General features: G+C 69.1%; 55 protein-coding genes and 5 pseudogenes (1 of these 60 only partly in view). 36 read left to right on the top strand and 24 right to left on the bottom strand.

Going from position 1 to position 54,507, the window contains the following annotated elements; genetic code table 11:
- From ACIOGX_RS00300 to ACIOGX_RS00290, 3 genes and pseudogenes are all read left to right on the top strand, one after another.
- Positions 1 to 889, top strand: the 3' portion of a protein-coding gene (locus ACIOGX_RS00300) for an aminoglycoside phosphotransferase family protein (RefSeq protein ID WP_401908830.1). Its footprint begins 8 nt before the window's first position; the window shows 889 of its 897 coding nt (coding positions 9-897); its start codon lies beyond the left edge, outside the window; its stop codon occupies positions 887 to 889.
- A gap of 187 nt (positions 890 to 1,076) precedes the next feature.
- Positions 1,077 to 1,199 (top strand): annotated as a pseudogene (locus ACIOGX_RS00295) (IS5/IS1182 family transposase); the annotation flags it as partial.
- Positions 1,200 to 1,295: 96 nt separating this feature from the next.
- Positions 1,296 to 2,111, top strand: a complete 816-nt coding sequence (locus ACIOGX_RS00290; protein ID WP_401908828.1) for a DUF4232 domain-containing protein — start codon at positions 1,296 to 1,298, stop codon at positions 2,109 to 2,111.
- 698 nt (positions 2,112 to 2,809) lie between these two features.
- Here ACIOGX_RS00290 and ACIOGX_RS00285 read toward each other — a convergent pair.
- The 4 genes and pseudogenes from ACIOGX_RS00285 to ACIOGX_RS00270 all read right to left on the bottom strand — a co-directional run.
- A complete protein-coding gene (locus tag ACIOGX_RS00285; RefSeq protein WP_401908825.1) occupies positions 2,810 to 3,394 on the bottom strand; it encodes a DinB family protein in 585 nt (194 codons plus the stop codon).
- A gap of 347 nt (positions 3,395 to 3,741) precedes the next feature.
- A complete protein-coding gene (locus ACIOGX_RS00280; RefSeq protein WP_401908822.1) occupies positions 3,742 to 6,537 on the bottom strand; it encodes a DUF6493 family protein in 2,796 nt (931 codons plus the stop codon).
- A 582-nt stretch (positions 6,538 to 7,119) separates the two neighbouring features.
- Positions 7,120 to 7,539, bottom strand: coding sequence for a diadenosine tetraphosphate hydrolase (locus ACIOGX_RS00275; protein WP_401908820.1), 420 nt, complete (start codon positions 7,537 to 7,539; stop codon positions 7,120 to 7,122).
- 595 nt (positions 7,540 to 8,134) lie between these two features.
- Positions 8,135 to 8,614, bottom strand: a pseudogene (locus ACIOGX_RS00270) (transposase); the annotation flags it as partial.
- A gap of 130 nt (positions 8,615 to 8,744) precedes the next feature.
- Here ACIOGX_RS00270 and ACIOGX_RS00265 point away from each other — a divergent pair.
- Entirely contained in the window at positions 8,745 to 9,557 is an 813-nt protein-coding gene (locus ACIOGX_RS00265) for a hypothetical protein (protein WP_401908818.1), read from the top strand.
- Here the strand turns inward: ACIOGX_RS00265 and ACIOGX_RS00260 are convergent.
- Genes ACIOGX_RS00260 through ACIOGX_RS00250 form a run of 3 tightly spaced genes read right to left on the bottom strand, consistent with a single transcriptional unit; the run spans position 9,538 to position 12,871 of the window.
- Positions 9,538 to 10,890, bottom strand: coding sequence for an ATP-binding protein (locus tag ACIOGX_RS00260; RefSeq protein WP_401908816.1), 1,353 nt, complete (start codon positions 10,888 to 10,890; stop codon positions 9,538 to 9,540). The two genes, ACIOGX_RS00265 and ACIOGX_RS00260, sit on opposite strands and share 20 nt — an antisense overlap.
- On the bottom strand, positions 10,887 to 11,561 hold the full coding sequence (locus ACIOGX_RS00255; RefSeq protein ID WP_401908814.1) for a response regulator transcription factor: 675 nt from the start codon (positions 11,559 to 11,561) through the stop codon (positions 10,887 to 10,889). Before ACIOGX_RS00255 ends, ACIOGX_RS00260 begins: the two co-directional genes overlap by 4 nt.
- Entirely contained in the window at positions 11,555 to 12,871 is a 1,317-nt protein-coding gene (locus tag ACIOGX_RS00250) for a sensor histidine kinase (protein ID WP_401908812.1), read from the bottom strand. The genes ACIOGX_RS00255 and ACIOGX_RS00250 overlap by 7 nt, the downstream gene beginning before the upstream one ends.
- 160 nt (positions 12,872 to 13,031) lie before the next feature.
- Here ACIOGX_RS00250 and ACIOGX_RS00245 point away from each other — a divergent pair, with 160 nt between their 5' ends.
- Genes ACIOGX_RS00245 through ACIOGX_RS00225 form a run of 5 tightly spaced genes read left to right on the top strand, consistent with a single transcriptional unit; the run spans position 13,032 to position 18,502 of the window.
- Positions 13,032 to 13,631, top strand: coding sequence for a hypothetical protein (locus ACIOGX_RS00245; protein WP_401908810.1), 600 nt, complete (start codon positions 13,032 to 13,034; stop codon positions 13,629 to 13,631).
- Positions 13,628 to 14,317, top strand: a complete 690-nt coding sequence (locus tag ACIOGX_RS00240) for an ATP-binding cassette domain-containing protein (protein ID WP_356518313.1) — start codon at positions 13,628 to 13,630, stop codon at positions 14,315 to 14,317. The genes ACIOGX_RS00245 and ACIOGX_RS00240 overlap by 4 nt, the downstream gene beginning before the upstream one ends.
- On the top strand, positions 14,314 to 15,012 hold the full coding sequence (locus ACIOGX_RS00235; protein ID WP_401758130.1) for an ABC transporter ATP-binding protein: 699 nt from the start codon (positions 14,314 to 14,316) through the stop codon (positions 15,010 to 15,012). The genes ACIOGX_RS00240 and ACIOGX_RS00235 overlap by 4 nt, the downstream gene beginning before the upstream one ends.
- Positions 15,009 to 17,681, top strand: coding sequence for an FtsX-like permease family protein (locus tag ACIOGX_RS00230; RefSeq protein ID WP_401908807.1), 2,673 nt, complete (start codon positions 15,009 to 15,011; stop codon positions 17,679 to 17,681). Before ACIOGX_RS00235 ends, ACIOGX_RS00230 begins: the two co-directional genes overlap by 4 nt.
- 56 nt (positions 17,682 to 17,737) lie before the next feature.
- Positions 17,738 to 18,502, top strand: coding sequence for a response regulator transcription factor (locus tag ACIOGX_RS00225; protein WP_401908805.1), 765 nt, complete (start codon positions 17,738 to 17,740; stop codon positions 18,500 to 18,502).
- Positions 18,503 to 18,780: 278 nt separating this feature from the next.
- Here the strand turns inward: ACIOGX_RS00225 and ACIOGX_RS00220 are convergent, their stop codons facing one another.
- Positions 18,781 to 19,518, bottom strand: coding sequence for an SDR family NAD(P)-dependent oxidoreductase (locus tag ACIOGX_RS00220; RefSeq protein ID WP_401908803.1), 738 nt, complete (start codon positions 19,516 to 19,518; stop codon positions 18,781 to 18,783).
- 132 nt (positions 19,519 to 19,650) lie between these two features.
- On the opposite strand from ACIOGX_RS00220, the gene ACIOGX_RS00215 reads away from it, so the two are divergent.
- Positions 19,651 to 20,298 (top strand): TetR/AcrR family transcriptional regulator, encoded by a 648-nt coding sequence (locus tag ACIOGX_RS00215; protein ID WP_401908801.1) that lies wholly within the window; start codon positions 19,651 to 19,653, stop codon positions 20,296 to 20,298.
- 29 nt (positions 20,299 to 20,327) lie between these two features.
- On the opposite strand, the gene ACIOGX_RS00210 is transcribed toward ACIOGX_RS00215, so the two are convergent.
- Together ACIOGX_RS00210 and ACIOGX_RS00205 are read right to left on the bottom strand one after the other, a co-directional pair.
- Positions 20,328 to 21,695, bottom strand: coding sequence for a sensor histidine kinase (locus ACIOGX_RS00210; RefSeq protein ID WP_401908799.1), 1,368 nt, complete (start codon positions 21,693 to 21,695; stop codon positions 20,328 to 20,330).
- Positions 21,696 to 21,776: 81 nt separating this feature from the next.
- Complete coding sequence (locus ACIOGX_RS00205) at positions 21,777 to 22,454, bottom strand: response regulator transcription factor (protein ID WP_401908797.1); 678 nt, start codon at positions 22,452 to 22,454, stop codon at positions 21,777 to 21,779.
- Positions 22,455 to 22,803: 349 nt separating this feature from the next.
- Between ACIOGX_RS00205 and ACIOGX_RS00200 the strand changes: the two genes are divergently transcribed.
- Positions 22,804 to 23,931, top strand: a complete 1,128-nt coding sequence (locus tag ACIOGX_RS00200) for an AbrB family transcriptional regulator (protein WP_401908795.1) — start codon at positions 22,804 to 22,806, stop codon at positions 23,929 to 23,931.
- Positions 23,932 to 24,303: 372 nt separating this feature from the next.
- Here ACIOGX_RS00200 and ACIOGX_RS00195 read toward each other — a convergent pair.
- The 4 genes and pseudogenes from ACIOGX_RS00195 to ACIOGX_RS00180 all read right to left on the bottom strand — a co-directional run bounded on the left by ACIOGX_RS00195 (position 24,304) and on the right by ACIOGX_RS00180 (position 27,700).
- Positions 24,304 to 25,050: pseudogene (locus ACIOGX_RS00195) on the bottom strand (transposase family protein).
- A gap of 333 nt (positions 25,051 to 25,383) precedes the next feature.
- On the bottom strand, positions 25,384 to 26,274 hold the full coding sequence (locus ACIOGX_RS00190) for a TIGR03619 family F420-dependent LLM class oxidoreductase (RefSeq protein WP_401908792.1): 891 nt from the start codon (positions 26,272 to 26,274) through the stop codon (positions 25,384 to 25,386).
- A 34-nt stretch (positions 26,275 to 26,308) separates the two neighbouring features.
- Positions 26,309 to 26,932 (bottom strand): NADPH-dependent F420 reductase, encoded by a 624-nt coding sequence (locus ACIOGX_RS00185; protein ID WP_401908789.1) that lies wholly within the window; start codon positions 26,930 to 26,932, stop codon positions 26,309 to 26,311.
- Positions 26,933 to 26,965: 33 nt separating this feature from the next.
- Positions 26,966 to 27,700, bottom strand: coding sequence for an SDR family oxidoreductase (locus ACIOGX_RS00180; protein ID WP_356518300.1), 735 nt, complete (start codon positions 27,698 to 27,700; stop codon positions 26,966 to 26,968).
- Between the two features lie 143 nt (positions 27,701 to 27,843).
- Here ACIOGX_RS00180 and ACIOGX_RS00175 point away from each other — a divergent pair, with 143 nt between their 5' ends.
- Both ACIOGX_RS00175 and ACIOGX_RS00170 read left to right on the top strand, forming a co-directional pair.
- Complete coding sequence (locus ACIOGX_RS00175) at positions 27,844 to 28,455, top strand: TetR/AcrR family transcriptional regulator (RefSeq protein ID WP_401908786.1); 612 nt, start codon at positions 27,844 to 27,846, stop codon at positions 28,453 to 28,455.
- Positions 28,456 to 28,793: 338 nt separating this feature from the next.
- Positions 28,794 to 29,675, top strand: coding sequence for an SDR family NAD(P)-dependent oxidoreductase (locus ACIOGX_RS00170; protein ID WP_401908784.1), 882 nt, complete (start codon positions 28,794 to 28,796; stop codon positions 29,673 to 29,675).
- 510 nt (positions 29,676 to 30,185) lie between these two features.
- Here ACIOGX_RS00170 and ACIOGX_RS00165 read toward each other — a convergent pair.
- The gene (locus ACIOGX_RS00165) at positions 30,186 to 30,554 is read right to left on the bottom strand and encodes a low affinity iron permease family protein (RefSeq protein WP_387014307.1); all 369 of its coding nucleotides are present in this window, start codon (positions 30,552 to 30,554) and stop codon (positions 30,186 to 30,188) included.
- A gap of 398 nt (positions 30,555 to 30,952) precedes the next feature.
- Between ACIOGX_RS00165 and ACIOGX_RS00160 the strand changes: the two genes are divergently transcribed.
- From ACIOGX_RS00160 to ACIOGX_RS00105, 12 genes are all read left to right on the top strand, one after another.
- The gene (locus ACIOGX_RS00160) at positions 30,953 to 31,249 is read left to right on the top strand and encodes a gas vesicle protein (RefSeq protein WP_384770566.1); all 297 of its coding nucleotides are present in this window, start codon (positions 30,953 to 30,955) and stop codon (positions 31,247 to 31,249) included.
- A 64-nt stretch (positions 31,250 to 31,313) separates the two neighbouring features.
- On the top strand, positions 31,314 to 31,772 hold the full coding sequence (locus ACIOGX_RS00155) for a gas vesicle structural protein GvpA (RefSeq protein ID WP_401908779.1): 459 nt from the start codon (positions 31,314 to 31,316) through the stop codon (positions 31,770 to 31,772).
- Positions 31,773 to 31,775: 3 nt separating this feature from the next.
- Positions 31,776 to 32,489, top strand: a complete 714-nt coding sequence (locus ACIOGX_RS00150; RefSeq protein ID WP_401908777.1) for a GvpL/GvpF family gas vesicle protein — start codon at positions 31,776 to 31,778, stop codon at positions 32,487 to 32,489.
- A gap of 23 nt (positions 32,490 to 32,512) precedes the next feature.
- Positions 32,513 to 32,770 carry a gas vesicle protein GvpG gene (locus ACIOGX_RS00145; RefSeq protein ID WP_356518293.1) on the top strand — a complete coding sequence of 86 codons (258 nt, stop codon included), beginning with the start codon at positions 32,513 to 32,515 and terminating at the stop codon, positions 32,768 to 32,770.
- A 25-nt stretch (positions 32,771 to 32,795) separates the two neighbouring features.
- Positions 32,796 to 33,395 (top strand): hypothetical protein, encoded by a 600-nt coding sequence (locus ACIOGX_RS00140; protein WP_401908774.1) that lies wholly within the window; start codon positions 32,796 to 32,798, stop codon positions 33,393 to 33,395.
- On the top strand, positions 33,388 to 34,581 hold the full coding sequence (locus ACIOGX_RS00135) for an SRPBCC family protein (RefSeq protein WP_401908771.1): 1,194 nt from the start codon (positions 33,388 to 33,390) through the stop codon (positions 34,579 to 34,581). Before ACIOGX_RS00140 ends, ACIOGX_RS00135 begins: the two co-directional genes overlap by 8 nt.
- 60 nt (positions 34,582 to 34,641) lie before the next feature.
- A complete protein-coding gene (locus tag ACIOGX_RS00130) occupies positions 34,642 to 35,034 on the top strand; it encodes a gas vesicle protein (protein WP_356518380.1) in 393 nt (130 codons plus the stop codon).
- The gene (locus ACIOGX_RS00125; protein ID WP_401908768.1) at positions 35,031 to 35,870 is read left to right on the top strand and encodes a GvpL/GvpF family gas vesicle protein; all 840 of its coding nucleotides are present in this window, start codon (positions 35,031 to 35,033) and stop codon (positions 35,868 to 35,870) included. Before ACIOGX_RS00130 ends, ACIOGX_RS00125 begins: the two co-directional genes overlap by 4 nt.
- Positions 35,871 to 35,953: 83 nt before the next feature.
- Positions 35,954 to 36,130: a gas vesicle protein gene (locus ACIOGX_RS00120; RefSeq protein ID WP_401910484.1), complete on the top strand. Its 177-nt coding sequence runs from the start codon at positions 35,954 to 35,956 to the stop codon at positions 36,128 to 36,130.
- A gap of 42 nt (positions 36,131 to 36,172) precedes the next feature.
- On the top strand, positions 36,173 to 36,562 hold the full coding sequence (locus ACIOGX_RS00115; RefSeq protein ID WP_401908765.1) for a gas vesicle protein K: 390 nt from the start codon (positions 36,173 to 36,175) through the stop codon (positions 36,560 to 36,562).
- Between the two features lie 46 nt (positions 36,563 to 36,608).
- Positions 36,609 to 37,103 (top strand): hypothetical protein, encoded by a 495-nt coding sequence (locus tag ACIOGX_RS00110; protein WP_401908763.1) that lies wholly within the window; start codon positions 36,609 to 36,611, stop codon positions 37,101 to 37,103.
- A 282-nt stretch (positions 37,104 to 37,385) separates the two neighbouring features.
- Positions 37,386 to 37,892: a DinB family protein gene (locus ACIOGX_RS00105; protein WP_401908760.1), complete on the top strand. Its 507-nt coding sequence runs from the start codon at positions 37,386 to 37,388 to the stop codon at positions 37,890 to 37,892.
- Positions 37,893 to 38,282: 390 nt separating this feature from the next.
- On the opposite strand, the gene dps is transcribed toward ACIOGX_RS00105, so the two are convergent.
- Complete coding sequence (dps, locus tag ACIOGX_RS00100) at positions 38,283 to 38,843, bottom strand: DNA starvation/stationary phase protection protein Dps (protein ID WP_401758069.1); 561 nt, start codon at positions 38,841 to 38,843, stop codon at positions 38,283 to 38,285.
- Between the two features lie 190 nt (positions 38,844 to 39,033).
- Here dps and ACIOGX_RS00095 point away from each other — a divergent pair, with 190 nt between their 5' ends.
- From ACIOGX_RS00095 to ACIOGX_RS00070, 6 genes are all read left to right on the top strand, one after another.
- Entirely contained in the window at positions 39,034 to 39,837 is an 804-nt protein-coding gene (locus ACIOGX_RS00095) for an alpha/beta hydrolase (RefSeq protein WP_356518746.1), read from the top strand.
- Positions 39,834 to 41,261, top strand: coding sequence for a PP2C family protein-serine/threonine phosphatase (locus tag ACIOGX_RS00090; RefSeq protein ID WP_401908756.1), 1,428 nt, complete (start codon positions 39,834 to 39,836; stop codon positions 41,259 to 41,261). Before ACIOGX_RS00095 ends, ACIOGX_RS00090 begins: the two co-directional genes overlap by 4 nt.
- Positions 41,197 to 41,526, top strand: a complete 330-nt coding sequence (locus tag ACIOGX_RS00085; protein ID WP_401908753.1) for an STAS domain-containing protein — start codon at positions 41,197 to 41,199, stop codon at positions 41,524 to 41,526. The genes ACIOGX_RS00090 and ACIOGX_RS00085 overlap by 65 nt, the downstream gene beginning before the upstream one ends.
- Before the next feature lie 211 nt (positions 41,527 to 41,737).
- Complete coding sequence (locus ACIOGX_RS00080; RefSeq protein WP_356518749.1) at positions 41,738 to 41,866, top strand: hypothetical protein; 129 nt, start codon at positions 41,738 to 41,740, stop codon at positions 41,864 to 41,866.
- A 671-nt stretch (positions 41,867 to 42,537) separates the two neighbouring features.
- On the top strand, positions 42,538 to 43,551 hold the full coding sequence (locus tag ACIOGX_RS00075; RefSeq protein ID WP_401908750.1) for an NADPH:quinone reductase: 1,014 nt from the start codon (positions 42,538 to 42,540) through the stop codon (positions 43,549 to 43,551).
- 764 nt (positions 43,552 to 44,315) lie between these two features.
- Positions 44,316 to 44,789 (top strand): VOC family protein, encoded by a 474-nt coding sequence (locus tag ACIOGX_RS00070; protein ID WP_356518751.1) that lies wholly within the window; start codon positions 44,316 to 44,318, stop codon positions 44,787 to 44,789.
- Positions 44,790 to 44,863: 74 nt separating this feature from the next.
- On the opposite strand, the pseudogene ACIOGX_RS00065 reads toward ACIOGX_RS00070, so the two are convergent.
- A pseudogene (locus tag ACIOGX_RS00065) lies at positions 44,864 to 45,635 on the bottom strand (transposase family protein).
- A 100-nt stretch (positions 45,636 to 45,735) separates the two neighbouring features.
- Here ACIOGX_RS00065 and ACIOGX_RS00060 point away from each other — a divergent pair.
- Entirely contained in the window at positions 45,736 to 46,149 is a 414-nt protein-coding gene (locus tag ACIOGX_RS00060) for a hypothetical protein (RefSeq protein ID WP_356518752.1), read from the top strand.
- A gap of 476 nt (positions 46,150 to 46,625) precedes the next feature.
- Here ACIOGX_RS00060 and ACIOGX_RS00055 read toward each other — a convergent pair whose 3' ends face one another.
- Entirely contained in the window at positions 46,626 to 47,324 is a 699-nt protein-coding gene (locus ACIOGX_RS00055; protein WP_356518753.1) for an MBL fold metallo-hydrolase, read from the bottom strand.
- Positions 47,325 to 47,484: 160 nt separating this feature from the next.
- Between ACIOGX_RS00055 and ACIOGX_RS00050 the strand changes: the two genes are divergently transcribed.
- Both ACIOGX_RS00050 and ACIOGX_RS00045 read left to right on the top strand, forming a co-directional pair.
- On the top strand, positions 47,485 to 48,168 hold the full coding sequence (locus ACIOGX_RS00050) for a TetR/AcrR family transcriptional regulator (RefSeq protein ID WP_356518754.1): 684 nt from the start codon (positions 47,485 to 47,487) through the stop codon (positions 48,166 to 48,168).
- A 217-nt stretch (positions 48,169 to 48,385) separates the two neighbouring features.
- Positions 48,386 to 49,156 carry an IS5 family transposase gene (locus ACIOGX_RS00045; protein WP_401910481.1) on the top strand — a complete coding sequence of 257 codons (771 nt, stop codon included), beginning with the start codon at positions 48,386 to 48,388 and terminating at the stop codon, positions 49,154 to 49,156.
- An 81-nt stretch (positions 49,157 to 49,237) separates the two neighbouring features.
- Here ACIOGX_RS00045 and ACIOGX_RS00040 read toward each other — a convergent pair whose 3' ends face one another.
- Positions 49,238 to 49,786, bottom strand: coding sequence for a hypothetical protein (locus tag ACIOGX_RS00040; protein ID WP_401908746.1), 549 nt, complete (start codon positions 49,784 to 49,786; stop codon positions 49,238 to 49,240).
- A gap of 432 nt (positions 49,787 to 50,218) precedes the next feature.
- Here ACIOGX_RS00040 and ACIOGX_RS00035 point away from each other — a divergent pair, with 432 nt between their 5' ends.
- Complete coding sequence (locus ACIOGX_RS00035; RefSeq protein WP_401908743.1) at positions 50,219 to 50,470, top strand: hypothetical protein; 252 nt, start codon at positions 50,219 to 50,221, stop codon at positions 50,468 to 50,470.
- Between the two features lie 9 nt (positions 50,471 to 50,479).
- Here the strand turns inward: ACIOGX_RS00035 and ACIOGX_RS00030 are convergent, their stop codons facing one another.
- The 5 genes and pseudogenes from ACIOGX_RS00030 to ACIOGX_RS00010 form a co-directional block, all read right to left on the bottom strand.
- Complete coding sequence (locus ACIOGX_RS00030; protein ID WP_401758043.1) at positions 50,480 to 50,938, bottom strand: hypothetical protein; 459 nt, start codon at positions 50,936 to 50,938, stop codon at positions 50,480 to 50,482.
- A 487-nt stretch (positions 50,939 to 51,425) separates the two neighbouring features.
- Positions 51,426 to 51,654 (bottom strand): annotated as a pseudogene (locus ACIOGX_RS00025) (ATP-binding cassette domain-containing protein); the annotation flags it as partial.
- A gap of 253 nt (positions 51,655 to 51,907) precedes the next feature.
- Positions 51,908 to 52,234 (bottom strand): DUF1048 domain-containing protein, encoded by a 327-nt coding sequence (locus ACIOGX_RS00020; protein WP_401908740.1) that lies wholly within the window; start codon positions 52,232 to 52,234, stop codon positions 51,908 to 51,910.
- A gap of 1 nt (position 52,235) precedes the next feature.
- Positions 52,236 to 52,592: a DUF1048 domain-containing protein gene (locus ACIOGX_RS00015; protein WP_129771882.1), complete on the bottom strand. Its 357-nt coding sequence runs from the start codon at positions 52,590 to 52,592 to the stop codon at positions 52,236 to 52,238.
- Complete coding sequence (locus tag ACIOGX_RS00010) at positions 52,589 to 52,915, bottom strand: PadR family transcriptional regulator (protein ID WP_137982132.1); 327 nt, start codon at positions 52,913 to 52,915, stop codon at positions 52,589 to 52,591. The genes ACIOGX_RS00015 and ACIOGX_RS00010 overlap by 4 nt, the downstream gene beginning before the upstream one ends.
- Positions 52,916 to 53,426: 511 nt before the next feature.
- On the opposite strand from ACIOGX_RS00010, the gene ACIOGX_RS00005 reads away from it, so the two are divergent.
- Positions 53,427 to 53,693 carry a recombinase family protein gene (locus ACIOGX_RS00005; protein WP_356518760.1) on the top strand — a complete coding sequence of 89 codons (267 nt, stop codon included), beginning with the start codon at positions 53,427 to 53,429 and terminating at the stop codon, positions 53,691 to 53,693.
- The last annotated feature ends 814 nt before the right edge of the window (positions 53,694 to 54,507 follow it).

The raw sequence follows: 54,507 nt of genomic DNA, 5'->3' as shown, positions 1-54,507 counted from the left end.
CACCGAGATCGAGATCACCGCGGACCTGGTCCGCGACCTGCTGGAGGAGCAACATCCAGACCTTGCGGGGCTGGCCATCCGGGAGGTGGCGGGTGGCTGGGGCAACCAAATGTGGCGCCTCGGGGACGAGTTGGCCGTGCGCATGCAGCGTATGGACCCCACTCCGGAGCTCCAGCTGAAGGAGCGGCGGTGGCTACCGGTGTTGGCCCCGCGCCTGCCTCTGCCGATCCCGACCCCAGTGCGGTTCGGCGAACCGTCCGAGCGCTTCCCCAAGCACTGGACCGTGATGACGTGGGTTCCCGGCGAGCCGCTGGACCACGGCTCGATCAGCCGCGGCGCCCACGCGGCCGACACGCTGGCGGGCTTCCTCCAGGCGCTCCACGTGGAGGCGCCCGCCGAGGCACCGATCTCTACGCAATTCGGTGCCCATCCCAGGAACTGCACGGACGGCTTCGAGAACTTCTTCCGGACCGTTGCCCTCGACGGCATCGCTGCCGACGTCCGGGCCGTCTGGGACGACGCCGTTGCGGCCCACGCGTGGGAGGGCCCGCCGGTGTGGGTGCACGGCGACCTCCACCCCGCGAACGTCGTCGTCTCGGACGGAACGCTCTCGGGCATCGTCGACTTCGGTGACATGTTCGCCGGCGATCCGGCGTGGGACCTCGCCGCCGCATGGGTGCTGCTGCCCGCGGGCACCGCCTCACGGTTCTTCGACACGTACGCGCACGCGGACGAGGCGGCGATCCGGCGCGCACGCGGGCTGGCCGCTATGAAGAGTCTCTTCCTGATGCTCATGGGGCAGAACGGAGACCGTGGCCTTCCGGGCGGCAAGCCGCACTGGGGACCTGCGGGCCGGGCGGCACTTGATCGTGTTCTGAAGAGCGTTTGATACACGCTTCTTTGAACCTGTTCTCGATCTCGATTGAGGGCCATCCGGCAGCCCACCTTCGTGGGTTCATCGATCACCACGCGTGGTGGGGATGCCGGCCCGCGACACCCCGGCGGTGGCCGGCCCGAGAAACATCCCCGCCGCGAGATCCTCGACGCGATCCGCGGGACGCCAGACCCTGCTCGACGGCAGGGACGTGGAGATCGCCGAGCGCAACCCGGCCGACAAAGGGTTCGTGCCTCAGCCCAAACGATGGGTGGTCGAACAGACCTACGGCATCCCCGTCCTGCACCGGTGCCTGGTGCGCGAGTGTGGCGGTGGGCGGCCCGGTCGGTTGCTGCGGGCTGGTCGGTGGTAATGGTGAACGGCGGACAAAGAGATCCTGCATTCTTGAAATCACACTCCGATGACGGTGGCGAAGGCGGATATTTTTCCCGTCATGATGACGCGAGGTGGGGGACGTTTTCTGGCGGTCGGACTCCTGGTGACCGCGACCGCTGCGTGTGGTGGTGCCGTGCGCCCGACCGTCTCGGAGGTCCCGGCCACCTACGTAACTGCTCGCCCCGGCACCACCGAGCCGTCGATTTCCTCAGAAGGCAAGCCCACTTCGCGGTCGGCCAGTCCAGCCGTCCCGAGCAGGCAAGCGACGCCGGGCGAGAAAACGACACGCCGTCAGGAGGCTGCGCCTACGAACCCGTCGGCCCGCACAGCAGTGCCCTCCCAGGACCGCGCCCCTGCGTGTGCGGCCAACGAGCTGACGGCATCGGAGGGACGCGGCGGTCCGCCATCGAGCAGACAGCCGGGCTGGTTTGCCACCCCGGTCCTGCTGCGCAACAAGTCCGCCGTCACGTGCCGGCTTCGAGGCTGGCCCGGCATCACGTTCTTTGGTGACGCCACCATCCAGGGCTGCGCCGCAGACGATCCCTCGCCCGCCTGCGGAAAGCCACAGAGCACCTCAGGGCCCCGCTCCTTCTCGATCATCCGGTCTTCCGTGGATGCCCTCCCCGACGTCCTCCTCGCCCCGGGCGACACCACCTCGTTCACGCTGGTCTGGGAAGGGGGCGGCATGCACGCCTGCGTCGGCACTCCCTTCGAATGGTCTCCCTACGGTGCGGATATCCGGGTGCCGGGCGACTCCCGGGCACTGACCCTGGCCCCCTTCCCGAACCTCTATCCGTGTGAGGGAAAGATCGAGATCACCCCCTTCGGAGTCGCCGGTTGACCGGCCGGGCTTCCCCGTTAGGTTCAGCCGCCGGGCGCGCTCCACGCGGCCGACGCCCGGAACCGGCCTGATCCTCACCCGCGCCGGCCACATCTTCCCTGGCAAGTCGGCGTGTTGAGGGGAGATGACGTCGCTAAGTCGCTGAGCGAGTCCACCCCCGTCCGGGCGACGACGGCCTCCCACAGCGTCCGCAGGTCGCGCGCTGCCTCCGTCTCCGCCGCGCCGGGCGGTGACTTGCCGGCGGCGGCGACCCCGCTCGCGTGTCGACGATCGCCGACTGCGCCAACGCGCACCGCCCCCCGTTGGCGCGAACGGAGGCCGCGTCGACGATCGCCGAGGTCCAGTCGACCTCGCCCCGGGCCCCGAGTTCGTCCAGCGCCGCCCGGTGCAGCCGACGCCGCAGGGGCCGGCCTCGGTCCATACCGTGAAGCGGCGATGCGCGGTGGCGGTGGCGGGCGACGTGCTGAACGTCGGCGGCAGATGCCGTCAGGCACAGCCGCTGGTCAGCGCGTACACCACTGCCGTGAACACGGCCCGCTCGTCACACGGAGCGGTCCCACCGCCTTGCGGACAGCAAGCGAACGACGGCAGCAACGGGGCGGCCGGCTCCCAGAGTTCATCAGGACCAGATGCTTCGACAGATCCGCGCCCACGACCGGCATCATGCCGCACGAACATCACGTCACGTGCGACAACCTCTAAGCCTTGACTGGTGCGGCCGACCTGGCGGCCTGCTCGATCTTCGCGCAGTAGGCCGCACGGGCTTCCTCGTCGATCTGCCTTTCGTGTTCGGCGCGCATCCCGGTCCGGCCGTCGAGGCCCTCGCGCAGGATATCGGCGTGCCCGGTATGCCGGATGGACTCGCCGAGGACATGGACCATGATGGCGAACAGGTTGGTGTTGGAATAGGGCTCCGGCCACCACGGCACGTGACCGGGGGCGTCGAGGGGAAGCTCGCTGATCGTCGCGTCCGCGTGCTCCCACGTGCGCCGGTAGAACCCGATGATCTGATCGCGGGTCTCGTCCCCGGTCGCCCACAGATCGCTGCCGTTGGAGTCCTGCCACCGGGGCAGCGGTTCCGGGGAAGGGCGGCCGAAGACCTCGCCGAAGTACCTGGCCTCGACGCCGGCCACGTGTTTGACCAGGCCGAGGAGGTTGGTCCCGGTCACTGTCAAAGGCCGACGGGCGTCGTATTCGGACAAGCCGTCGAGTTTCCAGAGCAGCGCCTCGCGGTCCCGCCGCAGTCTCCCGTGCAGGTTGTCTTTCGCGAACTCATCGATCATGCGGCACGAGCCTGCCATGGGCTGCTCGTGGTCTCAAGATCCCCTACGTGGTCCGCAACGACGGGGAGAGCCGAGGCCGGGCCGTGGCCGCCGCCCTGACCTGTCGGTTCCGTATAAGCCGCTACAAACGCGGAGGACATCACGGCTTGTCGTCGAGTATGAGCACCGGCCAATGACAATGGCCAGGCAGCAGGGGGTCGCGGTACGGCAGCGAGGTACTGGAAACCCCAGCGGGTGGGCAGCGACCGACATCGGCCCTCGTAGGCATCCTGATGGCCTCTATGGCCTCTATGGCCTCGATTGACCGAGCGGGCCGGAGGCCCCGGAGAGGTCCGGGGCCTCCGGTGCTACGTCGGCGGTGAGTCTGATGTGGCGTTGTGGAGCCATCGTGCTGCTTTGAGGAGTTGTGAGCTGCCGCGTTGCTCGGAGAGGGTGCTCACGGCCGGTATCGGGGGAAGGCCGGGCGTTGACTCGGCTTGTTCGGCGGCCAGGAAGAGGAGGTCCGCCAGTCCGGCTCGTGGTTTGGTGCCGGGTTGTGGCAGTACGGCGGGGAGTGCCTGTGCCAGTACCGAGTACACGGTGATCGGGGCGCCTCCCTGCGCGACGTTCCGCAAGGTTTCCACGACGCGCTTGAGTTTGAGGGCGTCGAGGTCGATCAGGTCTGCGATGTCCCGGGCCAGTCGGGCGGGGTCCAGTTCGCCGCGGCCGGCGAGGGTGAGGAGGGCGTCGGCGGTGGCGGTCCGTTCGATCACCGATGAGGCTCCGCTGCCGTAGGCGAGTGCCAGGTGCACGGCCGGTCCGGCTTCTCCGTCGGTGTCGGCCAGGGCGGGCAGGTGGACAGCGGCACTCCGGTCGTCGTGTTCCGCGCCCAAGGCCATCGCCGTCAGGGTGCGGGCGGCGACCAGTTCCCGGTGGTGGGGTACGACGGTCAGCCACAGCGGGAACATCCAGCGCCAGGGTGTGGACTCCCCCCATCCCCAGTTGCAGTGGTCCTGCCATGCCTCGCACGGGCCGCCGACGGCGCGGAACGGAGCGGAGAACTCGGCCAGCCGGTCCGTGGCGTCGGCGACGGCGAGCCGGATGAAGGCCGGTTCGCGGTCTCGGGCCCCGTACGTGCCCAGCGGTTCGCCCCTCCACGGCGGGGGGTCCGAGTGGTAGCTCAGCCCGCTGGGGTTCGCGTCCCACCATTGCCAGTCGGCCTTCTCGCGAGCGGCCAGGTTCCAGCCCTTCGGGTACGCGGCGGCGGCCTCCGGATCGTCCGGGCGTTCGAACGGGAGCACGGTGGTCCGCTGGCAGACGGGCGCCGGAAAGCCTCCGGCCGACAGCCAGCGTGCCAGGCGGTGCCCCTCCGGTGTGCCGAGTTCCTCCGCCGCGGCCGGCGGGAAGCCGGGGTCGGGCCTGAGGCGGAACAACGCCTGCTCGAAGTCCGCGTCTCCGGGCCGCACCCCCGACCGCCGGTACTCGGCCAGCCGTTCCAGCAGGACGCGTGGATCCAGCGACCCCGTCGCATGGGTGGGGGTGGCCAGCAGGAACGGCGGGCAGGTGCCGTCGAGGATCCGGCCCGCCGCCTCGTCCACGCGCGCGGCCAGTACGTCGTCGAACACCTGGTGTCCGCAGGATCGGTAGCAGACATACGGTGCGGCGTCGTCGTGGGTACGGCCGGACACCGCCATGGCCACCAGCCAGATCCGGGTGAGATAGCTCGGCGTACGGCCCCGTTGCTCGAAAGTGTGCAGCACGGGCTCCAGGGCCTCGGCGAGCGCTTCCCGATCCTGGTATGCCAGGCGCACCAGTCCGTCCAGGACCCGTTCGAAGAAGACGGGCCGCCCCACGCGGTCGGCCAGGACGGCCCCAAGTTCCGCGGCGACCTCCGCCACGCCGCTCACCGGGGGCGGGAAGGCGGGAGTCGGCGCAGGCTGCGGCAATGGATCCGTTCGCGGGGCGTCGGACGGTGCTTCGACGGCGGGGCCGCCGCCAAGGCCGTCCATCTGGCGCCGTAGATCCGGAGGGAGTTGTACGGCCGCGGCGCGGAGGTCGTCCAGCGTGCCCTGATCCAGCCTGTCCGCCAGTTTCCCGGTCAGCTTGGCGGCCTTCTCCTGGACGCCGCGGGTGGGGTGGGAGAAGGCGGCTCCCAGCAGCGGTGCCAGTGCGCCGAGGCGTGCGGGGGAACGGCGCGTCTCACGCTGCAGGAAGGCCAGCGCCTGCGAGGCCATCACCCCCTCGGGGCGGGCGAGCAGACCCAGGATGCACTCCTCCACCTGCTGGTCCGTCAGGAGCTTCAGGTCGGCGAGGTTGCGCAGCCTCGCGAGCGCGTCCTTCGCCGCGGCGGTGCTGGCCGCGGAGGTGGCCAGTGCCAGCAGTGTGTCCGCCGCGGCGGTCTGCTCGTCCAGGGTCGGTTCCAGTGCGGCGAGCAGCGCGAGGTACCCGGGCGTCACGGTGCGGGGTTCGGACCGCAGGGGTCCTTGCAGCGCGGCACGCAGGAGGCGGCTCCGGTCGACATGGCCGTCCCGGGCCAGGATCGCCAGGGCCGCGATTCCGGTGCTCCCACGTGTGGTGACGTTGTGGGCCAGGCCGCGGCCCAGGCCCTCCGTGTCCGGCAGACGCGGCAGCGCGAAGGGGGCGAGGGGAGAGGCGCGCAACGCGTCGGCGGCGGCCTCCGGGGTGTCCTCCCGACCGCTGGTGTGCAGGAACCAGTCGACGGCATCCTCGTCGTCGATGTCATACGGCATTCTCGTCTTCTCGACGAGGGCGTTGACCAGGAGCAGAAAATTCGAAGGTGGCCTGAGGGCATGCGCCAACGCGTTCAGATCGTCGGGCGGCCAATCGGCGAACACGTCGAGGAAAGCGTCCCCGAACCTGGCCTCGTGGGGAAGCCAGTGCGCGCCACCCAGGACGCTGACGACTTCCTCCGCGTTCCGCCGGCACGCGATCCTCACGAGAGCCATGGCGTAGTGAACGCGGACGGCGCGCTCCCCGAAGACGGGCCACGGTCCGCTCATCGAGTCAAGTCTTTCGAGCAGGGCCTCGCGCCGGGCATCGCTGAGCTCCCCCTCCCGGAGCATGCCGGGTATGCGCGCGAACTCGCCCGCCTTCACTGCGTCGATCACGGCGGAGTTCCGTCGCGCGTCCGTGGCCTCGGTCATCTTCCTGCCTTCCTGTTTCGTCACCGGTCTCCCGGGCGGACGAGCCGGCGGAGGCGGTTCGCGGCGAAGGGACGACAGATACCGCGAGAACGTCGAGCCGTGGACCGGGTATGCGCCCGGTGTGCCGCCCGCGCCGCTGTCGGACTCGGGTCTGCCGCTGAGGGTGCTCGCGCGCGGTGCGCTCTGCCTGCGAACGGGGGCCGCGGTGATCCGCCGACGCGACCTGCCGATCACCGTACCCGCCCCGGCGCGGCGGGGGTTTGGAAGGCCGGCGGCCTGTCAGTGCGGCGTGGTAATGGAGTTTCGCCCGGCAGAGACACGGCGCTGTCGCGCATCGCGCGCTGTCAGGAAGCGGCGTGCGTCCCGGTCCGGCCGCTCCGTCGGTCCGGGACGCCCCTCCGGGTCCGGCCGCTCCTCCGGTCGGCCGTGGGAGCGGACTCTGCTCACTGGTTCTGCGCATTTCCCGGTGTCCGGCTTCCAGCGCCGCCGGTCCGGGGCGCGTCGGATTCTCATCGCGTCGTGCTGATCAGTGTTGCCAGTCGGTTTCGCCGCCTGCGCAGGCGGGTTCGGGGCTCGCGGCAGTCAGGTCACCGAGCGCAACTGGTCGAGTTCGCCGCTGATCGTATCCCGCAGCACGTCATGCTGCGGACCGAGCCTGAACTGCTCGTCACTCCACCGTTCGCGCGGATAGAGCCATACCGGAGCACTCACCACATCGGCCGGCTCCCAGTTGAACCGCGGCCAGATATGCGCATGCAGGAACGGGTCCGTGTTCCCCAGGATCTCCAGATTGACCCGTCGGAAGGCCGGGTCCAGCCGTCGGCAGGTACGCTCGACCGCTTCACCGAGCTGGTCCATGTCGGACAGGAACGACATCCGCTTCGGCCTCGGCAGGTCCGACAGCCGCTGCACATCCGGTTCGTCGACGAGAAGAACCGAGTAGCCCGGCAGGAACTGCACATTTCCGATCGCCGCGAACGCCGACGTCAACCGTCGCAGCATGGCAGGACGCGTACGTGCCTTCCCCGACGCCACGAGGTTCTCCGACATCGCCAACGAGGTCTGTGGCCTGGCCGGTGAACGGACCGAGGAAGCCTGCTTGTGCTCCGCGGGACACAAGCTCCGGCAGCTACGGTCCGCGCGAGACCACGGTCCGGGCGACGATTGATCACTGCCGGAACGTGAGTTGCTCAAGCTCGGAGCCGCGTCGTGTGCTTCCGGCTCCGTGGCCACGGGTGCCTCTTGGGCGATGGTCAGGGCAGGGCGCGGCCGTCGGGTTCGGTGAGGGTATGCCGGCCCACGGGGCGGCCGTGTGCGCCGACGGGCAGGTTGAGGCCCAGGCGCAGCGAGCCCGTGGCCGGCGGGGGGCGCTTCCGCCGGCGGCCGGGTGGCCATGCGACGCTCGGTCATCATCCGGCTGATTCCTTGTCAAGTCGATGTGTTCAAGGCGATGGGCCTTCCAAGGATGCCGTTGCTCCTGTGACTGATTCCCCATGACCGTTGTCAAGCGTCGGAGGTGCCTACTGGGCCCTGCCGATCGCACGCCGGAACCTTGCCCATAGAGAGGTCGGCAAGGTGATGTCAGTGGCTTCGTCCGGAGCCGGCGGTGGTAGCGGTGTGGCCGGCGCATGCTGCCGCTGATGCGACCGGAGTCCCTTGGGACCGGTACGAGTCCGGCGACGCCGGCGAGTCGGCCCGAGCTGCCGGCGGCGTCCATGTCCCCACCGGTGCAGGCGATGAACTCCGCCCCCAGCAACGGGCCCATGCCGGGCATGCTGAGGACCACTTCCGCGTGGCGGTGCTCGCGGAAACGGACAGCGATCTGTGCGTCGATTTCAGCGATCTCGTCGTCCAGCGCCAACACCGCCCTGGCCAAGGTGTTGACCACGGCCGCGGCATTTCTCACCCCGGCCACGGAGGTGTGCTGGGCCTTTGCCGCGGTGACGGCCGCGTCAGCCATGGCCGGGGCGCCCCGGACTTTGCAGTTCCTCAGCCAGGTCGCGAGCCGGCTCGGGCAGACCCGGCGCAGGCCAGCTGGCGTTTGGTAGCCGGTCAGCAGGAGAAGCGCCGCTTTGGAGGCGGGACACACCTGCGCCACCGCGAGAGACATCTCCTGCTCCTGGCCCCGTCGGCCAGGTTGATCCTGCTGTTCACCGGGGTTGACGTGGTCAGGATGTGTTCAGGTACGTCTTGGGAGTGTCGCTTCCATGACTACCCACACACATGCGGCCCGGTCGCGAGCCCGGCTTCGGCAGATGGCGAACAAGGTTCCCGAGGTCACCCTGCACTTCTGGGTGATCAAAGTGCTCTGCACGACGGTGGGTGAGACCGCCGCGGATCTCCTGAATGTTGACCTCGGTCTGGGGCTGGTCACCACCTCGTACGTCATGGGCGGTCTGCTGGCCGTCGCTCTGGTCGTCCAGTTCCGCGCCCGGACCTATGTGCCGTGGGTGTACTGGCTCGCCGTGGTGCTGATCAGCGTGGTCGGTACGCTGATCACGGACAATCTCACCGACAGCCTCGGGGTCCCGCTGGAGACGACGACGGTGGTGTTCGCCGTGGCCCTCGCCGTCACCTTCGCCGCCTGGTATCTGAGTGAGCGGACTCTGTCGATCCACACCATCCGGACAGGCCGCAGGGAAGCGTACTACTGGCTCGCGATCCTGTTCACGTTCGCCCTGGGCACCGCGGCCGGGGATCTGACCGCCGAGCGGCTCAACGTGGGGTACTGGTTGTCCGCCGTCCTGTTCGCCGGTCTGATCGCCGTCGTGGCCGTCGCCCACCACTGGTTGGACCTCAACGCCGTGTGGTCGTTCTGGATCGCCTACGTGCTGACCCGGCCGCTCGGCGCCTCGCTCGGCGACTACCTGTCCCAGCCGGGTGCCGACGGCGGTCTCGGGCTCGGCGCGGTCGCCACCAGCATCCTGTTCCTCGCGGTCATTCTCGGCCTGGTCGTCTATCTGTCCCGCACCAATCGGGACGTGGCGGACGCGGACCGGGTCAGCCCGCGGGCAGGCTGACCGCGAACGACGTGCCGGGGCCCGCGCCGGACAGCGCGATGTCCCCGCCCGCGGCGCGGGCCAGACGTCTGGCAAGCGCCAGGCCGAGGCCCGCGCCGTCGTGGCCGTCGCCGGGATCCGCGCGACGGCCGGGCTCGAACAGCGAGGACCGGAACTCGTCGGGCACCCCTGGCCCGTCGTCGCCGATGTACAGCGTGATTCTTCCGGTGCCCGCCATACATCTGACGGTCACCGCGTGCCGTGCGTAGCGGCGCGCGTTGTCCAGCAGGGGCGTCAGAATGCGCACGGCGACCTCCTCGGCGACGCCGATGTCCGCGTGCTCTCCCTCGATCGTCACGGTCAGGGAGTTGGTGACCCCGGCCCGGTCCCGTCCGACCAGTTGGTGGATCACATCGGGGAAGCGGCAGCGGCCGGGGGCAGGCGACTCGCGGGTGCGGACCTCGGAGAGCAGGGAATCGCAGATCTGCCGCATCGTCGCCGCGGCGCCTGCGATGGCCTCGTGGGAAGTCCGCAGCTCGGCGGCGTCGCGAGGCCGCCGATTCAGCCAGTCGGTCTCGGCGATGACGCGGGCCAGCGGGGTGCGCAGTTCGTGTGACAACTCGGCCGCCTGGTGTTGTTCGTGGCGCAGGACGGCGGCCAGCCGGTCCAGCAGTACGTCCAGATTGGCGGCGAGCGCGCCGAGTTCGGCGGGCCGTCCGGCGGAGCCGAAGCGTTCGGGGGCGGCGGATTCGCTCCATCGCGCGGCCTGGTCGCTCATCGCGGCGACGGGTCGCAGAGCGCGCTTGACCACCAGCCGGGTGAGGAGATAGATGCCACCCAGCAGGGCCACGGCCAGTGCGACGGACGCCACGAGCGCCGCGTCGGCCGTGCTGCGATACGGGTCCAGGCTCACCGACGCCACGACTGTCCCCGCCTGGCCAGAGCCGTCCGCCTTCGCGACGGGGAGCGCGTACAGGCGCCAAGGGCCGGTGCCCGAACCGTCGGCGAAGACATTGCTCTTGCCGGCCAGCGCATCCGCCTGTCGCCGGGGTGGACCGGACGCGCCGGGGGGCGTCTCGACGGGCTGTCGGCCCTGATAGATCCATACACCGGTGTCCAGTGTCCGGTCCTGTGTGGGCTCCCGGACGGTGAGCCGGCCGTCCGGCCGGGCCTCGACGGTGGCGCCGACCGCTTCCGCGCGGGTGCGCACCACGTCGTCGGCCTGCTGGCGGAGCTGGTCGTCCAGGGCGAGGTTGAACACGGTCGTGAGGACCGCGACCCACAGGGCGCCGGCGACCAGGGCCATCAGCGCGAGACGGCCTCGCAGGGTGGGGGCGGCGCGAAGGCGTCTCATGCGAAACGGTATCCGATCCCTCGGACCGTATGGATACGGTGCGGACAGTTCGCCTCGCGCAGCTTCCGCCGCAACCTGGTGAGGTACTGGTCGAGCGTGTTGTCGCTGACCCGCGCGCCCTCCGGCCAGCCTGCCCGCAGGAGCGCTCGCCGTTCGATGGCGGCGCCGGGCTCCGCCATCAGACGGGCGAGGAGCCGGAATTCGGTGGGTGTGAGGGCGACGGGGCGATCGTGGACGCTCAGTTCGTGCCGGAACGGGTCCAGGCGGAGCGCGCCCGTGTCGTCGGTGACGACCTTCGAGGAGCTTGCGCGGCTCAGTACGGCGCGCAGCCGCGCGGCGAGTTCGCTCAGATGGAAGGGCTTGACCAGATAGTCGTCGCCGCCGGACGCGAAGCCGGAGAGTCGGTCCGTGAGGTTCCCGCGGGCGGTCAGGAAGATCACCGGGGCGGTGATGCCCGCACCGCGCATGGCCTGGCACACGTCCCGGCCGTCGGAGTCGGGCAGCCCGATGTCCAGTACCACCGCGTCCACGGACCGGTCGGCCGTGCGCAGGGCGACGGCACCGTCGGGGGCGGTCACGACGTCGAAGTCCTCGTCGCGCAGGCCGCGGGCCAGCACGTCGCGAAGGCCGTGATCGTCCTCGACGATCAGGACGCGGGCGCGCGTCACCATATCGGTCCCGCTTCTGGAGGATCCGCCGACGGGGCGGGGAGCAGCAGGGTGAAGCACGTGGGCGCTCGTCGGGTCAGGCTGAGCCGTGCACCCGTACTGTCGGCGAGATCGGTGGCGAGGGAGAGTCCGATGCCTTGTCCCTGACCGGTGGTGGTGCCGCGCTCGAAGAGCTCCGCCGTGTCGGTGGTGAGGCGGCCCTCGTCGCCGACGTCGACGGCCAGGGCGTCGCCGATCTCGCGGAGAGTCACCGTGACCGTTCCGCTGCCGTGCCGCCGTGCGTTGTCCAGGAGGATGTCGAGGATCTGGGCGGTGGTGCGGCCGGGGACGGTCAGCGCGGCGACCGCTTGGTCGATGACGAGGTCGAGTCGGCGGCCGTCCAGGGCGAGCGGTCCGTGCCAGCGGGTCTCGGCGTGCTCCAGCAGTGCGCCGACCGGGCGGCCGGCGGGGCGGGAGGCGGTCACGGCCGGTGCCCCGGCCAGCCGGAGGACCTCGTCGATGGTGTCCTGGAGGTACTGGGACCGTTCAAGCGCCTCCTCCAGCGCGGCGCGCGGGTCGGCGCCGGAGTCGTTGAGGGCCGTTTCCAGCCCCAGGCGCAGGCCGGTGAGCGGAGTGCGCAGCTGATGGGACGCATTGGCGGTGAAGTGCCTTTCACGCCGGAGGAGTTCGGACAGCCGCCACACCATCTCGTTGTGCGTACGGGCCACTTGGTCGATCTCGGCGACCCGGCTGCCCGCTGCCCTGGCGGTCAGGTCGCCGTCGGCGATCGCCTGTGACGTACGGGAGAGGGCTTCCAACGGCTCGCTCAGGGAACGTGCCCGCCGCCGGGCGACGAGGACGGCGACCCCCAGGGCCACCAGCACCACGCCCGCCAGGGCGGCCCACGCCAGCAGGACACGATTCCAGACACTCCCGGCACCGACCGAGGCACGGACCACCCCGACGACCCGTTCGTCCTGGGACACGGGCACCGCGGCCACCAGCTCGCCGCCGGTGTGCTCCTCGACCACGCCGTCGGCCACGGCCCGGCGGGTGACCGTGTCCGCTGTCCGTGGCCCGGTGCCCGCGCGCAGGCGCAGCTCGCCGTCGTAGACGCCGAGCCGTCCCTCGCCGGGTGGGGAGGGCAGTTCGACCGGGTCGCCCGCGGTGAATCCGGGACCGACCCGGACCGCGGCGGCCATCGCCGCACGCTCCAGCTCCCCACGTTCGTCGGCGAAGAACGACACCCGGATGGCGATGGCGAGCGGCACGACCAGCAGGGCGAGGGCGACGATCGCCGCCACCAGGGCCACCCGGACCACGTGCTGTCTCATGGTGTCCATCATGCGGCGCTTCACGGGCGCGGCGGGTTCGCGTCGGAAGGTTTTGCCGTCGTCTAACCGTGGGCGGGCCGAGCTCTTACCGGCCGATGCCTAGCGTCACGGCAACGGCAGTCGGCCTCACTCGTGGACACTCGTGAAGGGCACCATGATCATGCGACGCACCCTCGCTCTATCGCTCGCCGCTCTGGCACTGACCGCGGGAGGTGTCGCGGGCTGTGGCGGCTCCTCGCCGGGCGGCGGATCATCGAACGGCAGCACCGGCGCACCGGCTCCGGTCGAGTCCAATCCCGCCGGTGACATCCCCGACGACCAGGCGTTCGTCACGTACACACCACCGGCCGGCGGCTTCACCGTCAAGGTGCCCGAGGGCTGGGCGCGCGGTACCAGCGGCGGTTCGACCGTCTTCACGGACAAGCTGAACAGGATCGAGATCGCCACCGTCGACACACCCGCGCCGCCGTCCCCCGATTCGGTGACGGCGGAGAAGGTGCCGGTTCTGCGCGAGAAGGTGCCCGCCTTCTCGCAGGGGAAGGCGTCGATGGTCACCCGCCATGCGGGTCAGGCTGTGCTGCTCACCTACCGGGGGGACAGCGCACCGGACGAGGTGACCGGCAAGACCGTCCACGACGCCTTCGAGCGGTACACCTTCTACCACCGGGGCCGGGAGGTCGATCTGACGTTGTCCGGGCCGGTCGGCGCCGACAACGTCGACCCCTGGCGCATCGTCTCCGATTCGCTGAGGTGGCGGTGACCACCGTGACGGCCCCGGACAGGTCGGGGACGGATGCGCTGCGGGCCAAGGATCTGTACCGGTTCTACCGGTCGGGAGAGGAGGAGACGCTGGCGCTGCGCGGGGTCGACCTGCGCGTCCGGTACGGGGAGAGCGTCGCGGTCATCGGGCCGTCCGGCTCCGGCAAGTCGACGCTGCTCGCCTGCCTGGCCGGGCTGGACGAGCCCGATGGCGGCGTCGTACACGTCGGCGGGGAACGGATCAGCCACCGGCCCGAGGCCGAACGGGCCCGGATGCGCGCCCGCCGTATCGGGGTCCTGTCGCAGTCCGGAAATCTCATCGCCCATCTGGACGTCCGTGCCAACATCCGCCTCGCCCGCAGAGCCACGCCCGGTACGGCCGGCCAATCGGTCGTCGAGCTGCTCGACCAGGTCGGGCTGGGCCACCGTGCCCGCGCCCTGCCACAGGAGCTGGCCGGCGGCGAACTCGCCCGCGCGGGACTGGCCGTAGCCCTGGCCAACGACCCGGACATCCTCCTCGCCGACGAACCGACCGGTGAACTCGACGGGGCGACGGAACAGCGCATCCTCGGCCTGCTGCGCTCCCGCGCCCTGGCGGGCGGCGGGGTGCTGTTGGTCACCCACAGTCCCGAGGCCGTGAAGATCGCCGACCGGGTCATCACCCTGCGCGACGGGAGAGCGTCATGAGCACCGCCGATCTGCTGGTCGACTGCCAGGACGCCGCCCGTACCTTCGGCAGCGGGCCGGCCGCCGTCGTGGCCGTGCACGGGGCGACCTGCCAGGTGCGCGCCGGGGACCGGATCGCGGTGACCGGTCCGTCCGGCTCCGGCAAATCGACCCTGCTGCATCTGCTCGCCGCCCTGGAGACGCCCACGGCCGGCACGGTCGACCGGCGCGGCGTCGGGGCGGGCGGGACCGGGGTCGTCTTCCAGGGGCCGAGCCTGATTCCGGCTCTCGACGTGGCCGAGAACACCGCACTCCCGCTGGTCCTGGCGGGCATCCCCGAAGGCGGGGCACGACTGCGGGCACTGGACGCCCTGACCCTGGTCGGCGCCGCGGATCTGGCCGGCAAGCTGCCGGAGGAGATCTCGGGCGGCCAATCGCAACGCGTCGCCGTCGCACGGGTGCTGGCCATGCGCCCCCGCCTCGTCCTCGCGGACGAACCCACCGGCCAGCTGGACCACGCGACCGGCCAGCGCGTCATCGACGTCCTCATCGCCGCCGCCGACGAGATCGGCGCCGCGCTGGTGGTCACCACCCACGACCCGGCGGTGGCCGGGCGGTTCGGCGAACGGTGGGAGATGCACGAAGGCCGTCTGCGACCCCGGCACGGTCCATCCGCAAGAGCCCGGGGAACGGCACACACGGAAGAAACCTCATGACTGTCACCAGCACTGTCACCACCTGGGTGGGCGGCCTGTTCCGCCACCACACCGGCCGCCTGTCGGCCACCATGTCCGGCATCGCCCTGGCCGTCGCTCTGGTGGCCTCGCTCGGCTCGTTCCTGACGGCGTCGAAGACGACCATGACCGACCGGGCCGTCAGCTCGGTCGCGGTGGACTGGCAGGTCGAAGTCCAGCCGGGCAGCGACCCGGAGACGGTACTGAAGACCGTACGGTCCGCGCACGGCGTGCGCGACGCGCAGAGCGTCGGCTTCGCCCGCAGCACGGGCTTCCGGGCCACCGGCGGGGGCAGTGTCCACGACACCGGACCTGGCGTGGTGCTGGGGCTGCCGGACACCTACCGGCAGACCTTCCCGCGCGAGATCCGCCAGCTCACCGGCGCGACGTCCGGGGTACTGATCGCCCAGCAGACCGCGGCGAACCTGCACGTGGGCCCCGGGGACACCGTCACCGTCAACCTGCCCGGCGCGAAGCCCGCCCAGGTGAAGGTGGCCGGCGTGGTGGACCTGCCGCAGGCCGACTCGCTGTTCCAGAAAGTCGGCGCGCCACCGCAGTCCCAGCCCAGCGCGCCGCCCGACAACGTACTGCTGCTTCCGACCCGGTCGTTCGACACCCTGACCGCCCCGGTCAAGGCGGCCGACCCGGCGGCCGTCACCACCCAGATCCATCTGACCCGCGACGCGCCGCTGCCCGCCGACCCCGCGGCCGCCTACACCTCGGACGCCGCCGCGGCGCGCAATCTGGAGGCCCGGACCACCGGCGGGGGTGTGGTCGGCGACAACCTCGGCGCGTCCCTCGACGCGGCCCGCCAGGACGCGCTGTACGCGCAGATCCTGTTCCTCTTCCTGGGCGTACCCGGGGCGGTGCTGGCCGCGCTGCTCACCGCGGCCGTCGCGGGCGCCGGGGCCGATCGGCGGCGCCGTGAGCAGGCCCTGCTGCGCACCCGCGGGCTCCGTCCGCGCCAGGTGGCCGCTCTGGCGGGCGCCGAGGCGGCCGTCCTCGGGGTGACGGGCGGGCTGCTGGGCCTCGGTGTCGCGGCCGTGGCGGGCCGGATCGCCTTCGGCACCGCCTCGTTCGGGGCGAGAGGGACCTCGGCCGGCGGCTGGTTCGCCCTCGCCCTGGTGCTCGGACTGCTGGTCGCGGCGGGCGCCGTCCTCGTGCCCGCGCTGCGTGACCTGCGCGGCGGTACGGTCGCGGCGGCCCGCCGCGTCGTCGGCCGGACACGCTCCCCGTGGTGGATGCGGTACGGCGTCGACCTGATCCTCCTCACCACCTCGCTTCTCGTCTTCCGGGCGTCCAGCGGCAATCAGTACGCGCTGGTCCTCGCCCCGGAGGGGGTGGCGAGCATCTCGGTGTCGTACTGGGCCTTCCTCGGCCCCGCCCTGCTCTGGTTCGGCTCCGCCCTGCTCCTCTGCCGGCTGGCCCTCCTGGTGCTCGCCCATGGCCGGGGGTTCGTGGCCCGGCTGACGCGTCCGCTGACCGGCACCCTCGCCGGGACGACGGCGGCGAGCATGGCCCGCCGCCGGCGCCCGCTGGCCCGCGCCGTCGTGCTGCTCGCACTCGCCATCGCCTTCGCCGCGTCCACCGCGACACTCAACTCCACCTACCGGCAGCAGGCCGAGGTCGACGCCCAGCTCACCAACGGCGCCGACGTCACCGTCACCGAATCCCCCGGCGTCAGCGTCGGCCCGGACGGGGGGAGCGCCCTCAAAACAGCGGGTGTACGTCACGTGGAACCGCTCCAGCACCGGTTCGCCTATGTCGGCGCCGACCTCCAGGACCTGTACGGAGTCCAGCCGGCGAGCATCGCGTCGGCGACCTCCCTCCAGGACGCCTACTTCGTCGGTGGCACCGCCAAGAGCCTCATGGACAAGCTCACCACCCATCCCGACTCGATCCTGGTCAGCCAGGAAACCGTCAAGGACTTTCAGCTCAGCCCCGGCGACACCCTGAATCTGCGGCTCCAGGACAGCCGTACGAAGTCGCTGCACACCGTCCCCTTCCACTACGAGGGAGTCGTGAAGGAATTCCCCACCGCACCCAAGGACAGCTTCTTCGTGGCGAACGCCTCGTACGTCGCCAAGACGACCGGCAGCGACGCGATCGGCGCGTTCCTGCTCGACACCTCGGGCACCGGCCAACAACGTGTCGCCGCCGAACTCCGCCACCGGCTGGGTACGAGCGCGACCGTCACCGACATCACGCACACACGCGCCACCGTCGGCTCCAGCCTCACCTCGGTCGACCTGGCCGGGCTCACCCGTATCGAACTCGGCTTCGCCGTGCTGCTGGCCGCCGCGTCCGGAGGCATAGTCCTGGCACTCGGTCTCGCGGAACGGCGCCGCACGTTCGCGCTGACGACCGTCCTCGGCGCCACCGGACGCCAGTTGCGCGGACTCGTCCTGAGCGAGGCGGTCGTCACGACCGTCGGCGGCCTGGCAGGCGGAGCACTCATCGGCTGGGCCCTGTCCCAGATGCTGGTGAAGGTCCTGACCGGCATCTTCGACCCGCCACCCGCGACGATCGCCGTCCCCTGGGGCTATCTGGCCCTCACCGCGGGCGCCGCGGCCGCGGCGATCGGCGGCTCGGCACTGAACGCCGCCCGGCGCTCCTCCCGGCCGCCCGTCGAAGAACTCCGGGACCTGTGAGAGCCCCCGGAACAGCGCCGGAACGACACGGGCGGCCCGCGCCTATGCTTCGGAATATGAGCCCGCCCGCACTCCACGAGGCGACCCGGGTCCTGGTCGTCGAGGACGACGACACGATCGGACGCCATCTGGACGCCGGACTGCGCGGTCACGGTTACGGCACCACCTGGTGCCGGACCGGACTGAGCGCGCTGGCCGAGATCCGGACGCGCACCTACTCCATCGTGCTCCTGGACCTGGGACTCCCCGACACCGACGGCGTCGACATCGCCCGCACCCTGCGGGCGGACTTCCCCGACGTACTGATCGTCATCCTCACCGCCCGAGGCGACGAGATCGACGTGATCGCCGGCCTCGACGCCGGGGCCGACGACTACCTCGTCAAACCCTTCACCCTCAGCGTCCTGCTGGCACGACTGCGCGCGCATCTGCGCCGCAGACCGCCGGCATCCGGCCGATGCGAGCGACCGATCCGCCTCGGCGACCTCACCGTGGACACCGCCGCCCGGCGCTGCCTGCTCGCCGGGCGGGACATCACCTTGCGCCCCAAGGAGTTCGAACTCCTCGCCGTCCTCGCTCGGCACGCGGGCGCCGCGGTGTCCCGCGAGACGCTCATGGCCCAGGTCTGGGACGAGAACTGGTTCGGCCCCACCAAGACACTCGACGTCACCCTGGCCTCACTGCGCCGCCGCCTGCACCAGGCATCGGCCGACACGCCCGACACCACACACCTGCCGACGATCACCACACTGCGCGGGCACGGCTACCGGCTCGACCACTCGGAGCCGGGGCCCGGGGCGACACAGGGCACGGGCGGCTGAGAGCACCACGCCGACCGCCCTGACGCGACAGCCTCGGCCGGCCGCGGACTCCGCTTCGGCGGCCGTCGCCGAAGGGGCTCGGCGTCGCCCGCGAGGGAGGTGTCGACGACGTCCTTGAACAGCGCGCGCTTGTTGCGGAAGACGGGCGACCACGTCCCCGACAGCTGCGCATGAACACGTGGTTGGCCGCGCGCCGCGGAGGTACGACCCCGGAGCGCGAGAGGTCCGGTGTTCGGGACGGGCGTGCGGGCCCCCGGACCGGGGCCCGCACGCCGTGCTCAGCGGGCCTGGTCGGTGGGCCGGATCAGAATCTCGTTGACGGCGACGTGCTCGGGCTGGGTGAGCGCGTACAGGACGGCGCCGGCGATGTCCTCGGACCGAAGGGTCCGCATGGACTCGGCCATGCCCTTCGCCGCGGCCTGCATGGCCGGGTCGGTGATGTGGCTGGTCAGCTCCGTCGCGACGAAGCCGGGCTCGACGACGATGACGCGTACGCCCTGTGTGGTGACCTCCTGCCGCAGGGCTTCGGAGAACGCGGTGATGCCGAACTTGGTCGCCGCGTACACACCACCGCCGGCCGAAGCGGTACGCCCCGAGGTCGAGGAGATCTGCACCACGGCGCCCTTGCTCCGGAGCAGGTGCCCCAGGGCGGCATGGACCGTGTACATCGACCCGAGCAGGTTGGTCTCGACCATGCGTGTCCACTCCGTGGTGTCCGCGTTCGTGATCATGCCGCTGAGCATGAGGCCCGCGTTGTTCACCAGGGCGTCGAGGGCTCCGAAGCGGTCGACTGTCGCCGTGATCGCGTCCTGTACCGACTGACGGTCGGTTACATCGAGGTCCAGGATCAGTACCTCGCCGGGGGCGTCCTGGGCGAGGGCCTTGAGCCGGTCGGTCCGGCGAGCCCCGACGGCCACCTTGGCGCCTGCCTTCGACAGGGCGAGAGCGGTGGCCTGGCCGATGCCCGAGGACGCGCCGGTGACCAGAACGGTCTTTCCTTCGAGGGTGTTGCTCATGTCGTTACCTTCCGGGGATGTGCGGAGCGCGGTCGATTTCCACAAAGTGACCGCCGGGTCATTTTGACCGTACAGTAAATATGACCGTGCGGTCATGTTGGGGTAGGCTCGCGACCGGCGGGGAGGTACGACATGACAGAGACAGCGGCGCCGGGCCGACGTGCCGACATGGTGCGCAACCGGCAGCTCTTGCTCCAGGCCGCGACCGCGACGTTCGCCGAGCTCGGCACGGAGGCGTCGATGGGGGAGATCGCCCACCGGGCCGGATTGGCCAAAGGCACCGTGTTCCGGCACTTCGCCTCGAAGGACGAACTGATCGCGGCGATCATGCTTCAGATGCTCGACCGGCTGATCGGCACGGCGGAGCGCCTTGCCGAGGAAGAGGACGCGACAGCGGCGCTCACCGCATTCATGACCGGCGGCGTCGAGGCGCTGGTCGCCGACCGCACGTTCTGCGAAGTGATCGGACAACCGTCACTGGAGGACTCCGGCGTACGGGACGCGATCGGCCGCCTCTGCGACGCGGCCGAGACGCTCACGGCCCGCGCACGTGAACAAGGCGCCATTCGCGGCGACATCACCGGAACCGACATCGTGCTGCTCCTCGCCGGCATCCACCAGACAGCGGCACCCCTGCTGGCGACGCAGCCGCACGCGTGGCGCCGCTACCTCCAACTCACCCTCGACGGGCTGCGCTCCACCGATGCCCGCGCGTTGCCGCACCCGCCGCGCCACCTGCACCTCAACGCCCACCTCGCAGACGACGAACTGTCTCTGTGATCGCCCCGCACCGTTGAGTGTGTTCGCTGTCAGTCTGGCCGGCCCGCCGGCGGCAGCCGGATCACCAGGCGGGCGCCGCCCAGACCGCCCTCTTCCTCCGGCGGGTCCTGATCGGCGCGGACAGTGCCACCGTGGGCGCTGACGACGGTGGCGACGATGGCGAGACCGAGACCCGAGCCGCCCGCCTCACGGGAGCGGGCTTCGTCAAGGCGCGTGAACCGTTCGAAGATCCGGGTGCGGTCCTCGGGCGGGATACCGGCTCCGTCGTCGCTGACGGTCAGTTCGACGGTACCGCCGTGTTCGGTGAGGGCGACCCGCACCTGATGAGCCGCGTGGCGGCGGGCATTGTCGAGGAGGTTGCGTACGACGCGACGCAGGGCCTCGGCGTCTCCCCGTACGCGGCCGGCCGAGACCCCGCGGGCGTCGACGCGGGTTCCGGTCAGGCCGTGCTGCCGACGGACCTCGGCGAGGACCACCTCGTCCAGGTCGACGACGGTGTGCGGCCTGCGCGGGGCGGGATCCTCACTTCTGGCCAGGGCCAGGAGATCCTCGACGAGATCGTGCAACCGCTCGGTGTCCTCCAGCAGAGCGGCCGCCACCAGGGGATCGCGCTCCGGATCGGGGTAGCGCGCCAGCACCTCCAGTTGGGCGCGGATCGCGGTGAGAGGGCTGCGCAGTTCATGCGCGGCGTCGGCGACGAAGCGGCTCTGGGCGGTGGAGGCCGCGTCGAGCCTGGCGAGCATGTCGTTGAGGGTGACCGCCAGAGCGTGGATCTCGTCCTGGGAGTCGGGCAGGTCCAGACGGCGGTGCCGGTCGGTCGCGCTGATGTCGGTGGCCTGGCGGCGCAGCGTATCGACGGGGCGCAGGGTGCGCCGGGCCGTGCGGGAGATCGTCCAGGCCACCAGGGCGACCAGCACCGGAATGCCGATGGCGAGCGCGGTGACGAGGCTGGAGAGCGTGCGCTCCGACTGGGCCAGGGAGACGGCCGCGACGATCGTGGCCGGGTGTCCGTCCACACGGACCGGCCGGGCTCTGACGCGGAAATCGCCTCCGTCGGCGATTCCCGCCAGGTTGTGCAGCGTCATGGGACGGCCGTCGAGGAGCCCCGAGGGCAGCGGATGAGGGAAACCACTGTGGCTTCCGGGCCGGACTTCGGAGTCGGAGCTCGCGAGCACGCGTCCTGAGGCATCCACTACCTGCACCACGTCCGCCTCACCACCGGTCGAGGGGATGAGGCCGCGCAACCGGCCATGCTCGGCCAGGGAAGAGACGTACGAAACACGCTGGACGGCGATGGCGTCCAGATCACGCCTGGTGGAGTACTGCAGCGCGAGGAGGAGACCTACGCCTGCCAGGATCGTCGCCGCGGCGACGATCGAGGTGGCCCACAGGGTCACCCGGGAACGCAACGTCAGTTGTGACCCGGCGAGGGGCCACCGGACGGCGGGTCCATGCGGGCGGAGGCGGAGCCGAGGCATTCAGCCGCCCTTCCCGTCCAGCCTGTAGCCCACGCCGCGCACGGTCTCGATGACGGCGCGGCCGAAGGGAGCGTCGATCTTGCGCCGCAGATAGCCGACATACACCTCGACGATGTTCGGATCACCCTCGAACCAGGCGTCCCAGACCTCGGTGAGGAGTTCGGTCTTGCTCACGACCGTGTCGGAGCGCTGCAGCAGATATTCCAGCAGGGCGAACTCACGCGGAGTGAGTTCGAGGAGGCTTTCGCCCCGGCCACAGCGGTGGGCACCGGGATCGAGCCACAGGTCGCCGGCGGTCAGCACGGCGGGCCGCTGGGGGGCGCTGCGGCGGAGCAGCGCGCGGACGCGGGCCAGCAGCACCACGAACGAGAAGGGCTTGCTCAGAAAGTCGTCGGCGCCCAGGTCGAGCGCGTCGGCCTCGTCGTACTCGCCGTCCTTCGCCGTCAGGATCAGTACGGGCGTCATGACATCGGACGAGCGCAGTGTCCGGCAGACGTCATAGCCGTTGCGTCCGGGAAGCATGAGGTCCAGCACGATCACCGCGTACTCGTTGCGCCGTGCGAGGAGCAGTCCCTTTTCGCCGTCCTCGGCAACGTCCACACCGAAACCCTCGGCGCGCAGACCGCGCTCGACCGCGGCGGCGATGTGCGGTTCGTCCTCGACCACCAGTACCCGCACCCGGATCTCCTCGTGCGTCGATCGGCGGGCACCAGCAGGAAGGCCGATCACCCCTTCCCGAGTGTAGGGAAAACCGAGGCCAAGGGCCCTTTCTGCTGGTCGGCCCGCGCACTCTCAGTGTGCTCTCAGGGGCGCCTCAGCATTCGCTCAGCTTCTCTCAGCTGCCGCACAGGCCGGACCCCGCACCGTGGAAACCCGCGACGCCCGCGGGGCCACCCGCGAGACCTGTCACCCCACGGCGAAAGGCGGCACAGTGATTCCGACGTCCGTGCACGAGCGGGAAAACGGAGATACGCGGGAACTCCCGCGGGCCCCCGCGCCGAAACCGGCCGGCGTACGACCGCGTTCCGTGCCCGAGCTGCGCTGGGCACTGATCATCGCGGGCGGGTACGCGGCCGGCGCCGTGGGCTCTGCCCTGGGTGTTCCCTCGCCGTATCTCCTGGCCTCTCTGCTGGTGGGCTCCGTCCTCGCGCTGTCGGGCCGGGTCCGCGACCGCCTTCCCGGACCCGCGAACCGGACGTCCCAGGCACTGGTCGGCGCGCTCATGGGCAGCCATCTGACGTCCTCCGCCCTGATGGCCGCGGCACCGTCCGCGCTGCCCCTCACCGCGGTCACGGCCGCCACGATCGGACTCAGTGTGGCCATCGCGTGGTTCCTCGCGCGCAAAGGGCGGATCAGCCGGCCGAGCGCGGTCCTCGGCATGATGCCGGGCGGTTCAGCCGGGATCGTGACCTGCGCCGATGAACTCAAGGCCGATGTACGGCTCGTCGCCTTCAACCAGTATCTGCGCGTGGGGCTCGTCGCGACGACCGCGCCGCTGCTCGCCCACTGGATGGCCGGCGGCTTGTCATCGGGCCCGGTCGGCGGCGGACCGGGATCCTGGCCGGGCCATGGCCTGTTCCATCTGGTCGCGGGGCCGGACCAGCTGACCGGTCTGCTGACGCTCGCCGCCGTTTCGGTTGCCGGCGTCCTGGCCGGGCGTCGGCTGCGCCTTCCCACGCCCGCGTTGATCGGGCCCATGCTCATCGCACTCGTCGCCACCATGAGCGGCGTCATCCCGGCATTCGCGCCGACCGGAATTCTTCAGGACGTCGTCTTCGTCCTCGTGGGCATGGACGTCGGGGTGCGCTTCACCCGCGACACGCTCCGACGCGTACGGGGACTGCTGCCGTCGATCCTCGCCGCGATGACGGCCGTATGCCTCGGCTGCGCCGGGATGGCGTGGATCTTCGCCAGGGCGACGGGCACTCCACTGATGGACGCCTATCTGGCCACCACCCCCGGAGGGATCAACGCGGTCCTCGCCGCGGCGGTCTCCTCCCACGGGGATGTCGCCCTGGTCTCGACCGTGCAGAGCCTGCGGCTCCTGGTCGTGATGCTGGTAACACCCATGATCATCCGACGGCTGACACCGAACCGGCCGAAGCCCGCCGGCATGACGGCGCCGGCGGGTGACCGGAGCCGTGTCCGGCGCTGAACCTCGGGTGACCGTGTGCATCAACAGCGCCGGTCGGAGCCCGCCCGCAGCGCTGTGCGCCGTTGTGCGGGTCGTTGAAGTCCAGAGTGACGTTCTTCGCGAGGGCACTGGCGTCCTTCGCCTCGACTTCCACATGCGCCGACGCCGGAGCGGCGAGAGCGACGGAGGCAGTCAGAGCGAGGACGGTGATGGCGGAGAGGCGACGCGCGGTGCGCGCCCGGGTGAATCGGGGCACAGGTAAGCATCCCCGGCCGACGGCACGGGCGTGTCCCGCGGAGGCCCTCGATCATGTCGGCCCGCGACAGCGTCGGCAGATGAGCCTGCATCCGCAGCTGCCGCATTCCTGGGCTTGTACTTCAACGATGACCGTTTTCAGCGTTGCCTCTCCAGGGTGAGGACAGCTTTGGCGATGACGGTCCTGCGGTTGGGGCTGATGCGGGATCCGCGGAAGATCTGCCAGGATTTCAGCCGTGCCATACCGCGTTCGACCGGTGCCCTCGCCGCGGCCAGGGTCCGGTTGACGGTGCGCTGGGTGAGGGGCAGTTCACCGCCCCGTGGGCGTTTGAGTCCGGTGGTCACCCAGGGGCCGGCGCCCTGGTAGGCGCGGTCGGCGAGGACCGGGACGCCCTGGCGTTCGCAGATCCGGATGACGCAGTGATTGCGGGCCGCTGTCAGGTCGTGAGTGCGGCCCGGCGGCGCGGGCGAGATCCACAGCACCTCACCAGCGCGATCCGTGACGACCTGCACGTTCACGCCGTGACGGCGATGCTCGGCCGAGCAGTCCGCCCGGCTGTCGCCGACGCGGTCGCACTCGGCGAGAGTGCCGTCCAGCAGGACGAACTCCGGATCACGCTCGCGCAGAGTCTTGAGCAGGCCCGGGGCCCGTTCGGCGAGCAGATCGGTCACGGCGGTCACATACGCGTGGACGGTGCCGACGGATACCCCCAAGCCGGACTCGATCCGGGAGGGTGTCGTGGCGGTGAAGGTACACCAGGGCAACGAGCGCGCGCTGATGCGGCGGGAGTTTGCACCGCCGGTCACCCTCGCGGTGACGATGAGCATCGTGACCCACTCGACCAGGGCATGCGGAAGGTCGAGTGCGGCGGGATAGAGGACCAACAGGGCTCCTCTGCCGATGGGTTGGGACTTCGAACACGTCCTCCAACGGCACGGGAGCCCTGTCCGTTGCGGCCTTCCGGTCGATGCGGTCAGTCTCGTCCAATCAGTGGCCTCGTGGAGAAGGCTCAGTGATCACCTAACCGAATACGGGCCCGGGGCCCACCCGCGGAGGGCACCCGTCGGGAGACCCGAATCGAAAGGCCACGCGATGTCCGCGCGTACCCATTCACCTTCCTGAAGTGACGTGACGAGCCCAACAGGGAAGGCTCCGACGGCCGCGTTCCCGACGGGTAACCAGGCGAGGACGTCCTTGGTCGTCCTGCTCTTGGGTGGTCACAACCGACCGGTGCGCGCGATCACCTGTCCGGCGAAGTCAAGCATCTGGTCAAGGTCGGGGAACGGTGCGAAGGCGTCCACGAACGCCTCGTCCGCACCGGATTCCGCCAAGCGCTTGAGCTTGTCGGCCAGCGAATCAACGGACGTGCCCGGTTCGAGGTTGATACGTATGGCCTTCTTCAGTGTGTCGGGATCGCGGCCAGCCTCCTGCGCCGCCTGGCGCGCGAGCGACCACAAGCGGCCGGCGACCTCGTCCGGCAGGAAATCGATCCCGAGCCAGCCGGTGGCGCTGCGGCCCACCCGGCGCATCGCGGCCTCGCTGGTGCCGCCGATCCAGATGGGCGGCCCCCCTGCTCGCACCGGTCGCAGGTCGGCGTGGACCGGCGGCAGCGAGAAGAACTCGCTGTCCCAGGAAACCGGGTTGGTCGTCCACCACTCGTGCAGGAACGCCAGCAAGTCATCGAGCATCCGCCCGCGCCGGTGCCAGTCCGCGCTGCGGGAGATGTCGTGCTCGTCCTTCATCCACCCGAGTCCCACGCCGACTTCGAGACGGCCGTCGCTGAGCACGTCGAGTGTGGTCAGCATCCGGGCCAGGTGCGGTGGCTCCCAGTAGAAGGTGCTGAGCGTGCTGGCATTCAGCCGCACCCGGCTGGTCGCCGTCGCGGCGACGGTCCACAGCAGCACCGGGTCGAGGTAACGCTTCATCTGCGGCGGGTACGGCTGCTCTTTGCCCGGATAGACGCTGTGCATATCGACCGGCTGGACCAGGCGATCGCCGACCCACAACGTGTCGTAGCCAAGATCCTCGATCCCGCGGCAGAACGTGCCCAGGCCGGCTGCGCTACTGATGGCGGGCCCGATTATGGGAAGTGTGAAACCAAGCTTCATGGCGAGCCCCTTCGGTGTTCCGTCAACCGTCTGGTCAGACGGGAAGCTCGGTGATGCCGAGCGCGAAGTCCAGGTTCCCCACCCCATGGTTGGCGAGGCCCACCGTGACCACGCCCGCTCCCTCCAGCCAGTGCGCCATCCTCAGGCCGCCGACGTCCAGCGGGCGCATCCCGAGGCTCTCGATGAACGCCCCCACACTCGCCTTGGCCTGCGCGTCATCGCCGGCCAGGAAGACGTCGGGTCGGCCCTTCTCCAGAACGTGGCGGAAGACGGTGTTGAACGCCTTCACCACGCTGGCGCCAGCAGGTACCGCCTTGGCGACTTCCTGCGCGATCGAGGTCTCCTCGCGGTGGGCCAGCCCGTCGAAGGTGGAGTTGAAGGGGTTGCTGATGTCGACGATGACCTTGCCTGCGAGAGCGTCGCCGTACTGGGCGATGGTCGGCACGACGCCGTCGTACAGCAGGGCCACGATGACGATGTCCCCGGCCGGGGCGGTGCCCCACTCGCCTGTCGTGGTGCCGCCGCCGAGATCCCGGGCCAGGTCGGTGGCCTTGGGCTGATCGCGGCCCATGACCTCGACGGTGTTGCCGCCCGTTATCGCCCGTGCGCCGATGGTGCGGGCCATGTTGCCGGTGCCGATGATGCTGATGCTGCTCATGAGATGTCCTGCCCTGGTGGTGTGTGGTTCGGTTCAGATGGCGGTGGTGCCACCGTCGGCGACGAGTTCCATGCCGTTGACGTAGCTGGAGTCGTCGGAGGCGAGGAAGAGGGCGGCGGTGGCGATTTCGTCGGGGCGGCCCATCTGGCCGCGGGGGATGAGGGACTCGAACTGGCGCTTGGTGGCCTCGTCGAAGAGCTCTTCCTGCTTGGCGGTGGCGACCTGGCCGGGGGTCAGGACGTTGACGCGGATGCGGCGGTCCTTGAGCTCGTTGAGCCAGACGCGGGCCCATGCCTGCTGGACGGCCTTGCTGCCGGCGTAGACGCTCCAGCCGGGGAAGGCGCCGAGGGAGGCGTTGGAGCCGGTCATGAGGATGGAGCCGCCGTCGTTGAAGAGCGGAAGGGCCTTCTGGACGGTGAACAGGGTGCCGCGGGCGTTGAGCCCGAACCAGGTGTCGAACTGGGCCTCGGTGATCTCGCCGAGCGGAGCGGGCTCGCCCCCTCCGGCGCTGGCCCACAGCACGTCGAGGCTTCCCTTCTCCCGCTTGACGGTGTCGTACAGGCGGTCCAGATCGTCCAGGTCGGCGGCGTCGCCCTGGACGCCGGTGACGTTGCGGCCGATCTGCTTCACGGCCTCGTCCAGGGCGTCCCGGCGGCGGCCGGTGATGAAGACGTGCGCGCCCTCGTTGACGAACAGCTTCGCGCCGGCCAGCGCCATGCCGGTGGTGCCGCCGGTGATGACCGCGACCTTGCCGTCGAGCTTTCCCATCGTCATTCCCTTGAGTCGGTGGTGCCGTATGTACCTGGGGCGGCGCGTTAAGTACACCGCCCTGTGTGCTTACGGTACGGGGCGTGCGGCCCGTACGCAAACTATGTACACCGGTCGTTACCTAGCTGCGGTACGATGAAGCCATGACGGAGTTGGAGAAGGGCCCCACGGGCCGCCGCCGCGGCCGGGGCGCCCGCGAACGCATCCTCGGCGCGGCCCAGCAGCTGTTCCGCGAGCAGGGCATCAACCGCACCGGCATGAACGAGCTCTGCGCGGCCGCCGAGGTGTCCAAGCGCACGGCCTACCAGCACTTCGCCGGCAAGGACGAACTCGTCGCCGAGTACCTACGCCGGTTCGACCCTTCCGTTCTGTCGGGCGTGTTCGACCGCACCGACCTCACCCCCCGCGAACGGCTCCTCGCCGCCTTCGACATCCCCCCCACCACCCCCCTGTGCCCCTACATCGGCGCTGCCGTCGAACTCCACGACCCCCAGCACCCCGCGTCCCGGTACGCGAGCGACTACAAGAAGGCCGTCGCCGCGCGGCTCGCCGACACCGCCCGCGAAGCCGGCGCCGCCGACCCCGAGCAGCTCGGCGAGCAGCTCGCGCTGCTCATCGATGGCGCCGCGGCCCGCACCCGGGTACTCAATGCCGATGCCTTCCCCGCCGCCGCCGCCATCGCCGCCGTCCTCATCGACAACGCTCTCCCCGCCACTGCGGGCCACGACCGCCGACGGGAGGAAGTGTCGAGTTGACCTGGCACTCCGGCCGGGCTGAACTGGTTGCCGGTCACGCTGCTGCACCCGCTGGTACGCGACACCAGCCGCCCGGCACCTGGCCCGGACCTGTCGGCTTCACGGAACTGGCCGCCCGTTGAAGGCCGCAGTGGAAGCCGCCGGGGAGACCGGCGACCCGCAAGGATCCGGCGCCGTGGTCGGCCGGGTAGACGCTTGCCCGGCACGCTGCCGTAGTGGCTGAACAGCCTACGCGTTCTTCCGGACAGCTCAATGGCGCCGGGGACTTGTCCGTTGCGGACTCACCCTCACCCCGCCACCGACACCCGATCGGTGGCCACGCTGAAAAAGGCTCACTGATGCCCTTGCGTTGCAGGACACGGTGGTTGGGCACATCGTCGACGCGGAGTTCTGCAAGCACCCGTACCCCGGAGGGCACCCGGGCGCGGGCGGCGGTTTCGGTGGGTCAACGGAGCAGTCGACCTCGTCTCCGGCGAGGACGACAGCGGGAATGGCGTGTGTTGCCAGGCGCTTCTGCCCGTCGGCGTCGAGGCGTTCGAGCACGGTGTGCCAGATGTGGAGGGGGCGCCGGCGCGGTATTCGAGGCGTTGGAGTTTGGAGGGAGCCGACCTTCGAGAGGCGAACCTGCAGCACGCCAAGCCGGCTACCTCGAGGAGATCACGCCCGCGCGGATGCGCTGGCAGATCGAGACCAACCTCTTCGGCCCGATGAACGTCACCCGCGCCGCCCTGCCCACACTGCGCAAGCAGCGCGTCGGCCACATCATCACGCTTTCCTCCTCCGCCGGTCTGATCGGCCAGGAGTTCTGCGTCGCCTACCTAGCCTCCAAGTTCGGCGTCGAGGGCTGGATGGAATCCCTGCGCTACGACGTCGAGCCCTACAACATCCACACCACGGTCGTGGAGCCCGGCTTCTTCCGCACCGAGCTCCTCGTGGACGACTCCACCATCTGGCCCGAGCCGACCATCGACGACTACGCGGAGCGCACCACGGCCACCGTCGCGGCCTGGAAGAGCATGAACGGCCGGCAGACCGGCGACCCCGCCAAGCTCGCCCGCGCCCTGCTCACCATCGCAGGGCAGAGCAAGCCCCCGCAGCGCTTCGTCGCGGGCGCCGACGCCATCGAAGGCGTGACAGCCAAGGCCCAGGAACTCCTCGCACAGGCCGAAGCCTCCCGCGAACTCGGCGGCAACCTGGGCGACGACGACACCCACGCCTGAACGCCCCGAGCGGGCACCCGGTCACGCTGCCGCGCGAACAGCGGCGTCCGCACTCTCTTCGTAGAAGGCACGATGGAGATCCTCCAGTCCGCAGGTCGGCACCTGCGGCTACTCCACGACACGCTGCCGGATTTGAACCCGCCTCGTCAGTGGCGACCATGAGCCGAGCCCGTCCACGAGCAGAACGCTCCGGCGGCGGCGATCGAGCAGCGCCAGTAGCAGGACTCTTCGCAGACGCGGAGGAGGGACGACGATCACGCACTCATCATTTCAGGACGCTATTGAATGCAACTTTTTGTGGTTTGAGAGCGGGTGTGAATCCTCAGTATCTCGTGCCGGGCTTCTCTGCAATGCACTCAGCTCATGGTGATGCGGAGAACTCGCCTTGGATGACTCGATACGCAGGGCGGCCCCGACGGTTTCTGTCGGGGCCGCCCTCCGTTCTGCCCGACTACTGGGGGCTGATACCCGGAGGCCGGGGACTGAGGAACGGACGGGCGGCGGACGTCATCAGGTGTCGTCCTCGATCTTTTTCGCCTCCCGGAGATCGCGCACGGCTGTTCCCGGCCTGCCTTCCCGGGTTTCGAGGAGCGCGGCGGCTATAGCGTCCAGTTTCAGCTGAATGGCGTGCTCCGCGCGGCGCTCGGAGTTCTTCAGCAGGGCCAGGAGCAGGAGCGTCACGGCGGTCATCGACTCGCCGGCGAGCAGCAGCCAGGTCACATCAAGCTTGGCGAGGTGCGCGCCGATGACGATGCCGACGAGGACCATGCAGACGCCGAAGAACGCCGGTGAGCTGGTGAAGTTGGAGACGTACTCCGCCAGGCGGGCGAACCGTCCGGGCCTGTCGCCACCACGGTTCGCAGGATGTTGAAGGCTCATGAGGGTCGACCGTACGGCACGGTCCGCGGCGCGACTCGGCAGAGCAGGCGCAGAACCCGTCGCCGTGGCTCACAGACGGACGTGGGCTCTCCTCGCCGAATTTCGTCCAGAGGACGGGCGGTCCTCGGGGCCGGACCGATCCGGCTCGCCGGATGAGGAGATTTACCGGGCAGTCGGTGACGGGCGTTCCTCGCGAAGTCGCCTTTCTCCGTGCTTCGTTGAGCAAAAGAACGGGCTCCACGGGCTTCGGTCGATGAGGTCGGCCGGAATTCGCTGTGCTTTCTCTCACGCATACGTTCGGATCGGAGGGGCACTCGCAGTCACACCACGAACGGTGGCCGGCGAAATTTACCGGACGGCCCGCGAGGAAGTCCGGACGACGTATGACAGGCGGGAACATGGTGACCACCGACAGCAAGGACGGCGAGGAGAAGCAGACGCGTATCGATATCTCGACGGCGATGCGCAAAGCAGTCGGACAACTCGCCGAACTTCTCCAGCGCGAGCCCGGTTCCGTGTCCGCTCTGAAGGCTACGGACGACGGGTGGACCGCGGATGTGGAAGTCGTCGAGATCGAGAAGATCCCCGACACCACAAGCGTTATGGCTTCCTACCGCGTCTCGCTCGGCGATCAGGGCCGGCTCGTGGGCTACGAACGAATTCGCCGGTATTCACGGGGGCAGGTCGACCGCTGAGTCGCGTCCACCACCGTGATCGGACCGGATCATGTGACACAACTCATTGGAAGGAAGGCCGACGATGAGTCTCGTTCAACAGAGCAACGCCTCAAGCGGTGGGAGCGGATCGGGAAATCTCTACGATGTTCTCGAGCTGATTCTCGACAGGGGGCTCGTCATCGATGCCTTCGTTCGCGTTTCGATCGTGGGCATCGAGATCCTCAAGATCGATGTGCGTGTCGTGGTCGCCAGTGTCGACACGTATCTGCGATTCGCCGAGGCGTGCAACCGGCTGGACCTCGAATCGGGCCGCAAGGCCCCGACGCAGCTGACCGACATCGTCGGGGACACGGTCGAGAGCGGAGCCAAAGGCAAGTCGAAAGGAGCGCTGACGGGCGCGGTGGAAGCCATCAGCGATTCATTCCAGGGCAGTCGTGGCGACTCCGGCTCCGACGACGACAAGGAGCGGGAGAAGCGGCCGGCGCGCAAGACCGCTTCGTCCAGCAGCAGCCGCCGTACCGCTCAGCGCAGGGAGGAATAGCCGATGCCCACATACATCTACGCCATCACCTCGGCCGACCATCCCCTGCGGTTGGAGGGACTCAGCGGCATCGGTGACCCGCCGTCCGTCCTGCGCGCCGTCAAGACGGAGACGCTGGGCGCCGTTGTCAGCGACACTCCGCCGGGCCTGCGCGCCAAGCGCCGTGATCTCGTCGCGCACCAGAGCGTGCTGGAGCGGCTGATGGCCGACGGCGCCGCGCTGCCGATGAGGTTCGGGCTCGTCGGCCCCGACGACGATCAGGTTCTCACTGCGCTGGAAGCGGAACGGGACAGCTATATGACACGTCTCGCGGAGCTCGACGGGTGCCTGGAGTACAACCTGAAGGTCGCGCGGGCGGAGGAGAGCCTGCTGCGGGAAATACTCGCCGCATCCGACGAAGTGCGCCGGCTGAGCGAGTACACACGGCAGAACCCTGGGGCACAGGACGAGAAGATGATGCTCGGCGAGCGTGTTTCGCAGGAGATCCAGATCCGTCAGAGCGCGGTGGCGGGCGACATCCTCGGCGTGCTGGCTCCGTCGGCGGAACGCAGCTCCGAGGCCGATCCCGCCAAGGCCCATTTCCTGAACGTCTCCTTCTTGGTGAAGCGTGACGGGGCCGCGGTGTTCTCACAGGCTGTGCACGAAGAGGCGGAACGCCGGGGTGACGACTACGAGTTCACCCTGAGTGGGCCGTTGCCTCCTTACAGTTTCGTCTGACTTTCGCTGACGGGGGGATCCCCATGGGCCTCTTCACGCACATTCTCACCCTTCCCCTCGCGCCTGTGCGAGGCGCCATCTGGGTTCTCGACCAGGCGGTGCTCGCGGCGGAAAGGGAGTATTACGACCCCGATCCGGTGCGCAAGGAACTGGCCGACCTGGAGAAGGAGCTGCTGAGCGGCGGAATTACCGAAGAAGAATTCGATCGGCGTGAGGACGCGCTGCTGGACAGGCTCGACGAGATCGAGGCGCACCAGCGACGCCTGAGGGCCGATACCTGATACGGAGAGAATGAGGTGACGAGAGATGACAGGGAATGTCAAGATAGCCGTCGCTCTGGCGGGCGGATACCTGCTGGGACGCACGAAGAAGGCAAAAATGGCCATCGGCCTCGGAATGTTCCTGGCCGGCAAGAAGCTGAGCTTCGATCCGAAGCAGCTCGGTAAACTGGTGGCCAACTCGCCTGTTCTGGGCTCCCTCAACGACCAGGTCCGCAAGGAACTGGTGGACGCTACGAAGTCCGCCGCCACCAACGCGCTGACGCAGAGGGCGTCCGGCCTGGCCGACTCCTTGCATCAGCGGACGCTGGACCTCGATGGCAGGGCCGGCCGCGCCGAGGACGACGAGGACTTGGACGAGGCCGACCAGGACTTCCGTAACGATGACGCCGGCAACTCCGGCGACGAGCACGACGAGCACGACGAGAAGTCGGCGCCGAGGCGTAGGGCCGCCAAGCGGACCGCCGAGCCTGCGGCCAAGGCCGCGTCCGGGGCTCGCAGGACCGCCTCGAACCACACCGGCGAGCCGCGAAAGAAGACCTCGTCCGCCACGCGGAAGGCGACCTCGGGGGCGCGCAAGACCGCTTCGGCGGCCGGCCGCAAGGAGCGGGGTGGCAGCAATGGCTGAGTCGACTCTGACCAAGTTCAAGGACGAGGTGGCGAAGAACCCGGCCACCGACCGTCTGAAGGAAGAGCTTCAGAATTACCTCAAGGCGCGTGCCCAGCACGCCGTCACCAGCCTCGGGCACCGCCTCGGCGAAGGCGTCGGCAAGCTGGCCGATCCCACGAACGGTCCCGGCGGGGGCGTGAAGAGTCTGGCCAAGGGCGGTCAGGCGCTCAGTGAGGGCAAGTCCCCCGCCCAGGCCGCCATGGCCGCCGGCACCTCCCATCTGAAGGACACCATCAAGGACAAGGTCAAGGGTCTGTTCGGCAAGGGACGCAAGGGCGGCGGCGGCAAGTCGAAGAGCGTCACCATCATCGAGGACATCGACGTCGGTGTGCCGGTGCGTGAGGCGTACGACCAGTGGACGCAGTTCCAGGAGTTCAGCACCTTCGCCAAGGGTGTCGTGAGTGTCGAGAAGGCCGACGACACCAGCAGCAACTGGAAGGTGAAGGTCGCCAAGTCCACCCGCAGCTGGAAGGCGAACGTCACCGAGCAGGTGCCGGACGAGCGCATCACCTGGACCACCGAGGGCGCCAAGGGCACGGTCAAGGGTGTGGTGACCTTCCACGCCATCACCGACAACCTGACGCGCGTCCTGCTGGTTCTCGAATACTTCCCCAAGGGCCTGTTCGAGAAGACCGGCAACATCTGGCGCGCCCAGGGCCGCCGGGCCCGTCTCGACCTCAAGCTCTACCGCAAGTTCATCATGATGCGCGGCGAGGCCACCGACGGCTGGCGTGGTGAGATCCGCGACGGAGAGGTCGTGCTGGAGCACGACGAGGCCGTCGAGGAGGAAGAGGCCCGTGCGCGAGAGGAGGACGAGGACACCGAGGAGAGCGAGGAGAGTCCCGAAGTCCGGGACGGAGCCGACCTGGAAGAGTCCGAGCGCGACGCCGAAGACCTCGACGCCGAAGACCTCGACGCAGAGGACGAGGACGAAGGCGTCCCCGAGGACGAGGCCGACGAGGAGTACGCCGACGACGAGGACCTCTCCGACGAAGGAGACGAATACCGCGACGCGGATGCTCCCGACGACGATCCTGCTGACGAGGAGCCTGCTCCCGCCGAGGACGGGCACGAGGTCGTGGACGAGGAGGAAGACGAGCCGGCCCCACGGTCCCGGCGCCGTACCGCCTCGGGCCGTCGCTGACACACTCCGCCGCACCACAGACAGGGCTGATTCCACGTGTCCGATTCACTGGCCGGCCGTATGGGGGCCGCCTCCGGGGTGTCTCCGTACGGCCAGCAAGGACAATCCGCCAACCTCGCCGACATCCTTGAGCGTGTCCTGGACAAGGGCATCGTCATCGCGGGCGACATCCAGATCAATCTCCTCGACATCGAGCTGCTGACCATCAAGCTGAGGCTGCTGGTCGCGTCCGTGGACCGGGCCAAGGAAATGGGCATCGACTGGTGGGAGCACGACCCCTCGCTCTCCTCGCGTGCCCGGCCCGCACACCAGGTGAAGGGATCCCACGGCTCACACGCGGCCCACGACGCGTCGCCGGACGACAGGGACGTCGACCCACTGGCACTGGAGAACGCGCAACTGCGCGCCGAGCTGGCCGAGTTGCGGGCAGCGAAAGACAAGGAGGAGCTGTGAGCGGCGCCGACATGCCCCCCGTCGCCCCGTCGATGAGCTATGTCTACGCGGTCGGCCGTACGGAAGCGGTGCGGGAATCCGCCCTGTCCACCCTGTCCGACCGGGCCGGGCTGCATGGCGGTTCGCTGCGGACGGTGTGCGCCGGCGATCTCGTGGCCCTGGTGTCGTCGGTGCCTCACGACGCCTTCGACATGGACGGTCTCAGGGCACAGATGGAGGACATCGAGCGGCTCGAAGTGCTGGCCCGCACCCACCACGCCGTGGTCGAGGCCCTCTACGGGACCACGACCGTTCTGCCCATGCGGCTGGCCACGGTGTATCTGGACGACGAGCGGGTGGCGGACATGCTCCGTGAACGGGCCGCGGAACTGGCGGCCTTGCTCATCCGGCTCGACGGACATGTCGAGCTGGGCGTCAAGGTCTACGCCGATCCGCAGGAGGCCGCCACGACCGGCACAGCGGTGAGCGAGCCTGTGGCGTCCGGCCCAGGGCGGGCGTATCTGCAACAGCGCCGCGCCCAGCGACGTCACCACCGTGACGCCTACCAGGCGGCCGGGGCGGTCGCCGCCGACGCACACGCCCGGGTGGGAGCCATCGTCCGCGCCCGGCTGGCACACCGCCCACAGCAGCGGGATCTCGCGCCGGGCACTGGCGAGAACATCGCCAACGACGCCTATCTGGTGGAGGCGGCACGCGTCGCCGAGTTCCGTACGGCGCTGGCGGGAATCGCCGACGACGTTCCCGGTGTACGCGTCGAGATCACCGGACCGTGGGCGCCGTACTCGTTCGCCGGACCTCCGACGGCAGGCGCCGGCCAGGAGAGCGGGGGGCGGTGAACAGCGAACTGAACGAGGCGCTGCCGACCGTCGGATTCGCCGAGGACCGGAGCCGGAGGCCGCCGGGCGGCACCGAGGACTCCATCGAGTCCCTCGCGGGCCGGCAGGTCGCCCTTGTCGACCTGCTCGACCGGCTGCTGACCGGCGGGGCGGTCCTGACCGGGGACCTTGTGCTCTCCGTCGCCGACGTGGATCTCGTGCACATCAACCTGCGGGCGGTCATCCGCTCGATCACACCCGACGGACCGGCACCGTGGTGAGCCACACCGATCCTGGCTTGAGAGCGTGCAAGGAGCCTCACCATGCCTGACACAACCCGCGACGGCGACTTCCAGGAGGTCGCACGGGCAGCGGCGTGCGCGTTCGATCTCGTGCCGATGGGACCTGACGAGCCCACGCCCCGCGGCGGCGTCGCCCGACGCCTCGAAACGCACTCGGACACCGTGGAACGGGACCTGATCAAGCTGGTCCTCACCATCGTCGAACTGTTGCGACAGCTGATGGAACGCACTGCGTTGCACCGGGTCGATCAAGGCGACCTCCGGGAGGACCAGGAGGAACGCATCGGCATGACACTGATGATCCTCCAGGACCGCATGACCGAACTCTGCGAGCGCTACGGCCTGACCATGGACGACCTCAATCTGGATCTCGGGCCGCTCGGCTCGCTGTTGCCCCGCGACTCCCACTGACCCGAGCACGGTGTTTCAGGCAGCATTGAGAGGCAACACGAACATCATGACTGCAGAGAGCGAAGCAAACCAGAACGCGAACGGCACTTCGGGAAAGCCGAACGAGAGCGCCAAGTCCGCCACCTCCAAGGGACGGCAGGCGGCCGAGCGCGCCGGCGCCCCCGCCCCGAAGACGGCCAAGGCCGCCGGGAGCCGGGCGAAGACGGACTCCGCGGTCGCGGCCTCGAAGGCCAGGACGTCGGTGCGAGCCGCCGAGAAGTCCGCCGACACCGGTGTGCGGTCCGCGGGCGACGCCACGAAACACATCGGCCACGCGGCTGCCGCCGGCTGGGAAAGCGGACAGCAGGCGGTCCTCTCCACGGCGAGCAAGGCGGTGTCCTCGGCGACCACAGCCTGGACCGTCATCAAGCACCGGAAGGCCATAGCGGCGGGCGCCGCGGCTGGAGTCGTCGGCCTGGCGGGCGGCGCCTTCGCCCTGGGCCGGCAGACGGCCAGGCCGCATGGCGGCCCCCTCACCCGCATGACGGGCGGCAGGTTCTGACAACGGGCCCGCGAGGCGGCAGACCGTCGGGACGTCCGCAGGCTGCCACAGGCCGTGAGCTCTGCGACCAGCTTGAACGCAAGCTGGTCGCAGAGCTCACGGCCTGTGGCACGGCGGTCGTATGGAGCTTGCCGCAGTGCGGATCGCCCTCCGTGGGGGGAGCTTCGACGTGGCCTCCCCGCTCTCCCGGAGGCGCAGACCGAGGCGGCCGTCACCGGATACGGAGAAACAGTCCTGGGCGGTAGGGTGCGTTTCGAAAGTGGATCAAGCTAGTGTGCCCCGGTGACAGAGACGCGACAACGCCGCGGCATAGGCCCTCCTGACAGCGAGTCCGACGAGAAGTCGACATTGCTCGCGTTCCTGAACTACGTCCGCGAAGCAGTGGCCGGAAAGGCACAGGGCCTTGACGACGGGCAGGGACGAACGCCCGGAGTGCCCTCTGGCACCAGTGTTCTCGGCCTGGTCAAGCATCTGACGGCGGCAGAGCTTTACTGGTTCGCCTGGGCCTTCGAGGGCGCCGACGACGAGCATCCGGACTTCGGCATGGACCTTTCCGCGGGGGACAGCACGGATAGTCTCCTCGCCGCCTATCGCAGTGCCATCGAACGGTCCAACGAGATCATCGAGCGCTGTGCCGACTTGAGCCATCCCTGTGCTCGGGCGGCAGGCAAAGCGGGCACGGTGCGATCGATGCGGTGGGTCCTGGTGCACATGATCGAAGAGACGGCTCGCCATGCGGGCCACGCCGACATCCTCCGTGAGCAGGCTGACGGCTCCGTCGGCAGGTAACGCACTGCTTCGCTCGCTCTCAGGTGTTCCGCGAACCCGTAGGCGCATGCGGACCGCAGCCACTCGTTGACGGCCGCGACAAGCACAGTTGCCTCACAGCGGACCGCGAGCTTGTCGTATCTCGTCGCCACGGCACGATGTTTCTGAGGCGGTTGATGCCGCACTCGACCGCGTGCGCGCTCCGTAACCCATCGGATCGAATTTCGGTGACCGACCACCGGAGGAACCCTGCTTCTTCCGGTTGCGCGCCTGCCCGGCCGTGTTCGGGATGGTGCAGCGGGTCCCGCGACGGCGCAGGCAGGCGCGGTCCTCGCGACCTCGCGTGGAGTGGTGCTCGGGTGATGGCTATGACGATTTGATCCGGCCGTCAACGTCCACGCAGCCCTGAGGTCACTGGTCGATGGCCTGCTGGGCGGCTTCCGTCTCAGTGGTGGCGTGGGCCGTGGTGAGGGTGCCGCCTGCGGTCTCCAGGTGCGCCCGTACGAACCACTGGAACTTTTCCAGGTCACGGAGTTGCTCAATGAGCAGGTCCTCGGTGGCCGGGTCGATGTCACCCACCGTCTTGATCGCAGCGCGCAGGTCCTGAAGCACGCCGTTGTAGACGAGGTCGAGCGCACCGAGGTGGGCGATGGCGTCGGCGCGGCCCACGCTGTAGTCCTCCCAGGTGCGCTCTTCGACCAGCGAGCCGGGAGTGCCGTGGGCGACGCCGCCCAGGGCCGCGAGGCGCTCGGCGACATCGTCGGCCATGTCGCGAATCCGGTCGACCTGCGGGTCGAGCATTTCGTGCACGGCGATGAAATGCGGGCCCACGACATTCCAGTGGACGTGCTTGAGCGTGAGATGGAGATCGTTGAGGGAGTGCAGACGCTGCTGGAGCAGCTCTACGACCGTGCCGGCGTCCTGCACCGTGAGGCCCGGGACGGTGTAGTGAGGGGTTGCCTCGGAAGCCATTGTCGTGTCTCCTGTCGCGTGCGGATCTGATCCCTCCGGGTACCCACGATGGGCACGCTTATCCACGGCGGCCAGTACACGCCGGATCGCGGAAGGCGCGTTACCCTGCCGGCTTTTTCCGCCGGCTCCACCGGGCGGTGGGCCCGTCCGCAGGCCGTGTGTCTTGCGTGGCAGTGCGAGTATGGCCCGTATGGACATCCTCAGCAGGAACAACGTGTCGGTCACCGGCTTGGCCCATGGGCCGGTGGTGGTGCTGGCACACGGCTTCGGCTGTGATCAGAACATGTGGCGGCTGGCCGTGCCGGCGCTGGCGAAGCGGTATCGCGTGGTGGCGTTCGACTATGTCGGCTCCGGCGGTTCGGACCTGTCCGCCTGGAGCCACGAGCGGTACTCCTCACTCCAGGGCTATGCCCAGGACGTGGTGGAGGTCTGTGAGGCGCTGGACCTGGAGGGGGCGGTGTTCGTCGGGCATTCCGTCAGCGCCATGGTGGGGGTGCTGGCCACGCGGATGGCGCCGGAGCGGATCGGGGCGCTGGTGATGGTGGCTCCCTCGCCCCGCTACATCGACGACGACGGCTACCGGGGCGGCTTCACCTCCGATGACATCGATGAGCTGCTGGCGTCGCTGGAGTCGAACTACCTGGGCTGGTCCTCTGCGATGGCTCCGGTGATCATGGGGAATCCGGAGCGGCCGGAACTGGGACAGGAACTGACCAACAGCTTCTGCGCCACCGACCCGGACATCGCCCGCGTCTTCGCCCGCACCACGTTCCTGTCCGACACCCGCGAGGACCTGAAAAGCGTGAAGATACCGACCCTGGTGCTGGAATGCGCCCAGGATGTGATCGCGCCCCGCGAGGTCGGCGCGTACGTGCACGCCGCGATCCCCTCCTCCCGCCTGGTCACCCTCGACGCGACCGGGCACTGCCCGCAGCTGAGTGCACCCGAGGCCACCAACGAAGCGATCCTCGACTTTCTGGCCGCCCAGCGGTGACGTGCCGCACCGGCGAGGAGCCGGACCCGGCGGAGATCGGGGACGCGCAAGGCACGGACGCGGTGTTCACCGCGCTGCTGGAGGACAGCGCCGAGGACCTGTACGAGGCCGCGCCGTGCGGCTATCTGTCGATGCTGATGGACGGCACCATCGCCAAGATCAACACCACGCTGCTGAACTGGCTCGGCCTGAAGCGCGAGGCGGTGATGGGCCGGCTCCGCTTCCCTGATCTCCTCACCGTCGGGGGGAAGCTCTACTACGAAACACACTTCGCCCCACTGCTGCACATGCAAGGCGAGCTGCGCGGTATCGCCCTGGAGATGAAGGCCGCCGAAGGGCGTCGGCTTCCGGTGCTGGTCTCCTCCGTGGTCAAGAACGGCAGTGAGGGTGAGCGGCTGCTGATCCGCACCACTGTCTTCGACGCCTCCGACCGGCGCGCCTATGAGCAGGAACTCCTGCGCCGCCGCCAAGAGGCCGAGCGGGCTCGTGCGGAGGCCGAGCGGGCCCGTGGAGAGGCCGAGCGGGCTCGTGCGGAGGCGGAAGAGGCCCGGCGCCAGGCCGAGGCCGACCGGGAACGACTGGCTGACGCGCTCGCCGTGCTCCAGCAGTCCCTCGTACCGACCTCGCTGCCCGCCGTGCCGGGACTGGAGGCGGCCGCCTACTACCACACCGCCTCGCCCGACCGTCTGGGCGGCGACTTCTACGACCTGTTCTCCCTGGGCGGGGGCCGGTGGGCGTTCTTCCTCGGCGACGTGTGCGGCAAAGGCCCCCAAGCAGCCTCCCTCACCTCCCTGACCCGCTACACCCTGCGCGCCGCGGCCCTCCACAACCCCGAGCCGGCCGCAGCCCTGACCACCCTCAACTCCGTCCTGCACGAGCGTTACGCCGCCGGCGGCGACCCCCGCTACTGCACCGTCATCTTCGGCACCATCGAGCCGGGCGCCGACCACAGCCACACCATCGTGCGCGTCGCCTCCGGCGGCCACCCCCCGGCGCTGGTCATACCGGCCGACGGCAACGCCCGCTACCTGGCCACCCCGGGAGGACTCCTCGTCGGCGTCCTGCCCGCCGCCCCGTTCAGCACCGCACAGATCACCCTCGCCGCCGGCGACACACTTCTGCTCTACACCGACGGCCTCACCGAGGCCCGCACCGGCCCCACACGCGAGAACCTCTTCGGCGACGACGCCCTGCGCGCCTTCGCCGGCGACCTCGCACCCGCCACCCCCCATGAAATGGTCACCGCCCTGACCGGGCTGCTGGAAAGCTTCGGCAACGGCCTGGACGACGACACCGCCCTGCTCGCGCTCGGCGTCCCCGCAACCCGCCCGACCTCACGCCCGGAACGAATCAATCCCGATGAGCCCGCTGAGCATCACGCACCGCAACGCCACCACCGGACCCGTGCTGCGGGTGGCCGGTGAACTCGACTACGCGCAGGCCACCACCCTGCGCCAACAGACCGAACGCCTCGTCCTGAGCCCGGGACAGAACCTGGTCATCGACTTGTCCGGCCTGGAGTTCTGCGACTCCACCGGCATCACCGCCCTCCTGGCCGCCCGTCAGCGTGCCCAAGCGGCCGGCGCCGACATGACTCTTACCGCCGTGCCCGCCCACACCCTGCGCATCCTCACCATGATCGGCCTGGACCAGGTCTTCACCATCCACCCCAACAGCGACACTGTCTGAGCTTCAGCTCCACTCGAGGGTATGCAGGCTCCGAGCCGCTATCGAATACGGAGAGGAGTCACCCTGCCGGCACCACGGACTGACGCCAGCGGAAACGGCTTTCGCCCGGGAGCACAGCTGGTTCGAGGAAGCATGACGGGAGACGGCGAGGCTCGGAAGTGCCCTGCTGCTCCGGTTGCTGATCTTCCGCTCCGGAGCTGAGTGGCTGGACATGGCGGGCTTCACGAAGCACGCCGACACCCACGGCTTCCGCCTCCCATTCGCCAAGGTGCGCTGGACGGACCACGACCTGCTCATCGAGCACCTCACCCACCCGGTCTGCCGGAGATCGCCCAGGTGACGGGCAACCCACCTGGCATGGCCGCCGAGTGCGCACCCACGTGCCATCGACGCCACGACACCGTGGGGTTCCTTGACCGCGTGGCGGCAAGGCGCCGTGGCGAGCGGAACCGTCTGCGACAGAAGGCTTCGTAACCCTGTCCACAACCGACGTTGGGTCCGCCCGGCGAGACGTACGAGGCGCGCGCAGGAGGGGGAAGGCCCGGCTGATCCGGTCGGCGGGCGCTCCGGCCGCACGGCGGCCGGAGCCTGCTCGGTCGGGATCCCAGCCTTCGGCTCTGGTGTGAACGCGGAGGAAGACGGCTGTAGGTTCTCCGCCTCGCTGTCAGGCGGTGACTCTGTGACCTGGAGTTCTTCTCCTCGTCTCAGGACGTGTCACTGGGCTGCTGTCTCAGGCACGTGTCATTTCCTCAGCTTGACGTGTGAAGAGCACTGGACCACGTCGCCGACCCTAGCCGCGCCGGAATCGGAGAGCTGCCCACCACCACCCGGTCCATGCACCTCCGCGGACGGGGCACTGCACGACCCGGCGGTGCCAGGACCCAGCAGAGTGCACGGGACTCCCGGAATATCTCACTCCATAAGGGGGTTCGGAGGGTGTCCCCTACGGACTGGCATCCTCCCTGGTGTCGGCCGACTGTTCCCCGGGGGCGAGCGAATGAAGGGTGAGAGATGAAGTGCGTCGTCCGGACGGCTGCCGGCGGACCCGAGGTTTTCCAGCTCGTCGAGCGTCCGGTGCCCGAGCCCGGCTCGGGCGAGGTACGGGTCCGGGTGCACATCTCGGGCGTCAACCCGACGGACTGGCGCAGCCGCAGACGTGCACTGCCGCAGGGCATGGATGAGCAGGTGCCCCACCAGGACGGCGCCGGGGTGATCGATGCCGTTGGTTCGCAGGTCGATCCGGCACGGATCGGACAGCGGGTGTGGATCTGGGAGGCCGCGTGGGAGCGGCCCTGGGGGACGGCACAGCAGTACACGCTGGTCCCCGACCGGCACGCTGTTGCCCTGCCCGACCACGCTCCGTTCGAACTCGGCGCGGCCCTGGGCGTCCCGGCCCTGACCGCCCATCGCGCGCTGACGGTGCATGACGGCGGGCCGGGTCGTATCGCGCCCGGTTCTCTGCGGGGTGCCACCGTGCTGGTGGCGGGCGGAGCCGGCGCCGTCGGCAACGCGGCCGTCCAACTGGCCCGTTGGGCCGGAGCGCGTGTCGTGACCACGGTCAGCAGCCCGGCCAAGGCCGCGCTGGCTCGCGCGGCCGGTGCCCACCGGACGGTCGACTACCGCACGCAGGACGCGGTCGCGGAGATCCTGGATTTCGCCCCCAAGGGCGTCGACATCGTCGTGGAGGTCGCGCCGGGCGCCAACGCCGCTCTCGACACGGCGGTGGCCGCCCAAGGGGCCGTGGTGGCCTACTACTCGGGCGGCGAGAGCGAGCGGCTGTCCGTCCCGGTGCTCACCTCACTGCCGGCGAACCTGCGCTGGCAGGGCGTCTACGTCTACACCGTGCCGCCTGCGGCGAAGCGGCAAGCGCTCACCGACGTCGCTGCGGCCGTCAACGCGGGGGCACTGCGCGTGGGCGAGGAAGCCGGACTGCCGCTGCACCGCTACGCCCTTGAGCACATCGCTGACGCCCATGCCGCACTCGAACAGGGTGTCGTCGGGAAGGTCCTGCTCGACATCCCGTGACCGTGACACCGGCCGCTGGACGAGGGCGACTTCTCTGAAAGTCTCATCTCCATGTCGTATCCGACATTCAGCCGACATCGGCCGTGGGATTCCGACACGAAGTGTCAGATCGTACTGCGCTATGGCAGGCAGTCCTCAGCTGGGGCGCACCGGTCCGCCGGTCACCGGTGATCCGGGCCTCCACCGCGCTCGTGTCGCTTCACCTTGCACTGGCGCTCGCCTGAGCCTGCGGCACCCCGCACAGCGCCACGTCCGTGCGTGCTCCCCGCTCGCCGCGTCCCAGCCGTCCAGGAAGGCGGCCAGGGCGCGGTGTTGCTCTTCCTCGCGGGCGACCTGCCGGGCGAGGACGTCGCGGTCGACGTACGGAGCGACGGCGGCGAGGACCAGTCGCTGGAGTTCGGCCGGCTCCAGCCTCCGCGCCTCCCACTGCACCGGGCACCGGCGGGCCGTCGTAGTCGATCCAGGTCGCCCGGCGGGCGAGTCGCGGGTGCAGCCGATCCCACGCTTGAGCGGTCGCCTTCCCGTGGAGCCGGGTGTCCGTGGTTGTCGCGGTCTGCTCGGCGCCCCAGGTGCTGGTATCGCCGCAGATGAACTCGCCACCGTGCTTGGGCGGTCGGCCGCCTTTGGGGTCGTAGACGCGTGGCGGTGTCGGCTGGCGCAGAGGGGCCGGGACCGGCAGGAGTACGGCCGACAGGGCTGCGGACTGGTGTGCGCACCGTGATCGCGATCGTCAGGGGTATGCGACCGCCGAGTGGAGGTACCAGATGGCCCAGCTCCCACCACCGCCAGAGGGAATTGTGCTGGCCGACTTCATCATCTCGGACGATGTCGAGCGCTCTCGACGCTTCTACACCGAAGTGCTCGGCGGCCGGGTGGGCTACTCCGGCCCCGGAGGGCTGACCTATGTCGCACTAGCCAACAGCTGGATCATCATCAACGGCGGCGGAGGCCCGACCGACGACAAGCCATCGGTCATCACCCTTGAGACGCCGCGCGATCCCGATCAGGTCAGCAGTTTTCTCAATATCCGGGTCAAGGACATCCACGCCTTGTACGCGGAGTGGAGCGCCCGGGGTGCCCAGTTCCTGACACCGCCGAAACAGCACCAGTACGAGATCCGCTGCTACATCCGCGATCCTGACGGCCATCTGATCGAAGTGGGGCAAACTACCGACCCCGGGGGAGACTGGTCGCCCGCTCACTGGCCGCCAAGCACGCGCGCCGGTGATTCGGAGTGAATGCCCAAGGGCTGTCCCGTAAATGATCTCTGAGTGGCCTTGGGGCATGGTGGGCTGCTGTACGGCGGGGTGGTCTATCCGGCGAGGGCGAGGTCATACATCCGTGCGATACCGAGCATGGCGTGGTGGACGCCGTCGCCTTTGAGACGGCAGTCGCGGAGGATCTTCCAGGTCTTCATTCGAGCGAAGACGTGCTTGACGCGGGCGCGGACCTGCTTGTGGGACTTGTTGTGGGCCTGCTTCCGGCCGGGCAACTCCTCGCCCTGGCGGCGCCGATGTGGCATCACGAGCCCGGTGCCCGGACAGCCTCCGTCGGCGATCGTCATCGTCGTGCCGACGGCGGCCTTCGCGCCGGACTCTTCCCACGCCTTGCAGGCGTTGCGGTTGCCGGGCAGGGGCCGGCCGGCGATCACGACGAGGCGGGTGTCGGCGTCGATGACGACCTGGTGGTTTGTGGAGTACCGGTAGTTCTTCGACTGCTCGGCGACAGTGTGATCGCGGGTGGGTGGGTACCAGGGTGCCATCCACGATCAGCATGGTGTCCTTCGCGAACCGTTTGTGGGGCTGGAGGGCGAGCATGGGCCCGAGTTGGTCAATGCTCCGGTCCGCTGCCGACTTGGAAACCCCGAACAGCAGGGCCAACTGGCGCATGGTGAGGTTTGTGCGCCAGTAGGCCGCGACCAGCAGTGCCCGGTCCTCCAGCGGCAGGCTCCACGGCCGGCCCTTGCGGACCGCGTCCGCACCCTCGCGCCGCAGAGCCGTCACCAGCTTCCGGAAGAGGCCGGCGCTCAGCCCGGTGAACGGGGCTATCCAGGACGGCTCCGAAGCCGTGATCACACCAGCCACGGTGAGATCGTCTCACCTTGATCGTACTGCTGGATCCGCCAGTCTCTGTCGGAACATATCTCGTTCGTCCAGACGGATCGGGCGTGAGAGCCTCACGCCTGTGGCTACTGAAACCGAGGTGGGAGAGCTGTTGCACCGGCGAGGCTGGCGGAAGGTATTCACCGTCGCTGAACGAGTGAACGCGTGGGCTGCTCTGGTGCGCTTCATCGAGCGCGGCTACAGCGACGACATCTACGAGTACACCAACGACCTGTACTGCCGAAACTGGCTGCACGAGGCGTGGCTCCTGTTGGACGAGCACATCGTCCAACTCTGGACCCCGCAGATCATGGTTCTGGATGACCGGTACAAGGCCGCGACCATCGACGACGATGGCCAGGCACTCGACCAGTTCCACAGGCTGCCCGACCCCGATCTGTGGTGGTGGCGGCGACACCCCCGCATCCTCACCGAAGACCTCGGGCGTTCGCTTCGCTCGGCCGGCGCCATCGGCACCGACCCGGACACAGCATGACCATCAGTCTCCTGGCATTGCGGGACAACCCTTATAGGCTGTTGTCTTTTCGATTTTGAGAGATGCGCGTTGAACGGGAGTCCCGATCGGGTGGTCGGCGGCGCTGCGCGCATACGAACAGGGGCTCTTGAACAGCTCGTTGGTGTCGAGTCGCCGAGCAGCGGGAGGCCCTGGTGCAGCAGCCGTGCGTGCCGATGGCCGGGCGGTCCAGTGCGGTCACCTGGGAGTGTGACTGCCTGGCTCACCGGTTCGGAAACGCCGCCGACAATGGGACGCGGCAGCCTCGCCACCGGACCACCATGCCTCGGCCAACACGACGGATTTCAAGAGGACTTCACCGGAACGAATAAAGATCGCCAACAGCGTCTTTTATGGGACAGAGTCCATAAAGTGGAACGGAACCGTTGTTCATCGGCATAGCCACCCACTCCTCGACTACACGTGCGACCGTGCCGCGGACCGTAGCGCCACCTGCCTCACCCGGATGCCGCGAGCCGACTGGGCACCGGAGCGACCTTGTCGAGGCGTCGTCGGGTCTCGTCCGCGTCGAGGGGCCCGCCGTGGCCGGGGAGCAGGCGCTGCGGACGGCGGTCGAGCTCGGTCATGAGCGCCCTGCGCACTCCGGCGGCGTCCTCGGTGAAGAAATGGCGCTTCGGGCTCTGGCGGCGCAGCACGCCACCGCGGACCAGGTCGCCGACGAGCGTGTCGTCGCCGACGCGGACGACGAGCGACCCGGGGGTGTGGCCGCCGAACCGCTCGGCGTGCGCGTCGACACCATAGGGACTCAGGTCGAACTTGTCCTCCACCAGGATGTCGGCTTCGACCGGCTGGGCCTTCGCGCGGAGGACCATGGGCCTCAATATCGCACCGGCTGGATGACTGATCGGGAGTACGCCGATGCGTCCGGTACGCAGGAGTTGTTCGTCACCCAGGCCGACCGCGATCGGAACGCCGGCATCCGCGAACGACGCCGCCGTGCCGCTGTGGTCGTTGTGGCCGTGGGTCAGGAGGACCAGGGCGATGTCGCGAGGCTGAAGGCCCTGCGCGGACAGCGCGTCGCGCAGGCGGTCGCCGTCCTCCGGTCCGCCTGTGTCCACGAGGATCGCCTGCTCGCCACGCAGGAGATAGGCGTTGCTGTTGCCCATGGAAAGCGGGGTGACGGTCGTGGCGCTCATGCGGTGCACCGTGACCCTTCGGCGCCGGCACCGACGTTCATGCGGCTGTCGACGGTGAGTATGTGAACGAGAACGTCCATGACCATCTTCCTTCACGCTACCAATGTAACCTTACGGCCGTAAGTAGAGCACGAGAACTTACGGCTGTAAAGTCATCGTCATGGCTTCAGCGGCAGCACGCAGACGCAACCCCCGAGGTCAGGGAGGGCAACTCCGCGACGAGATCGTGACCGCAGCGCGTGAGCTGCTGGTCGAGACCGGATCGGACAGCGCGGTGACCTTGCGGGCGATCGCCCGCAAGGTCGGCATCGCGCCACCGTCGATCTACGCGCACTTCGACACGCCCGACCAGATCGTGGAGGCCGTGGTCACCGAAACCCGCTCACTGCTGGTGCGTCATCTTGAGACCGCCCGGGCGGGAGCGGACGGCGCGCGTGAACGACTTCTGGCCGACTGTCACGCCTATCTCGTCTTCGGTGCCGAACAGCCCGAGCTCTACGCCCTTCTGTTCTCCCGCCCGCGGCCCAGGGGTAGCAGCACCACAGAAGAACGCATTGACCAGGCGGTACGCCAGCTCGCGCCCATTGTCGGCGAGCCCATCGCGAGTCAACTCGCTCCAGCCGAAGCATTCTCGATACTTCTGCGCGACGTCGCCGATGCGATGCGCGACGGCACGTCCCGTGCGGAGGATGCGCTCGCCACGGCGACCGCTCTTTGGGCGGCTCTGCACGGCCTCATTCTGCTCCGCGCTCGCATTCCCCGATTCCCGTGGCCGCCACCCGGTCCGCTGGAGGACGAGATCATCAGTCGGCTCGCATACCTGCACGACCCCGCACCCAGATGACCGCTTGCTCGGCGCGACGCTGCCAGATCGTCGGGGCCGGATTCGAACTCTCTCCAAGAAGCTGTGGTCTTTACGATCTTGAGAGATGCGCGTCGAACGGGAGTCCCGATCGGGTGGTCGGTGGCGCTGGGCGCATACGAACAGGGGCTCTTGAACAGCTCGTTGGTGTCGAATCGCCGAGCAGCGGGAGGCCCTGGTGCAGCAGCCATGCGTGCCGATGGCCGGGCGGTCCAGTGCGGTCACCTGGGAGTGTGACTGCCTGGCTCACCGGTTCGGAAACGCCGCCGACAACGGAACACGGCAGCCTCGCTACCCGACGGACGTGACGGACGGGGAGTGGGCCGTGGTCCGCCCGCTACTTCCGGTGCCGGGCTGGATGCGTGGCCGGCGCGGCCGGCCGGAGGGGTACTGCCACCGGGCCTTGCTCGATGCAATCTGGTATCTCGTGGACAACGGGATCAAGTGGCGGGCAATGCCTGCCGACTTCCCACCATGGGACCGCATCTACGCATTCTTCCGCCGCTGGCGCGACAACTCCCTGGTCAAGGAGTTCCACGACCAGTTGCGCGGCCGGGTCCGCAAGGAGCTGGGGCGGGATGCGGAGCCGACGGCCGGTGTGATCGACTCGCAGTCGGTCAAGGCGGACGCCGTCGTCGGAACGGACAGCCGCGGCTTCGACGGCGGCAGACTCGTCAACGGCCGCAAGCGGCACGTCGTGGTCGACACGCTCGGCCTGCTGCTGGGCGTGATGGTCACCGCTGCGGACACCGGCGACCGAACTGCCGCTCGCGTACTGCTCGGGCAGGTCGCCGACGCGCACCACCGGCTGGAACTGGTCTGGGCCGACGGCGGCTGCACCGGCAGCCTCGTCGCCCACTGCCTCACCACGCTCGCGCTGGTCCTGGCGATCGTGAAACGCAACACGACATGCGCGGCTTCACGGCGCTGCCCAAGCGGTGGATCGTCGAGCGCCTCTTCGCCCACCTGATGCGAAGCCGCCGTCTCGTGCGCGACTTCGAACGCCACACCGCCAGCGCCGAAGCGATGGTCCACTGGTCGATGCCCCAACTTATGACACGCCGTCTTGCCCGGCCAGCCCCGGGGTGAGAGTGAACCGGCCCGGCTGTTGCTCGGCCAGCCAGACCCGCGCGACCAGACGCTTCGCCTTCGACCGCGGCGCCTCCACCTTCGCCGGCACCGCGTCCAAGCCGAACAACACGGCCAACTCCTGGCAGTTCAGCGCCCCTTGACGGAGCCGCTGCCGGTCCGCGATCGTGGTAAGGATGCGCTGGTGGTCCACCGACAGCACCGACCCGTCAAGGCCCTCACGCCACACCGGCACCGGCACCGACACCTGCGACTTCGGCTTCGCCGCAGCCCGGGATTCCGGCGGTGCGTCCGCATCCCGTGGATCCTCAGTGACCTCCGTGCCGGCGGTGTTGCCGTCGTCCGGAGCCGGCACCGTGTCGACCCGCCTGCGAGCAATCGCCCCCTCCTGCCATTCCTGCTCGGCCACGGCCAGTTCGGCCTGGATACGGTCGGCCTCCTCCCGCGGCCCGTCGACTCGACGGCGAGCGGCGAGCTCGTACTGTTCCAGCAGTCCGACGACTGACGGCATTCATGACCTCCCGGGGAGCGACGACCCGACAGGCCACAACGCCCACGGAATCACTACTGCTATCCCCGACCAGCGGAAACACACCGATAACATCCGAAGAGACAACAGCTTCTTAGGTCCCGTCCACGCCCCGCTGCGTGGTGTCTTCAAATGATCAGCGTTGGTGGATCATGGTGTCGTGATACGTCGTCATGAGCTGTCTGATGCCGAGTGGGAGTTTGTCCGGCCGTTGTTGCCCGTGTCTTGCGGGGGCGGAAGCGGCTGGATGACCGCAGGGTGCTGGACGGGGATCGTGTGGAAGTTCCGGCCTGTGACGACGAACGCGAGTGGCCGGCCCACGACGAACCTGGGCCGCGCCGGCTAGGGCGGCGCGGCGGCCAGGACGCCCATGAGTCGGCGGCCCGACCGCAGCGACCGGTCTCCGTTGTCGACGTGGGCGAGCAGTGGTGGCAACCGTTCGACCGCGCCCGTCAGGAGACCGGCCCGGACGTGTTCCGTGGTGTCGCGCACCGCCTGCTCGACCGAACGCCGCGTCCGGGCCGCGAAGGTCAGGCGCTGTGCCCAGTGCTGTTCGTCCTGGCACGGAAGCCACCGGCCTGCCTGATAGTCGTCGACCAGGGCGCCGGCCTCGCGCTCCAGCAGCGCCCAGTTCCGGTCGTCGGTGATGTGAAGGTTTCCCCTTGAGTCAGGCGCTCAGGTGGTGCACTGCTTCGTGGACGCGGGAGACCACGCGCTCCAGGCGGCACCGGCGGCTTGGGCACGTACGCGGATGGAAACCTTCTTGCCCGGTGCGCACACCCATCGGGTCACGGTCCCCACTGCTTCGGGGCCGAAGTCCTGACCCGGCCCGACGTTGGTGCGACTGTTGCCCATCTTCGTCCAGCCGGTGTCACCCTGGGTCATCCCGAACGCCTCGTACGAGACGGTCAACGCCCTGTTTCCCGTGTTCTTCAGCTTGACGTAGGCAGTCACGTGACGAAAGGGATGGTCGATGGTTCCCGTCTCCGAACTGATACAGCCGTGGACGGAGACGCGACCGGTCGACGCACCCCCGCCGCAGGCGATCGTCACCGCCTGCGCGTCGCTCGCCGGGACGGTCACCATGGTGAGCGCCACCGCTCCCAGGATCGCTCCGATACGCATCGCATGCATGATTCCGTTCCTCCCTGTTGGTGGTTCCTCCGCCTCACCATGGAGTGGCCCGAGGCGCGCCGGGCGATTCCAGCGAGTTATTCACCCGAAGAGACGCCCTGCACAACATGGATTGAGGAACCGCCGGCACCCGCGTGAGAGACAACGGATCCGGCGCTCGATCACGGCTCCCTCTCGACCTACCGACGGCATGGGTGCTGATGCCCGGAATGTCGCGAGGCAAAGGCCGACTCGCTGGGGCGGCGCCTTCGTGCCCCCGGGTGGGTACCTGCGGCGGGTGTCGGAGATCCGCCGGGAGCGGGCCAGTCATCTGCCGTAACAGCAAACAGCTTTGCTTGTGTTCCTGGGGTGAGCGCACTCTCCAAGGCATCGGCACGACCGGTCGGACCGCCACGCTCGGGCGTGCGCTTCGACGCGCCGCATCACGGCATGCGGCTCTCCGGTCGCACGTCCTGGCGGCGGTCGCGGGTGGCCGCCGCCTACCGAGGAACTGCCCGGTGACACCGATTGCGGCACGGACCGCCTGTGGGTCCGTGGCCAGGTCGTGCCCGCCGACGTGCAGGTCACCGGCCTCGGCGGTGATGAGCGTGGAAAGGATCTTGACGGCGGTGGTCTTGCCTGCGCCGTTGGGGCCCGAGCAGCGCGAACCCGGACCCGGCCGGGATGCGCAGATTGATGCCGTCGAGGACGGTCTTGTCGCCGTACGACTTGCGCAGACCGACGGCGGAGACGGCGGCCGGCGACGGGTGACCGTCATCCTGCCTGGATGTGGGCGTGACAGACGAAGGTACGGTGACTTCCTTCCGGAGATGGTGTGGAGCGACCGGCCGCCGGAGACCTGCTCGACCACCTCGGTGGGCAGGATCTGCGGCGGCATCTGGTGGCCGGTCGGCCCGCATTCATTCGCGCTGTGCCGAGGCGAACACACCGCGCGTGCTGGCTAAGTTGACTGGTGTGAGGCGCCGCGTGCTACTTCTCGACCGTGCCGGATTCCCCGCTGATGGATTCCTGATAGACGTCCGCGTGGGTGCGTGAGTCGTTGATCAGATCGTCGCAGAACGCGGCGATGTCCGTGCCGATGAGCTCCAGGACCCCCTTGCCCGTGGCGGCGCCCTCCTCGAAGAAGTCGACGATCCCGGGGAGCAGGGGCCCGTCGGGCAGGTCGATCGGTCCGACCTTGAACAGGTACTTCTGCATTTCCTTGTAGACGATCTGGTAGTCCTGCGGGAGCGCTTTGACCCGGGCCATGTGCGCCCGCCACTGCTTTTTGCCCTCGATGATGTCTTGGATGCTCACGTCAGCCTCCCAGCCGGCTCAGCTTCTTTGCGACGTTCCTGTTCAACTGCTCGCGCCACCGGTCGCGATAGGTTCGAGCGCCTTCTCCACCGGCCAGCGCGGTGCAGAAGCCTGGGATGTCGTCGCCGAGCACCTCGTGGACGCTCTGCCCGTCGGCCGCTGCTACTTCGAGCAGCCCCAGGGCGGCGTCGAGGATCGGCATCAGGTTGCGGCCGGTGAAGTCCCCATAGGGGAAGAGGTGGGCGATGATCTGTCCCCATGCCGCCCGGTAGTCGTCCGGCAGGACCTCGGCCCGGGTTTCGAACGCCTTCCATTCCCTGGTGAGATCGCTGCCTGTGATCTTCTCCCAGAAGTTCATCTCCCGCCCTCCTTGAGCTTGTTGATGCGTGATGAGACGTACTGCCATTTCGCCCAGAACTTCGCGAGTTCCTCGCGTCCGGCGTCGTTGAGCGAGTAGAACTTGCGCGGCGGACCGACCCCGGATGGTCGTTTCGTCACCTGGACGAGCTTGTTCCTCTCCAGTCGCAGCAAGATGGTGTAGACGGTCCCCTCGACGACATCGGCGAAGCCGAGCTCGTTCAGCTGCCGAGTGATGGCATACCCGTAGGTTTCCTCGCTGCCGATGATTTCGAGCACGCACCCTTCGAGCGTGCCCTTCAGCATCTCCGTCAGGTCGTCCATCGCGAGTCCTCCTCGGCCGTAGCGGTACTGTGTAGCACCGAGTACCACTACACGGTATCACCGAGTAGCGGAGGGCGGCAGAGCCTCCGGTTGGCGCGCGGACGGACCCGGGGCCGATCCTGCGAGGACCCAGGCTCCGAGGCTGAGGCTGCGGCTGCCCCATCGGCCTGGCTCCATAGTCAGCGGGGGCTCGTACGTCATCACCGCAATGCCCCGACTTCGACATCCCAAGGTGGCTTGCCGGCCAGCTTGCGGCTGTCGGTAGACGAACGAATGACGATTGGCGGCCCGCTTGTCCAATGAACCCGGACTTTCCGGGGCCCGACGGCGGCGCCGATCCGTTCAGATCCGATGAAGGATGATGACGGGGTTCGCTGACGGTGAGGGGCGAATGCGACCACCGGCACGGGGAGCAGCATGGCCAACCTGGTCTACATGCGGGTGTCGACCGACCAGTAGTCGACCGACCGTCAGAATCTCGTCCTCGCCGAGGCAGGGATCGAAGACCTGGTTGTCTTCGAGGAGACCGCGGGTACTTCCAGCCGCCTTCCCCCTGGGGCGGCCGAAGTTCGGCGAGCTGCTGGCGTACGTGAGGCCGGGCGATACCGTGCACATCTCCGAGATGTTCCGCCTCGTACGCGGTACCGGCCACATCCTCGACGTGCTCGACGTCCTGCACCACTACTGGGTGAGGCTACGTATCCACGGCGGAGCGTTCTCCGTGATGGGCCTCACCGCCCGCCACCCGCGCACCGGAGAACTGCTGTCCACCGTGTAGCTCATGGTGCAGACCCTCGCCGCCGGCGAATTCCAGGGCGACCTCCAGCGGGAGCTGACCTACGACGGACTGCGGGCCACCGAGGCCAAGGGCAACAAGGGCGGACGCCGCCCGGCCATCCCGTCCGACAAGGCGGACGGTGTGCGCGCTGCGTATCTGGAGGGTCAGTTCATCGTGAGTCTGGTCCGCGAGTGCGATGTCAGCCGTGGTGTCATTCGAACCGTCGTGGCCGGCCTCCTGCCCGTGTACATGCCCGCCGGCCCGGGCGCGCCCTGGCCCCGGAGTTGCGGTTGTTCCCGACGTGCCGTGCAGGGGCGCGGGCTTTCTCCGTGCCATCGATCTGGAGCCTGTCGAGCGTGCCCCGCTCGACCGGGGGGTGACTGTACGGCGCGGCCAGGGATGCACCCTGTGCGTCAGCGTCACGCCCGCGGTCCATCGCCAGCTCCTCGCCCGCTGTCAGCCCTTGGACGGCATGCCGGGGACCTCGGTAGTCCCGGCGCAGTGCACAGCCCGCCGGGAGTACGCGAGCCGCGTCAGAACCCACCTCGGGGCTACCGCTGGACCATGATCAACGGCTTGGCGTTCACCGCGAACTCCCCAGTACCAAGGCCGTCTTTCGGCAGGGTTTGGAGTTGGGGGTAGGTCCGGTGCGGGGTGCCGGTGTGCCGGGGTCGGGTGTCGGTGTGTCGGGTGCCGGTGTGTCAGGTGCCGGTGTGTGGGGTTGTGGTGTGGGGGGTGGTGAGGGTGGTGGTGAAGATGGGGGTGGTGTTTTGGTGGCCGGTGATGTGGAGGGTGGTGTGGGTGGGGGTGGTGT

Source organism: Streptomyces sp. NPDC088147 (genome assembly GCF_044741565.1).
Lineage (GTDB): Bacteria > Actinomycetota > Actinomycetes > Streptomycetales > Streptomycetaceae > Streptomyces.
This window is presented reverse-complemented; position numbering and strand designations above follow the sequence as displayed.

What these genes read in the sequence shown, in the direction of transcription:
- ACIOGX_RS00165 (WP_387014307.1), bottom strand. Translation starts at nt 30,554, where the DNA reads ATGAGCCTTCAACATCCTGCGAACCGTGGTGGCGACAGGCCCGGACGG.
- ACIOGX_RS00080 (WP_356518749.1), top strand. Translation starts at nt 41,738, where the DNA reads ATGGCGGGCTTCACGAAGCACGCCGACACCCACGGCTTCCGCCTCCCA.
- ACIOGX_RS00245 (WP_401908810.1), top strand. Translation starts at nt 13,032, where the DNA reads ATGCGACGCACCCTCGCTCTATCGCTCGCCGCTCTGGCACTGACCGCG.
- ACIOGX_RS00230 (WP_401908807.1), top strand. Translation starts at nt 15,009, where the DNA reads ATGACTGTCACCAGCACTGTCACCACCTGGGTGGGCGGCCTGTTCCGC.
- ACIOGX_RS00085 (WP_401908753.1), top strand. Translation starts at nt 41,197, where the DNA reads ATGAGCCCGCTGAGCATCACGCACCGCAACGCCACCACCGGACCCGTG.
- ACIOGX_RS00235 (WP_401758130.1), top strand. Translation starts at nt 14,314, where the DNA reads ATGAGCACCGCCGATCTGCTGGTCGACTGCCAGGACGCCGCCCGTACC.
- ACIOGX_RS00130 (WP_356518380.1), top strand. Translation starts at nt 34,642, where the DNA reads ATGGGGGCCGCCTCCGGGGTGTCTCCGTACGGCCAGCAAGGACAATCC.
- ACIOGX_RS00115 (WP_401908765.1), top strand. Translation starts at nt 36,173, where the DNA reads ATGCCTGACACAACCCGCGACGGCGACTTCCAGGAGGTCGCACGGGCA.
- ACIOGX_RS00255 (WP_401908814.1), bottom strand. Translation starts at nt 11,561, where the DNA reads ATGGTGACGCGCGCCCGCGTCCTGATCGTCGAGGACGATCACGGCCTT.
- ACIOGX_RS00095 (WP_356518746.1), top strand. Translation starts at nt 39,034, where the DNA reads ATGGACATCCTCAGCAGGAACAACGTGTCGGTCACCGGCTTGGCCCAT.
- ACIOGX_RS00070 (WP_356518751.1), top strand. Translation starts at nt 44,316, where the DNA reads ATGGCCCAGCTCCCACCACCGCCAGAGGGAATTGTGCTGGCCGACTTC.
- ACIOGX_RS00030 (WP_401758043.1), bottom strand. Translation starts at nt 50,938, where the DNA reads ATGCATGCGATGCGTATCGGAGCGATCCTGGGAGCGGTGGCGCTCACC.
- ACIOGX_RS00110 (WP_401908763.1), top strand. Translation starts at nt 36,609, where the DNA reads ATGACTGCAGAGAGCGAAGCAAACCAGAACGCGAACGGCACTTCGGGA.
- ACIOGX_RS00250 (WP_401908812.1), bottom strand. Translation starts at nt 12,871, where the DNA reads ATGAGACAGCACGTGGTCCGGGTGGCCCTGGTGGCGGCGATCGTCGCC.
- ACIOGX_RS00180 (WP_356518300.1), bottom strand. Translation starts at nt 27,700, where the DNA reads ATGGGAAAGCTCGACGGCAAGGTCGCGGTCATCACCGGCGGCACCACC.
- ACIOGX_RS00185 (WP_401908789.1), bottom strand. Translation starts at nt 26,932, where the DNA reads ATGAGCAGCATCAGCATCATCGGCACCGGCAACATGGCCCGCACCATC.
- ACIOGX_RS00145 (WP_356518293.1), top strand. Translation starts at nt 32,513, where the DNA reads ATGGGCCTCTTCACGCACATTCTCACCCTTCCCCTCGCGCCTGTGCGA.
- ACIOGX_RS00040 (WP_401908746.1), bottom strand. Translation starts at nt 49,786, where the DNA reads ATGCCGTCAGTCGTCGGACTGCTGGAACAGTACGAGCTCGCCGCTCGC.
- ACIOGX_RS00015 (WP_129771882.1), bottom strand. Translation starts at nt 52,592, where the DNA reads ATGAACTTCTGGGAGAAGATCACAGGCAGCGATCTCACCAGGGAATGG.
- ACIOGX_RS00290 (WP_401908828.1), top strand. Translation starts at nt 1,296, where the DNA reads ATGACGGTGGCGAAGGCGGATATTTTTCCCGTCATGATGACGCGAGGT.
- ACIOGX_RS00045 (WP_401910481.1), top strand. Translation starts at nt 48,386, where the DNA reads ATGGCCGGGCGGTCCAGTGCGGTCACCTGGGAGTGTGACTGCCTGGCT.
- ACIOGX_RS00220 (WP_401908803.1), bottom strand. Translation starts at nt 19,518, where the DNA reads ATGAGCAACACCCTCGAAGGAAAGACCGTTCTGGTCACCGGCGCGTCC.
- ACIOGX_RS00215 (WP_401908801.1), top strand. Translation starts at nt 19,651, where the DNA reads ATGACAGAGACAGCGGCGCCGGGCCGACGTGCCGACATGGTGCGCAAC.
- ACIOGX_RS00280 (WP_401908822.1), bottom strand. Translation starts at nt 6,537, where the DNA reads ATGACCGAGGCCACGGACGCGCGACGGAACTCCGCCGTGATCGACGCA.
- ACIOGX_RS00075 (WP_401908750.1), top strand. Translation starts at nt 42,538, where the DNA reads ATGAAGTGCGTCGTCCGGACGGCTGCCGGCGGACCCGAGGTTTTCCAG.
- dps (WP_401758069.1), bottom strand. Translation starts at nt 38,843, where the DNA reads ATGGCTTCCGAGGCAACCCCTCACTACACCGTCCCGGGCCTCACGGTG.
- ACIOGX_RS00170 (WP_401908784.1), top strand. Translation starts at nt 28,794, where the DNA reads ATGCCCTTGCGTTGCAGGACACGGTGGTTGGGCACATCGTCGACGCGG.
- ACIOGX_RS00175 (WP_401908786.1), top strand. Translation starts at nt 27,844, where the DNA reads ATGACGGAGTTGGAGAAGGGCCCCACGGGCCGCCGCCGCGGCCGGGGC.
- ACIOGX_RS00285 (WP_401908825.1), bottom strand. Translation starts at nt 3,394, where the DNA reads ATGATCGATGAGTTCGCGAAAGACAACCTGCACGGGAGACTGCGGCGG.
- ACIOGX_RS00135 (WP_401908771.1), top strand. Translation starts at nt 33,388, where the DNA reads ATGGCTGAGTCGACTCTGACCAAGTTCAAGGACGAGGTGGCGAAGAAC.
- ACIOGX_RS00265 (WP_401908818.1), top strand. Translation starts at nt 8,745, where the DNA reads ATGACTACCCACACACATGCGGCCCGGTCGCGAGCCCGGCTTCGGCAG.
- ACIOGX_RS00275 (WP_401908820.1), bottom strand. Translation starts at nt 7,539, where the DNA reads ATGCTGCGACGGTTGACGTCGGCGTTCGCGGCGATCGGAAATGTGCAG.
- ACIOGX_RS00050 (WP_356518754.1), top strand. Translation starts at nt 47,485, where the DNA reads ATGGCTTCAGCGGCAGCACGCAGACGCAACCCCCGAGGTCAGGGAGGG.
- ACIOGX_RS00160 (WP_384770566.1), top strand. Translation starts at nt 30,953, where the DNA reads ATGGTGACCACCGACAGCAAGGACGGCGAGGAGAAGCAGACGCGTATC.
- ACIOGX_RS00010 (WP_137982132.1), bottom strand. Translation starts at nt 52,915, where the DNA reads ATGGACGACCTGACGGAGATGCTGAAGGGCACGCTCGAAGGGTGCGTG.
- ACIOGX_RS00150 (WP_401908777.1), top strand. Translation starts at nt 31,776, where the DNA reads ATGCCCACATACATCTACGCCATCACCTCGGCCGACCATCCCCTGCGG.
- ACIOGX_RS00055 (WP_356518753.1), bottom strand. Translation starts at nt 47,324, where the DNA reads ATGAGCGCCACGACCGTCACCCCGCTTTCCATGGGCAACAGCAACGCC.
- ACIOGX_RS00225 (WP_401908805.1), top strand. Translation starts at nt 17,738, where the DNA reads ATGAGCCCGCCCGCACTCCACGAGGCGACCCGGGTCCTGGTCGTCGAG.
- ACIOGX_RS00190 (WP_401908792.1), bottom strand. Translation starts at nt 26,274, where the DNA reads ATGAAGCTTGGTTTCACACTTCCCATAATCGGGCCCGCCATCAGTAGC.
- ACIOGX_RS00155 (WP_401908779.1), top strand. Translation starts at nt 31,314, where the DNA reads ATGAGTCTCGTTCAACAGAGCAACGCCTCAAGCGGTGGGAGCGGATCG.
- ACIOGX_RS00140 (WP_401908774.1), top strand. Translation starts at nt 32,796, where the DNA reads ATGACAGGGAATGTCAAGATAGCCGTCGCTCTGGCGGGCGGATACCTG.
- ACIOGX_RS00260 (WP_401908816.1), bottom strand. Translation starts at nt 10,890, where the DNA reads ATGAGACGCCTTCGCGCCGCCCCCACCCTGCGAGGCCGTCTCGCGCTG.